This window comes from Rahnella perminowiae, assembly GCF_019049695.1.
Lineage (GTDB): Bacteria > Pseudomonadota > Gammaproteobacteria > Enterobacterales > Enterobacteriaceae > Rahnella > Rahnella perminowiae.
The window spans coordinates 56,679-114,349 of record NZ_JAFMOT010000188.1; the positions used below are offsets into that span (position 1 = coordinate 56,679).

The 57,671-nt window shown below is 52.5% G+C and carries 51 protein-coding genes (2 of these 51 cut by a window edge); 21 read left to right on the forward strand and 30 right to left on the reverse strand.

The genetic code is table 11. The annotated features are described in order from the left end of the window. On the forward strand, window positions 1–303 hold the 3' portion of the coding sequence (locus tag J1781_RS23805; RefSeq protein ID WP_129951515.1) for an aspartate:alanine antiporter. It extends 1,380 nt beyond the left edge of the window; the window shows 303 of its 1,683 coding nt (coding positions 1,381–1,683); the start codon falls outside the window, past its left edge; it ends in the stop codon at window positions 301–303. A gap of 215 nt (window positions 304–518) precedes the next feature. On the opposite strand, the gene J1781_RS23810 is transcribed toward J1781_RS23805, so the two are convergent. The 3 genes from J1781_RS23810 to J1781_RS23820 form a co-directional block, all read right to left on the reverse strand. Next, a complete protein-coding gene (locus J1781_RS23810) occupies window positions 519–884 on the reverse strand; it encodes a bleomycin resistance protein (RefSeq protein WP_217219713.1) in 366 nt (121 codons plus the stop codon). A gap of 200 nt (window positions 885–1,084) precedes the next feature. Further along, the gene (locus J1781_RS23815) at window positions 1,085–1,372 is read right to left on the reverse strand and encodes a hypothetical protein (protein WP_129951516.1); all 288 of its coding nucleotides are present in this window, start codon (window positions 1,370–1,372) and stop codon (window positions 1,085–1,087) included. Then, window positions 1,365–1,880 (reverse strand): GNAT family N-acetyltransferase, encoded by a 516-nt coding sequence (locus J1781_RS23820; protein WP_217219711.1) that lies wholly within the window; start codon window positions 1,878–1,880, stop codon window positions 1,365–1,367. The genes J1781_RS23815 and J1781_RS23820 overlap by 8 nt, the downstream gene beginning before the upstream one ends. Window positions 1,881–2,150: 270 nt before the next feature. On the opposite strand from J1781_RS23820, the gene ybjG reads away from it, so the two are divergent. Next, on the forward strand, window positions 2,151–2,756 hold the full coding sequence (gene ybjG / locus J1781_RS23825; RefSeq protein WP_129951518.1) for an undecaprenyl-diphosphate phosphatase: 606 nt from the start codon (window positions 2,151–2,153) through the stop codon (window positions 2,754–2,756). Between the two features lie 68 nt (window positions 2,757–2,824). Here the strand turns inward: ybjG and J1781_RS23830 are convergent, their stop codons facing one another. Then, on the reverse strand, window positions 2,825–4,036 hold the full coding sequence (locus J1781_RS23830; RefSeq protein ID WP_129951519.1) for a serine hydrolase: 1,212 nt from the start codon (window positions 4,034–4,036) through the stop codon (window positions 2,825–2,827). A 307-nt stretch (window positions 4,037–4,343) separates the two neighbouring features. Between J1781_RS23830 and J1781_RS23835 the strand changes: the two genes are divergently transcribed. Continuing rightward, the gene (locus J1781_RS23835; RefSeq protein ID WP_129990372.1) at window positions 4,344–4,685 is read left to right on the forward strand and encodes a GlpM family protein; all 342 of its coding nucleotides are present in this window, start codon (window positions 4,344–4,346) and stop codon (window positions 4,683–4,685) included. A gap of 140 nt (window positions 4,686–4,825) precedes the next feature. Here the strand turns inward: J1781_RS23835 and J1781_RS23840 are convergent, their stop codons facing one another. Continuing rightward, window positions 4,826–5,749: a LysR family transcriptional regulator gene (locus J1781_RS23840; protein ID WP_129951521.1), complete on the reverse strand. Its 924-nt coding sequence runs from the start codon at window positions 5,747–5,749 to the stop codon at window positions 4,826–4,828. Between the two features lie 156 nt (window positions 5,750–5,905). Between J1781_RS23840 and J1781_RS23845 the strand changes: the two genes are divergently transcribed. Then, window positions 5,906–7,327 (forward strand): M20 family metallopeptidase, encoded by a 1,422-nt coding sequence (locus tag J1781_RS23845; RefSeq protein WP_217138323.1) that lies wholly within the window; start codon window positions 5,906–5,908, stop codon window positions 7,325–7,327. Next, on the forward strand, window positions 7,324–8,607 hold the full coding sequence (locus J1781_RS23850) for an MFS transporter (protein ID WP_217138324.1): 1,284 nt from the start codon (window positions 7,324–7,326) through the stop codon (window positions 8,605–8,607). The genes J1781_RS23845 and J1781_RS23850 overlap by 4 nt, the downstream gene beginning before the upstream one ends. Before the next feature lie 56 nt (window positions 8,608–8,663). Here the strand turns inward: J1781_RS23850 and J1781_RS23855 are convergent, their stop codons facing one another. Then, entirely contained in the window at window positions 8,664–9,830 is a 1,167-nt protein-coding gene (locus tag J1781_RS23855) for a PQQ-dependent sugar dehydrogenase (protein WP_217234289.1), read from the reverse strand. Between the two features lie 315 nt (window positions 9,831–10,145). Here J1781_RS23855 and J1781_RS23860 point away from each other — a divergent pair, with 315 nt between their 5' ends. From J1781_RS23860 to yicI, 3 genes are all read left to right on the forward strand, one after another. Then, a complete protein-coding gene (locus J1781_RS23860) occupies window positions 10,146–11,219 on the forward strand; it encodes a sugar ABC transporter substrate-binding protein (RefSeq protein ID WP_129951525.1) in 1,074 nt (357 codons plus the stop codon). 214 nt (window positions 11,220–11,433) lie between these two features. Continuing rightward, window positions 11,434–12,801 (forward strand): glycoside-pentoside-hexuronide family transporter, encoded by a 1,368-nt coding sequence (locus J1781_RS23865; RefSeq protein ID WP_129951526.1) that lies wholly within the window; start codon window positions 11,434–11,436, stop codon window positions 12,799–12,801. A gap of 176 nt (window positions 12,802–12,977) precedes the next feature. Then, on the forward strand, window positions 12,978–15,302 hold the full coding sequence (yicI, locus tag J1781_RS23870) for an alpha-xylosidase (protein WP_217234290.1): 2,325 nt from the start codon (window positions 12,978–12,980) through the stop codon (window positions 15,300–15,302). Window positions 15,303–15,361: 59 nt separating this feature from the next. Here the strand turns inward: yicI and xylR are convergent, their stop codons facing one another. The 4 genes from xylR to xylF form a co-directional block, all read right to left on the reverse strand. Continuing rightward, window positions 15,362–16,549 (reverse strand): D-xylose utilization transcriptional activator XylR, encoded by a 1,188-nt coding sequence (xylR, locus tag J1781_RS23875; protein ID WP_129951528.1) that lies wholly within the window; start codon window positions 16,547–16,549, stop codon window positions 15,362–15,364. A 181-nt stretch (window positions 16,550–16,730) separates the two neighbouring features. Next, window positions 16,731–17,930 (reverse strand): xylose ABC transporter permease XylH, encoded by a 1,200-nt coding sequence (gene xylH / locus J1781_RS23880; RefSeq protein ID WP_129990378.1) that lies wholly within the window; start codon window positions 17,928–17,930, stop codon window positions 16,731–16,733. After that, the gene (locus J1781_RS23885; protein ID WP_217234291.1) at window positions 17,923–19,464 is read right to left on the reverse strand and encodes a xylose ABC transporter ATP-binding protein; all 1,542 of its coding nucleotides are present in this window, start codon (window positions 19,462–19,464) and stop codon (window positions 17,923–17,925) included. The genes xylH and J1781_RS23885 overlap by 8 nt, the downstream gene beginning before the upstream one ends. Before the next feature lie 65 nt (window positions 19,465–19,529). Beyond that, window positions 19,530–20,522 (reverse strand): D-xylose ABC transporter substrate-binding protein, encoded by a 993-nt coding sequence (gene xylF, locus J1781_RS23890; RefSeq protein WP_129952122.1) that lies wholly within the window; start codon window positions 20,520–20,522, stop codon window positions 19,530–19,532. A gap of 382 nt (window positions 20,523–20,904) precedes the next feature. Between xylF and xylA the strand changes: the two genes are divergently transcribed. Together xylA and xylB are read left to right on the forward strand one after the other, a co-directional pair. Beyond that, window positions 20,905–22,224, forward strand: coding sequence for a xylose isomerase (gene xylA / locus J1781_RS23895; RefSeq protein ID WP_129951531.1), 1,320 nt, complete (start codon window positions 20,905–20,907; stop codon window positions 22,222–22,224). 91 nt (window positions 22,225–22,315) lie between these two features. Further along, the gene (gene xylB / locus J1781_RS23900) at window positions 22,316–23,767 is read left to right on the forward strand and encodes a xylulokinase (protein ID WP_217234292.1); all 1,452 of its coding nucleotides are present in this window, start codon (window positions 22,316–22,318) and stop codon (window positions 23,765–23,767) included. A gap of 569 nt (window positions 23,768–24,336) precedes the next feature. On the opposite strand, the gene lsrG is transcribed toward xylB, so the two are convergent. Genes lsrG through lsrA form a run of 6 tightly spaced genes read right to left on the reverse strand, consistent with a single transcriptional unit; the run spans window position 24,337 to window position 30,225 of the window. Next, complete coding sequence (gene lsrG, locus J1781_RS23905) at window positions 24,337–24,627, reverse strand: (4S)-4-hydroxy-5-phosphonooxypentane-2,3-dione isomerase (RefSeq protein ID WP_129990380.1); 291 nt, start codon at window positions 24,625–24,627, stop codon at window positions 24,337–24,339. A gap of 3 nt (window positions 24,628–24,630) precedes the next feature. Further along, window positions 24,631–25,506, reverse strand: a complete 876-nt coding sequence (gene lsrF, locus J1781_RS23910) for a 3-hydroxy-5-phosphonooxypentane-2,4-dione thiolase (RefSeq protein WP_217234293.1) — start codon at window positions 25,504–25,506, stop codon at window positions 24,631–24,633. Between the two features lie 19 nt (window positions 25,507–25,525). Beyond that, entirely contained in the window at window positions 25,526–26,542 is a 1,017-nt protein-coding gene (lsrB, locus tag J1781_RS23915) for an autoinducer 2 ABC transporter substrate-binding protein LsrB (protein ID WP_217234294.1), read from the reverse strand. A 13-nt stretch (window positions 26,543–26,555) separates the two neighbouring features. Continuing rightward, entirely contained in the window at window positions 26,556–27,593 is a 1,038-nt protein-coding gene (lsrD, locus tag J1781_RS23920; RefSeq protein WP_217234295.1) for an autoinducer 2 ABC transporter permease LsrD, read from the reverse strand. Further along, window positions 27,593–28,669 (reverse strand): autoinducer 2 ABC transporter permease LsrC, encoded by a 1,077-nt coding sequence (lsrC, locus tag J1781_RS23925; protein ID WP_129951537.1) that lies wholly within the window; start codon window positions 28,667–28,669, stop codon window positions 27,593–27,595. Before lsrC ends, lsrD begins: the two co-directional genes overlap by 1 nt. Continuing rightward, window positions 28,663–30,225: an autoinducer 2 ABC transporter ATP-binding protein LsrA gene (gene lsrA / locus J1781_RS23930; RefSeq protein ID WP_217219451.1), complete on the reverse strand. Its 1,563-nt coding sequence runs from the start codon at window positions 30,223–30,225 to the stop codon at window positions 28,663–28,665. The genes lsrC and lsrA overlap by 7 nt, the downstream gene beginning before the upstream one ends. Window positions 30,226–30,456: 231 nt before the next feature. On the opposite strand from lsrA, the gene lsrR reads away from it, so the two are divergent. After that, window positions 30,457–31,431: a transcriptional regulator LsrR gene (gene lsrR, locus J1781_RS23935; RefSeq protein WP_129990383.1), complete on the forward strand. Its 975-nt coding sequence runs from the start codon at window positions 30,457–30,459 to the stop codon at window positions 31,429–31,431. A 70-nt stretch (window positions 31,432–31,501) separates the two neighbouring features. Next, a complete protein-coding gene (lsrK, locus tag J1781_RS23940) occupies window positions 31,502–33,094 on the forward strand; it encodes an autoinducer-2 kinase (RefSeq protein ID WP_129951540.1) in 1,593 nt (530 codons plus the stop codon). 57 nt (window positions 33,095–33,151) lie between these two features. Here the strand turns inward: lsrK and kdgT are convergent, their stop codons facing one another. Together kdgT and fsa are read right to left on the reverse strand one after the other, a co-directional pair. After that, window positions 33,152–34,150 carry a 2-keto-3-deoxygluconate transporter gene (gene kdgT, locus J1781_RS23945; protein WP_129951541.1) on the reverse strand — a complete coding sequence of 333 codons (999 nt, stop codon included), beginning with the start codon at window positions 34,148–34,150 and terminating at the stop codon, window positions 33,152–33,154. Between the two features lie 258 nt (window positions 34,151–34,408). Next, window positions 34,409–35,074 carry a fructose-6-phosphate aldolase gene (fsa, locus tag J1781_RS23950; protein WP_129951542.1) on the reverse strand — a complete coding sequence of 222 codons (666 nt, stop codon included), beginning with the start codon at window positions 35,072–35,074 and terminating at the stop codon, window positions 34,409–34,411. A gap of 145 nt (window positions 35,075–35,219) precedes the next feature. Here fsa and J1781_RS23955 point away from each other — a divergent pair, with 145 nt between their 5' ends. From J1781_RS23955 to J1781_RS23965, 3 genes are read left to right on the forward strand one after another with little or no spacing between them, the layout of a single operon-like run. Beyond that, complete coding sequence (locus tag J1781_RS23955) at window positions 35,220–36,119, forward strand: glycyl-radical enzyme activating protein (protein WP_217218975.1); 900 nt, start codon at window positions 35,220–35,222, stop codon at window positions 36,117–36,119. A gap of 5 nt (window positions 36,120–36,124) precedes the next feature. Beyond that, entirely contained in the window at window positions 36,125–38,557 is a 2,433-nt protein-coding gene (locus J1781_RS23960; RefSeq protein WP_217234296.1) for a formate C-acetyltransferase/glycerol dehydratase family glycyl radical enzyme, read from the forward strand. A 60-nt stretch (window positions 38,558–38,617) separates the two neighbouring features. Further along, the gene (locus J1781_RS23965) at window positions 38,618–39,361 is read left to right on the forward strand and encodes a DeoR/GlpR family DNA-binding transcription regulator (RefSeq protein ID WP_129990386.1); all 744 of its coding nucleotides are present in this window, start codon (window positions 38,618–38,620) and stop codon (window positions 39,359–39,361) included. 18 nt (window positions 39,362–39,379) lie between these two features. Here J1781_RS23965 and araD read toward each other — a convergent pair whose 3' ends face one another. Beyond that, window positions 39,380–40,075: an L-ribulose-5-phosphate 4-epimerase gene (gene araD / locus J1781_RS23970; protein WP_129990387.1), complete on the reverse strand. Its 696-nt coding sequence runs from the start codon at window positions 40,073–40,075 to the stop codon at window positions 39,380–39,382. A gap of 272 nt (window positions 40,076–40,347) precedes the next feature. On the opposite strand from araD, the gene osmB reads away from it, so the two are divergent. Then, a complete protein-coding gene (gene osmB, locus J1781_RS23975) occupies window positions 40,348–40,566 on the forward strand; it encodes an osmotically-inducible lipoprotein OsmB (protein ID WP_015697121.1) in 219 nt (72 codons plus the stop codon). 225 nt (window positions 40,567–40,791) lie between these two features. Here osmB and yciH read toward each other — a convergent pair whose 3' ends face one another. Continuing rightward, on the reverse strand, window positions 40,792–41,121 hold the full coding sequence (gene yciH, locus J1781_RS23980) for a stress response translation initiation inhibitor YciH (RefSeq protein ID WP_129951547.1): 330 nt from the start codon (window positions 41,119–41,121) through the stop codon (window positions 40,792–40,794). 12 nt (window positions 41,122–41,133) lie between these two features. After that, window positions 41,134–41,862: an orotidine-5'-phosphate decarboxylase gene (pyrF, locus tag J1781_RS23985; protein ID WP_129951548.1), complete on the reverse strand. Its 729-nt coding sequence runs from the start codon at window positions 41,860–41,862 to the stop codon at window positions 41,134–41,136. 191 nt (window positions 41,863–42,053) lie between these two features. On the opposite strand from pyrF, the gene J1781_RS23990 reads away from it, so the two are divergent. Beyond that, complete coding sequence (locus J1781_RS23990) at window positions 42,054–42,341, forward strand: hypothetical protein (protein ID WP_015697118.1); 288 nt, start codon at window positions 42,054–42,056, stop codon at window positions 42,339–42,341. A 131-nt stretch (window positions 42,342–42,472) separates the two neighbouring features. Here J1781_RS23990 and lapB read toward each other — a convergent pair whose 3' ends face one another. The 3 genes from lapB to pgpB form a co-directional block, all read right to left on the reverse strand. Further along, a complete protein-coding gene (gene lapB / locus J1781_RS23995) occupies window positions 42,473–43,642 on the reverse strand; it encodes a lipopolysaccharide assembly protein LapB (RefSeq protein ID WP_129951549.1) in 1,170 nt (389 codons plus the stop codon). Between the two features lie 6 nt (window positions 43,643–43,648). Beyond that, on the reverse strand, window positions 43,649–43,960 hold the full coding sequence (locus tag J1781_RS24000; protein WP_129951550.1) for a LapA family protein: 312 nt from the start codon (window positions 43,958–43,960) through the stop codon (window positions 43,649–43,651). Window positions 43,961–44,227: 267 nt separating this feature from the next. Continuing rightward, the gene (gene pgpB / locus J1781_RS24005; protein WP_129951551.1) at window positions 44,228–44,983 is read right to left on the reverse strand and encodes a phosphatidylglycerophosphatase B; all 756 of its coding nucleotides are present in this window, start codon (window positions 44,981–44,983) and stop codon (window positions 44,228–44,230) included. Between the two features lie 288 nt (window positions 44,984–45,271). On the opposite strand from pgpB, the gene ribA reads away from it, so the two are divergent. Further along, window positions 45,272–45,862 (forward strand): GTP cyclohydrolase II, encoded by a 591-nt coding sequence (gene ribA, locus J1781_RS24010; RefSeq protein WP_129951552.1) that lies wholly within the window; start codon window positions 45,272–45,274, stop codon window positions 45,860–45,862. Window positions 45,863–45,936: 74 nt separating this feature from the next. On the opposite strand, the gene acnA is transcribed toward ribA, so the two are convergent. The 3 genes from acnA to topA all read right to left on the reverse strand — a co-directional run bounded on the left by acnA (window position 45,937) and on the right by topA (window position 52,842). Continuing rightward, window positions 45,937–48,609 (reverse strand): aconitate hydratase AcnA, encoded by a 2,673-nt coding sequence (gene acnA, locus J1781_RS24015; RefSeq protein WP_217234297.1) that lies wholly within the window; start codon window positions 48,607–48,609, stop codon window positions 45,937–45,939. Window positions 48,610–48,796: 187 nt separating this feature from the next. Beyond that, entirely contained in the window at window positions 48,797–49,771 is a 975-nt protein-coding gene (gene cysB, locus J1781_RS24020; RefSeq protein ID WP_129951554.1) for an HTH-type transcriptional regulator CysB, read from the reverse strand. A 473-nt stretch (window positions 49,772–50,244) separates the two neighbouring features. After that, entirely contained in the window at window positions 50,245–52,842 is a 2,598-nt protein-coding gene (topA, locus tag J1781_RS24025; protein WP_129951555.1) for a type I DNA topoisomerase, read from the reverse strand. Between the two features lie 462 nt (window positions 52,843–53,304). Between topA and J1781_RS24030 the strand changes: the two genes are divergently transcribed. Next, on the forward strand, window positions 53,305–53,556 hold the full coding sequence (locus J1781_RS24030; RefSeq protein WP_129951556.1) for a YciN family protein: 252 nt from the start codon (window positions 53,305–53,307) through the stop codon (window positions 53,554–53,556). A gap of 112 nt (window positions 53,557–53,668) precedes the next feature. Here J1781_RS24030 and sohB read toward each other — a convergent pair whose 3' ends face one another. Continuing rightward, window positions 53,669–54,712 (reverse strand): protease SohB, encoded by a 1,044-nt coding sequence (gene sohB, locus J1781_RS24035; protein ID WP_129951557.1) that lies wholly within the window; start codon window positions 54,710–54,712, stop codon window positions 53,669–53,671. 359 nt (window positions 54,713–55,071) lie between these two features. Between sohB and J1781_RS24040 the strand changes: the two genes are divergently transcribed. Next, complete coding sequence (locus tag J1781_RS24040) at window positions 55,072–55,833, forward strand: YciK family oxidoreductase (RefSeq protein WP_129951558.1); 762 nt, start codon at window positions 55,072–55,074, stop codon at window positions 55,831–55,833. Window positions 55,834–55,847: 14 nt separating this feature from the next. After that, window positions 55,848–56,438, forward strand: coding sequence for a cob(I)yrinic acid a,c-diamide adenosyltransferase (cobO, locus tag J1781_RS24045; protein ID WP_129951559.1), 591 nt, complete (start codon window positions 55,848–55,850; stop codon window positions 56,436–56,438). Between the two features lie 16 nt (window positions 56,439–56,454). On the opposite strand, the gene cobT is transcribed toward cobO, so the two are convergent. Further along, a complete protein-coding gene (cobT, locus tag J1781_RS24050; protein ID WP_217234298.1) occupies window positions 56,455–57,498 on the reverse strand; it encodes a nicotinate-nucleotide--dimethylbenzimidazole phosphoribosyltransferase in 1,044 nt (347 codons plus the stop codon). Window positions 57,499–57,524: 26 nt separating this feature from the next. After that, window positions 57,525–57,671: the 3' portion of an alpha-ribazole phosphatase gene (cobC, locus tag J1781_RS24055; RefSeq protein WP_129951561.1), read on the reverse strand. The gene runs 450 nt beyond the window's last position; 147 of the gene's 597 nt are visible here — the last part of the coding sequence; its start codon lies off the right edge, out of view — the gene reads right to left on this strand; its stop codon occupies window positions 57,525–57,527.

The following is a 57,671-nucleotide window of genomic DNA, read 5'->3' on the forward strand; positions in this document are numbered from 1 at the left end:
GGCGCGGGTATCAATAACGGTCTTGGCGCGGTAGGCGGTCAGATGCTCATTTCCGGCCTGATTGTCAGCCTGGTGCCGGTGGTGATTTGCTTTATCTTCGGGGCATACGTTTTACGCATGAACCGCGCTTTGCTGTTCGGAGCCATTATGGGCGCACGTACCTGCGCCCCGGCAATGGAGATCATCAGCGACACGGCACGCAGTAACATTCCGGCACTCGGTTATGCAGGAACTTATGCCATTGCTAACGTATTACTGACGCTCGCCGGTACGTTGATCGTTATCATCTGGCCGGGGGCATGACGTAACCTGTTGAACAATAATGTGGCAAAAAAAAATCAATCCCTTTTTTAAATTTTTGCCACATCATACGAACTTTTAACGTTAGCCAGAGTCTTAATTAGTGCCACTGCTTTTCTTTGAAGTCCCCAAATTTGGAGAGCCCGTCAATCCCGCCTGTTTAGGTTCAAGATTGCCGGGTTTTTTCTTTTCTGCTTTACAAAACAAACCTTTACTGCTTATTTCTCGTTTTCAATCACCCGCACCAGCGTTCCGTCGATGTCGATCATCGCGCCCATTCTCAGCCCGGATGACTGCATGGTTGGCAGGTGGATACGCGGATGAGCGGTGTCGTCCTGCCCTATTCCGGCAGCAATTAAAGCATCAAAAAAATCACCGGCATTATCGACACGCAGACAGCAACTGAACCAGCTGGTGAGCGGATCAACGTCCGTATGCAGGAAAAACTCCAGCGTAATCGTGCCGCGGGCCATGATCAGCCAGCCGTCATCAACATACGTCGTGGTGAATCCAAAACTGCTATAAAAACGCTGGGTTTTTTCGAAATCACGTGAAGGAAGATTGGGTGTGGCGTAATCCGTCATCCTGGCCTCAGTGGTGTGTTGAATGTCACGCCATGATGCCTGAGCAAAAAGGATGAGGAAAGAAAAGGTCTTAACTATGTCATTCCCTGCCAACAGGCAGGGAATCAGGCACATGAGACGCGGAGCTCCGGAACTAAAGGGGCATGGCGTTTTTATCAGAACGGATACATCAGACCGGTAGCAACCTTGTCCTCGGGTTATTACATGATCCGCTCGAGATGTTGGCCTTTTCCCCCCAGACGTCCGTCGGTCTGATTCCATTCCTTCTCGTACGCCTGATAAGCAAATATAAAGGCCTGATGACCGTCTTCAAATAACTGATCGGGGCGTTTATGCCAGCCGGAATAAGCATCGTAGCGTAAAATCTCATAGCCGCCCGCAACCGGATGTAAAAGGTAGGTGTAGTGTTCACAAAATTCCGGTGCATAAGGAATATCTTCCCCCGCTTCCAGTGTGATAAACAAACCGCCGAGGCGTAATTTAATCATTGATATCCTTTTTCATGATCCACAACCTGGTGGTTTGGGTGGCGGTCACATAAGCCGTCTCAGCGACACAATGCATCCCCTGACGCTGATAAAAGCCGATAGCAGGCAGATTACTTTGCAATACGTCCAGCCAGAGAACGGGCTGATGATGATTTTTTGCCACGCGTTCAGCGAAAGCGAAAACGTCCGTCCCCAGGCCGCGCGAACGGTTCTCTGGCGTGAAATACAGTTTGCATAACTTCGCCCCCCGGCCTTCTGTACCATCCGGCGACACATTAAAATGCAGCTTAGCGAAACCGATGGCCTCCCCCTTATCCTGCGCAACCAGCCAGCAATAATCATGGCTTTTAAGGCTACGGGCTATCACCTCATCACCAAAATCTTCCGCCAGGAAAGCATCCAGCTCTTCATCGTTTTGCCATAAACCACCAAAATAATGGCGATACGTTTCCCGCCCCAGACGCTGCAACAGGCGTAAATCGCCCAATCTAGCTTCACGAATCTCCATTATGACACCTTTTGTGAAATCATTCGTTACATCTGCCTGTTGTCCCGCAACAGGGTAAGACAGCCGGCTTAAGGCTTCCTTAAGTTCTTCTCTTTACACTCTATTTCATCGTGAAACTATACCGTTATTCAATGAAAGCGGATATTCAGACGATGCACCCTTTACCTGCCGGACAGCACAAATTAACGTATTTGAAATTTTTTTGTGCTGTCAGCGCTTTGCCGGATTCTTTTGATGGCTATTTTGGCCTGTATAACTGAGGGTAGTATTATGGAGCAACTAAATCATTTGGTTTTTCTATGGATTAACGCGACACCGGCTTCACCGAAAGCGCTGATTCACCTTGCTACTTTTCTGGCCAATGACCTGATTATGATTGTCCCCCTGTTGATTATCGGCTTGTGGCTGTGGGGTCATCAGGAACGTATCGGTCAGCAGCGTGAGATGATCAGCAAGACAGCTATTGCACTCCTTTTTGCGATGACAACGGCTAAAACGTTTTCTATGTTATTTCCGCATGCCCGTCCTTTTGTGGAAGGCGTTGGTTATAACTTCCTGCATCATTCACCGGACGACTCCTTCCCGAGTGATCACGGCACGGCCAGTTTCACCTTCGCACTGGCCTTTCTGTTCTGGCACCGACTCTGGTCAGGTGCGTTACTGATGGTAACCGCCTTATCGATCGCCTGGTCACGCATTTACCTTGGCGTGCACTGGCCGCTGGATATGGTGGGCGGGTTCCTGGTCGGTATGCTGGGTTGTCTGTTCGCGCAACTGGTGTGGAATTTGTTCGGCGAACCGATTAACGCGCTGATGTGTAAGGTTTACCGTTTCGGTTTTGCGTTCCCGATTAAAAAAGGATGGGTTCAGCACTGATCGGCTCCCCCGTTCAAAGCAAAAAAAACGAGGCCACCTGCGCCTCGTTTTTTTATGTCGGCAGATGATTATTTACCGAAGATGCTGCCCCACAACCCACTGATTTTCATCATCACAAAGTCCCAGATACGGCCAATAAAACCGGTTTCTTTCACTTCCTGCAATGCCACCAGAGGACGCTGTTCGATAACCTTGCCGTCCAGACTGAAATCGACCGTACCGACCACCTGATTTTTCGCCAGCGGTGCCTCAAGCTGCGCATTAGTCAGATGGAAGCTGGCCTTGAGATTTTTCAGCTGGCCTTTCGGCATTGTCAGCGAGGCATTTTCAGCCACGCCGAGCGGCACCATTTTCTCATCGCCAAACCAGACGCGCTGACTGGTAAAGGCATCACCCGCTTTAATCGGCGTGAGTGTTTCGTAGAAACGGAACCCCCAGGTCAGCAGGCTTTCGCTTTCGTTGAAACGGATCCGGTCACTTGGTGCGCCCATCACCACGGCAATTAAACGCATGCCGGTAGAATCGCTGGCAGACGAAACCAGATTATAACCCGCACCTGATGTGTATCCGGTTTTGATGCCGTCAACGTTCAGGCTGGAACTCCACAACAGGCGGTTGCGGTTAATCTGCTTGATATGATTGAAGGTGAATTCTTTTTCTTTGTGCAGTGCATATTCATCCGGCGTATCGCGGATAAGCGCCTGCGACAACAGGGCCATGTCAGTGGCGGAGGTATATTGTCCGTCAGCATCCAGTCCGTGAACGGTTTTGAAATGCGTGTTTTGCAGCTTCAGTTGCTCAGCATAGCGATTCATCAGGTTGACGAATGAATCCTGGCTACCCGCCACAAAATCGGCCAGCGCAATACTGGCATCGTTACCTGACTGGATCACGATACCTTTGTTAAGCTCAGAAACCGGTACATGATCGCCCGGTTTGAGGAACATCAGGGAGGAGCCGCGCAGCACCGGGTTGCCGGTTGCCCAGGCATCATTACCGACGGAGACCAGATCATCAGATTTGATTTTGCCGGATTTGATCGCCTGTCCGACCACATAGCTGACCATGATTTTACTCAGGCTTGCCGGGTCAAGACGCGCATCGGGATTAGATTCCGTCAGAATCTTCCCGCTGTTGTAATCCATAAGCACCCAGGATTTGGCATTAATCTGAGGTGCGACCGGGGCGTTATCCGCCTGAGCGGCAGGAAGCGCCAGCAGCAAAACTCCACCGCCCAGCGCGTAAATGAAAGTCCGTTTGAATTGGGAAGAAATTGTCATAGGTATCAGCGCTTTTGTCCGGGTAATTGAAATTTATCTTATCTTTCAATCAGATTGTGCAACTCTGTCAGGTGTAGAACCTACTGCTTTCCGGGTCGGGAATAAACCTAAATAGTGTAAAGATCTTAAGAATAGTAGAAATTTCCGCTGCTTGCGCAAATCCAACTGGCGATAAAACCAGCAGTAAGCACTTGACCATTTCATTCAGATGGGACAGTTTATCTGTAAATAGCATACAAAATATCTATATCAATAAAGGGCTTATTCACCACGTTTCCCTCCGCGGCTGAACAGGTACAGGGCATCAATGACAGGTCTGTTGTTAAAAGCGCTGACTGGCGCACTGGTCGTGATTCTGATCGGCGTATTGTCTAAAACCCGCAACTATTACATTGCCGGTCTGGTTCCGCTGTTCCCCACTTTTGCCCTGATCGCCCATTATATTGTCGGCACAGAACGTAACATTGAAGCGCTGCGCACCACCATTATTTTTGGACTGTGGGCGGTGATCCCTTACACAGCGTATCTGATTTCTTTGTATTTTTTCATCGGCTCAATGAAACTGCACTACGCCCTGTTCGGTGCTGTGGTCTGCTGGTCACTGGCAGCATGGTTACTGATAAGCCTGTGGACGCGCTTTCATGCCTGATGAAGACCGCGTGACAATATCAGTCATAAAACCCTCAGGATGTAAACTTGCATGAGGCTGTTTGCACTCCGCTGAATGACGTCTGGCGCAAGCTGAAGTGGTCATGCTGCACGCATTTACAACAGACTGCATGCTGAGGGTTACAGCCGGAAATCACGGATAAAATCTTCGTTTTCACGCGTCAGTTCGTCCCGGATAAAATCAATGAACTGACGCAGTGAGGCCGGGCGTCGTTTACCGGCCGGTGACTGCAACTGCAACGTGCGCTGGCTGAGTTGCTCAATGTTGACCGGTTTAACGCGTAACCTGTCGCGGCGCGCTTTGTACATAATGGAAAAATGGCTGCATGCCGCAATCGCGCCCGGCGTCTGTACCATAAAATCGTACAGCGTGGAAAAACGGTTACAACTCACCGCAGGCTCAAGAAAAATGCCATTCATCCGGCAGGATAAATCAAACAACTGGCGGATGGTGCTGCCCTGCTCGTTCATCGCCAGCGGGTACGGATGCAAATCCGTCAACTGCACCTCAGTTTCCGCCAGCGGATGATCCGGACGCATCACCATCCGCACCGGTGCGGGGAAAGACGCCAGAATATCCACGCCGCGCTCCGCCGCCAGACTGAACTGCAACGCCAGATCCACTTCGCCGTTGTGGATCATCTCTGACACTTCTACCGCCGTGCCGACGTTGAGATAAAACATCACCCCCGGGTTGTTCAGCCGGAACTGTGAAAACAGTTGCGGCAACAAATCAAACGCCAGTCCGTCAGTGCAGGCCATACGGATCACCGTGCGGCGCACCGCGTTCAGCCCCTGAATTTCTGCAATGGCGTGCTCCATCTCCATCATGCTTTTGCGCACATGGTTTTCCAGAATCTGTCCGGCATCGTTGAGCACCATACCCCGGGCATGGCGCTCAAACAGCGGTGCGCCGATACGTTCTTCAAGGCGCTGGATCTGGCGACTGATGGCAGAGACGGCGACAAATAATTGCCTGCTCGCCGCACTCAGCGAACCGGTATTTGCCACCACCAGGAAATAGCGAATTTCCGTACTTTGCATAACCGTCTTGCCTCATAACTGTGCAAACCAGCATTACAATAAAAGCAACGCTAAGTTGCAATTATTATTATTGTGGCAACGCTTGCGCAGCGCTTAGAGTGAAACTGCTAAAAAAACCAACAATAAATCCTCAAAACATTTAAAAGCAGGTTATTCATGACAGCGGAAAATATCGTAGAACAGGCATTAGCCTGGTTTGATCAGGGTGAATATAAACGAACGTTGGCACGCAGGGTGGCTATTGCCACTGAAAGCCAGAGTCAGCTGCGTGATGCAGAACTGGCGCGTTATCTGGATGAAGAGATTAAACCGGCACTTTCAGCGATGGGTTTCAGCCTGCTCAGCATTGAAAATCCTCATGCCGTCAACCGACCTTTCCTGATTGCTACACGCATTGAAGACAGCAAATTGCCTACCGTACTGAGCTATGGTCACGGCGACGTGGTGTTCGGTGACGATGAGAACTGGCGCAGTGATCTGTCGCCGTGGGTGTTGAAAGAGGAAGGCGATCGCTGGTACGGACGCGGCAGCGCCGATAACAAAGGCCAGCACAGCGTCAACATTGCGGCACTTGAACAAATCTTTAAAGCACGCGGCGGGCGCCTCGGCTTTAACTGCAAACTGCTGTTTGAAATGGGTGAGGAAATCAGCTCTCCCGGGCTGGCAGAACTTTGCCGCGACTATTATGACGAACTCAGCGCCGATATTTTTCTGGCATCCGACGGCCCGCGCCTGAGTGCTGCACGTCCAACGTTGTTTCTGGGTTCGCGCGGTGCGGTAAATTTCCGTCTGAGTATCCATGCCCGCGACAACGCCTATCACTCCGGTAACTGGGGCGGTCTGCTGACCAATCCCGGCATCCAGCTTGCCAATGCGCTGGCCTCGCTGGTGAATCAACAGGGTCAGTTACAGGTGGCAGCGCTTAAACCTCCTGCTGTCAGTGATGCAGTGCGGGAAATTCTCAGTGATGTTGAGGTCGGGGGTGACAAAAACGATCCGCAAATCGACCCCGACTGGGGCGAAGCCGGGCTGACACCCACCGAGCGTTTATATGCCTGGAATACGCTGGAAGTACTGTCATTCCTGACCGGCAATCCGCAGCGCCCGATGAACGCCATCCCCGCCAGCGCTACGGCGGTCTGTCAGTTGCGTTTTGTGGTTGGCACTGACTGGAAAAACCTGACAAAACATGTCCGTGATCATCTCCATGCGCACGGTTTCCCGCAGGTAGAAGTGGAATTTATGCGTGGTTCGCCGGCCACCCGTTTTGACCCGACCGACCCGCTGGTGGGCTGGGCGCTGGATATCATGCAGCAAGCCACCGGCAAAAAACCGGCACTGCTACCGAACCTCGGCGGTTCACTGCCCAATGACGTCTTTGCCGATATTCTCGGTCTGCCGACGTTATGGGTGCCGCATTCCTATCCGGCCTGCGGTCAGCATGGCGTCAACGAACATATGCTGCTTTCCGTCGCCCGTGAAGGGCTGGCAATCATGACCCACCTGTTATGGGACTTCGGTGAGCACGGCACCGCCCTGCTCGCTCAGCACAGTGATCATGCCGGAGGTGCCCGATGAGCCAGTTAACGGCTTCACCCAACGCAACAGGCAATGCGGCAGATAAACCGGGCCTGATGAAAACCCTTTTTGCGACCTGTATCGGTAACGCGCTGGAATGGTTTGATATCGCGATTTACGGTTTTTTCGCCAGCTATATTGCTCATGCCTATTTCCCGACATCCGACCCGACCGTTTCCCTGTTACTGACATTCGGCAGCTTCGGCGTGTCATTCCTGATCCGCCCGCTCGGTGCCATTGTACTGGGCGCTTATGCGGACAGGCACGGGCGCAAAGCCTCGTTGCTGTTATCCATTAGCCTGATGATGGCCGGCGGCCTGATCATCGTGATCACGCCGTCTTACGGCACTATCGGCATGGCGGCTCCGCTGCTGATTCTGGCGGCCCGTCTGATCCAAGGTTTTTCAGCGGGTGGCGAATTCGGCAGTTCTACGGCTTTTCTGGTCGAACACTTCCCGGAACGCAAAGCATTTATCGCCAGCTGGCAATTCGCGACACAGGGTGCGAGTACACTGCTGGCATCAGCATTCGGACTGGGCTTATCGGCAGTGCTGAGTGAAACACAACTTCAGGACTGGGGATGGCGGATCCCGTTTATCTTCGGGCTGCTGATAGGGCCGGTGGGTTTGTATATCCGCCGCCATATCCGGGAATCGGACAGTTTCAGCAAGGCCAGGAAAACCGCCTCGCCGTTGAAAGAAATCGTGCGGGCGCAAAAAGGTCTGTTCTTTACCGCGATTGGTCTGATGGTGGTCTCTACTGCCATTAACTATATGCTCAACTATGTGCCGACGTACGCGACCAAAACGCTGCATTTACCCGCGTCGGCGGGGTTCAGCGCCACGCTGGCGGCCGGGATTATCCTGACAGTAGTGACACCGGTGATGGGATTGTGGGCGGAGAAAATTGGCCGTCTGCCGCTGATGTGGGGGTCGCTTATTTTGCTGTTGCTGACCGTGTATCCGGCGTTCTGGCTGATGCTGCAACATACCTCCGCGATGTCCTTGCTGTTGCTGATAAGCTGGCTGGCACTGCTGAAATCGGTGTATTTCTCCACCGTGCCGTCGATGATGGCTGACCTGTTCCCGATCACCACCCGCGCCAGCGGCATGGCGATCAGCTACAACGTCGCCGTAACCGTGTTCGGTGGATTTGCGCCCTTCATCTGTACATTGCTGATTTCCGCCACCGGCAGCAGTCTGGCACCGGGCTACTATCTGATGATGGTGGGTTTGCTCAGCGTCTGGGCATTGTTCAGAGCGCAAAAAACCCAGCACTGAGGGATCTGACAGGCTGAATCTGAGGCGGGCTAAAATGGCCCGCCTTTTTTATTGACTTAATCCTTCAACGGCTGAGTCTGCGGTGCCACTTTCAGTAATTTGCCGTCACGATCGTCAGTCAGTACATACACAAATCCGTCAGTACCTACCTGCACTTCACGAATACGTTCCTTGCGGTCACTGAGTAAACGCTCTTCATGTGTGACTTTCTCCCCGTCGAGTGTCAGGCGGATCAGCGACTCTGACGCCAGCGCGCCGACAAACAGCGAGTTTTTCCATTGCGGGAATTTCTGCGCATTATAAAACGCCATGCCACTTAATGCCGGTGAAACTTTCCAGTAATAAATCGGATCTTCCGCGCCTGCTAACGTGGTGCCTTTGGCCTCCGGGATCGGCTGTCCGGAATAGTTGATCCCGAATGTCGCCAGCGGCCAGCCGTAGTTTTTACCGGCTTTCGGCAGATTCACTTCATCGCCGCCGCGCGGACCGTGTTCGGTTTCCCACAACGCGCCGCTCCACGGATTAACCGCCAGCCCCTGCGGATTACGATTACCGTAGGTCCAGATTTCCGGTTTCGCACGTTTGTCGTGAACAAACGGGTTGTCCTGCGGCACCCCGCCTTCCGCTGTCAGACGTAAAATTTTGCCTTGCAACTGGTTGAGATGCTGCGCGTTAATGCGCTGGTTATTGTCACCGGTGGACAGAAAAATATTGCCCTTGTCATCAAATGCAATACGCCCGCCGAGATTAATGCCGCTTTGTAAGGCCGGTTGCTGAACAAATATGACCTTAAAATCTGCCAGGGTTTTATTGTCCGCCGACAATGTGCCATAACCCAGGGCGGCATGTGGTTCACCCTTTTCTCCCGGTTGCGCAAATGTCAGATACACCCGGCGGTTACTGTCAAAATCAGGTGATAAGCGCACGTCCCACAAACCGGCCTGTCCTGCGACCCAGACGGCCGGTACACCGTTCAACGGCGCAGACAATCCTGAGTCCGGCTTCCACAGCCGCAGTTGTCCGCTGCGTTCGGTAATCAATGCCCCCTGATTATCGGGTAAAAAAGCCAAAGACCAGGGGTGATCGAGCCCCCTGGCCAGTTCCGTTACCTGTGCGCCGGCCAGCGGCGGTGGAACGGGGGATTTCGGGGCGGCACAGACGTGGGTGGTTAACATCATCGCTATAAAAGCAGGCAGTAATGTGTCGCGCAAAGAAAATGGCATAGCGCTTCTCCCGAAGTGATTTTTGCAGGTGAAGAGGAAAACATGAGAATCACAGACAAAATTCAGTTTAGGCCATGTCCCTGATTTTGCTCAGCGGTTGCGTACGGCTATAACCTATAGGAATAACAGCGCTGCGAAATATAATAACAACAAGGCATTCCCTCTTTTGTAACATACCGGTAAACTGCCCCCACAGAATAGACGTCCAGACAGACAGACTTCTGCACATCCTCAATCTGGAAAGCCGCATTGCCTTCCCGGATTTACGCCCAAAAACACCAGAAAAAACATCGCGTCCGACGGAGCTGTTCAATAATGAAAAAAATATCCGCCTCCCTGCTGGCATTAAGCCTGTTTTCCGCTCTGCCGGCGTTCGCTGCCGGTGAAACACCCGCGCCGGTTCCTGCGGTTATTGCTCAGCACAACGGTCCTGTGCGCATTGCGGTTATCCGTAATCTGGGCTCCGACGATAACACCACGCAGTTTCTGGCCGGTGCCATTAAACAGGGACGCGCGCTTGGCTTTAAAGTGGATACTTTCCTCAGTAATGGCGATGACGCGAAATTTCAGGATTTCGTTAATCAGGCTATTAGCCAGAAATACGACGGTATTATCCTGTCACAGGGGCGCGGCCCGTATTCTGAGGCGCTGGTGAAACGCATCGCGGCAGCGGGTATTGCGGTGTCCGCATTTGATACCGAAGTGCCGGAAAACATTCCTGGCGTTACGGTCACCCGCCAGGACGATGCCTCGCTGGCGAAAGCATCTGTTGGTCAGCTGGTGAAAGATTTCAACGGTAAAGCCAATATCGTCAAATTGTGGGTGGCCGGTTTCCCGCCAATGGAACGCCGCCAGAAAACCTACGAAGCGATTTTAAAAGAGAATCCGGGCATTCATCAGCTGGAATCTATCGGCGCAGTCTCTTCTGATGTACAGGGCGATACCGCAAACAAAGTCGGTGCAATTCTCGCCAAATATCCGAAAGGGCAAATTGACGCTATCTGGGGTGCATGGGATGCCTTTAGTCAGGGCGCATATAAGGCGCTGAAAGAAAATGGCCGTACCGAGATTAAACTTTACAGCATCGATGTGTCGAACCAGGATTTACAGCTGATGCGCGAAAAAGGCAGCCCGTGGCAGATGACGGCTGCGGTGGACACACAGCTGATTGGTGCGGTTAACCTGCGAATTGTGGCACTCAAAATTGCCGGCGAGAAAACCCCGGCAACCTATGAATTCCCGGCGCAAACAATTCCGCAATCTTTGCTGCTTAGCCAGCCGGACGGCATCAACGTGACCGGACTGAGCAAAATCATTCCTGGCTGGGGTAAATCTGCAGATTTCACCGCACCGTGGTTTGCGACGCTGGAAGCCAAATACAAAAAATAATCCCCTGGACCTCCCGGAAACGGGAGGTTTTTTCAGCATTTTACGGGTCTATATCAGGCGCTTCCCCTCACTTTTCCCGCTCAACATTCCCCCGTTTGCCTTGTGCGATCACAGAAATAAAGAAACATAAATTCAGAAACAAAAATCTCAATAGCCGCAGACCCCCGCCAACCGTTAAAAACGTACTCTCCCTTTTCATATGGACATTCACGCAATGAGTACAGAAATCCTTTCGGTCAAGGAAAAGATTGGATACGGATTAGGTGACGCCGCCAGTCATATCATTTTCGATAACGTCATGCTCTACATGATGTTTTTCTATACCGATATTTTCGGCATTCCGGCGGGTTACGTCGGTACAATGTTCCTGCTGGCCCGCGCACTGGACGCGATCTCGGACCCGTGCATGGGATTACTGGCAGACCGTACCCGCACGCGCTGGGGAAAATTCCGCCCTTATGTGCTCTTCGGCGCCATTCCTTTTGGCATCGTCTGCGTATTCACCTACACCACGCCGGAGCTAAGCATGACCGGCAAAATGATTTATGCCGCCATCACATATACCCTGCTGACGCTGATGTATACCGTGGTCAATATTCCTTATTGCGCTCTCGGCGGTGTGATTACCTCTGACCCGGCGCAGCGGATTTCGCTGCAATCGTACCGCTTTGTTCTCGCCACGGCAGGCGGCATGCTAAGTACCGTGCTGATGATGCCGCTGGTTAACTTTATCGGCGGTGAAAATAAAGCGCTCGGTTATCAGGGCGGGATTGCGGTACTGGCGATTGTCGCTGCCGTGATGCTGGCGATTTGTTTTGCCACGACCAAAGAACGTATTGACCCGGGCAAACCGACCGGCACCATGCGCGAAGACTTACGTGACATCTGGCACAACGACCAGTGGCGTATTGTCGGCCTGCTGACCATCCTCAATATCATGGCGGTCGCGGTTCGCGGCGGCGCCATGATGTATTACGTGACGTACATTCTCGGCAATCCGGTGCTGTTCGCCTGGTTCCTTGGCGTGTATTCCGTCGGCAACCTGATCGGCAGCGCACTGGCGAAGCCGCTTACCGACTGGAAATGTAAGGTCAGCGTTTTCTGGTGGACTAACGCCATTCTGGCGGTTCTGAGCATCGGCATGTTCTTCCTGCCTGTTCACGGCAGCGTTGTGATGTTTATCTTTATCTTTATTATCGGCGTCCTCCATCAGCTCGTGACCCCGATTCAATGGGTAATGATGTCTGACACTGTCGATTACGGTGAATGGAACGACGGAAAACGCCTCACGGGTATCAGCTTTGCAGGCACTCTGTTTGTGCTGAAACTCGGTCTGGCACTGGCTGGTGCCATGATCGGCTGGATGCTGGCAGGTGCCGGTTATCAGTCCGGTGCTGCCACTCAAAACAGTGCCACCATGACCAGCATTGTCGCACTGTTTACGGTGGTTCCGGCCGTCTGTTATCTGCTGAGCGCCATCATCTGTAAACGCTATTACATTCTTCGCACCCCGCTGCTGCGCCGCATCCTTGATGAGGTCGCACAGGGCATCCGCCGTAATCAGCAAGAATTTATGAAATAAACCTGCTTTTGAAGAACTGAAACTGTTTTAACTGAACATGCCCAAAATCATTCGTGCTGAATCAAGAGGGCAACTCAGTGAATCCCCGGGAGCATACATAAATATGTGGCCGGGGTTCGCGAAGGCAGCCAACGCAGAGTCAGTATGAAGGATGAAGGGCTAGAGGAGAAAAATTAATGAAAATCAGTGATGGTAACTGGTTGATCCAGGAAGGATTGTCACTCACGCATCCGCTTCAGGTGTTTGAAGTACAACGCTCAGGAAATGAGATGGTGATTTACGCCGCGCCGAAAGATGCATCGGAACGCGCCAGCCAGCTCGACTCACCGCTGTTTACGCTGCGTTTCTTCTCACCGCAGACCGGCGTAATAGGTGTACGCATTACTCATTTTGATGGTGAAAGAGAGAAAGGCCCGCATTACCCGTTAATCCAAACCGACACACCAGAACTGCGTTTTGAAGATAACGATGAATTCGCCGCACTGCACAGCGGTGATCTCTGTGTTCGTGTGACCAAAGGCAATAACTGGACGCTGGATTTCCTGCGCAACGGCCGCCGGATCACCGGCAGTGTTGCGAAGTCTAACGGCTATGTGCAAGATGCGAAAACACAGAAAACCTACATGATGGAACGTCTGGATCTGGGCGTCGGCGAAACGGTTTACGGCCTGGGAGAGCGTTTCACCGCACTGGTTAAAAATGGTCAGACGGTTGAGACCTGGAACCGTGACGGCGGCACCAGCACAGAGCAATCCTACAAAAACATTCCGTTCTACCTGACGAACCGCGGCTATGGCGTGCTGGTGAATCATCCCGAATGTGTGTCTTTTGAAGTTGGCTCTGAAAAAGTCTCCAAGGTGCAGTTCAGCGTGGAAGGCGAGTATCTCGAATATTTTGTTATCGACGGCCCGACGCCGAAAAAAGTGCTCGACCGTTATACCCGCCTGACCGGCCGCCCTGCACTTCCACCAGCCTGGTCGTTTGGCCTGTGGCTGACGACTTCGTTTACCACCAATTATGATGAAGCAACCGTCAACAGCTTTATTGACGGCATGGCAGAACGTGAACTGCCACTGCATGTTTTCCATTTTGACTGCTTCTGGATGAAGGCTTTCCAGTGGTGTGATTTCGAATGGGATCCGCAAACTTTCCCTGATCCACAGGGTATGTTGCAGCGCCTGAAAGCGCGCGGTCTGAAAATCTGCGTGTGGATCAATCCGTACATCGGCCAAAAATCGCCGCTGTTCCATGAGGGCAAAGTAAAAGGCTATCTGCTCAAACGCCCTGACGGTCGTGTCTGGCAGTGGGATAAATGGCAGGCAGGCATGGGGATTGTCGATTTCACCAATCCACAGGCCTGCGAATGGTACGCCGGACACCTGAAACGTCTGGTGGATATGGGCGTAGATTGCTTCAAAACCGATTTCGGTGAACGTATTCCTACCGATGTTATCTGGCACGACGGCAGTGATCCGCAGAAGATGCATAACCATTATGCGTTCGTGTACAACAAACTGGTGTACGAAACATTGCAGGATAAGCTTGGTGCCGATGAAGCAGTCCTGTTTGCCCGCTCAGCCTCGGTGGGCGCACAACAATTCCCGGTTCACTGGGGCGGTGACTGTTATGCCACTTACGAGTCCATGGCTGAAAGCCTGCGCGGCGGATTATCCATCGGGTTGTCCGGCTTTGGTTTCTGGAGCCATGACATTGGCGGCTTCGAAAACACCGCACCGGCACATATCTACAAACGCTGGTGCGCATTCGGCCTGCTCTCCAGCCACAGCCGCCTGCATGGCAGTAAATCCTATCGTGTGCCGTGGGTATATGACGATGAAGCCTGCGACGTGGTACGCCAGTTCACGCAGCTTAAATGCCGCCTGATGCCGTATCTCTACCCGGCATCTGCACAGGCCGCCAGTCATGGAACGCCGGTGATGCGCGCCATGATGCTGGAGTTCCCTGAAGATCCGGCATGCGATTATCTCGATCGCCAATATATGCTCGGTGACGACCTGCTGGTGGCCCCCGTTTTCAGCGAAGAAGGCGACGTCGATTTCTATCTGCCACAAGGCCGCTGGACGCATCTTCTGAGCAACGACGTGGCTGAAGGCTCACGCTGGCATCGTCAGCAGCATGGCTTCGACAGTTTGCCGTTGTATGTCCGTCCGAATACCTTGCTGGCGCTTGGCAGCAATGATCAGAAGCCGGATTATGTTTACAACCAGCAGCCTCAATTCCATTTGTTCGAACTGGAAGAAGGCGCGGTCGCGGAAAGCGCGATCACGGATCTGAGCGGGAAAACCGTCTTCACTCTCAGCGCGGTGCGCAATGGCAACACCATCATTCTGACCAGTAAAGGCGACGCGCCAGGCTGGACGCTCTGTCTGCGTAATATTCAGCAGATAGCCGGTTTTAGTCAGGGCACATCAGCAATTCAGGCATCGGGCATCGTCCTGACACCCGAAGCGGGCTGTAAAGAGTTCGTGATTACGTTATAAAATTCATCAATAACCGGCCTCGCCGCCTTTCCGGGCTGCGGGGCTTTTTTATGCGGTGCCTAAACGTCCTGATAAACACTTTCGCCATGAATGCTACGGTATTCTTTAGGCGTCATTTCATAGCCTTTTTTAAATACTGAATAGAAATATTGCAGCGAGGGATAACCGCACATTTGCGAGATCTCATTGATGGAAATCGAGGTGGCGGCCAGCAGATTGCGGGCACGATCGAGTTTTTCTTCGTGGATCACTCCGTGAATCGTTTGCCCGGTTTCATCTTTAAAACGTTTCTCAAGGTTAGATCGCGACATGCCAATGGCATCCAGCACCTGCTCAACTTTAATCCCTTTGCAGGCGTGATAACGGATGTAATGCATAGCCTGAATGACGGCAGGGTCACGCAGTGATCGGAAATCCGTTGAACGACGCTCTACTACCTTCACCGGCGGCACCAGAATACGCTGTAACGGCAATTCGCGCTGATCCAACAACTGATGCAAAAGTTTCGCGGCGCGATAGCCCATCTGACGCGTGCCCTGTACTACGGATGACAACGCGACACGCGACAGGTAGCGCGTCAGTTCCTCATTATCGATACCAATGACGCAAAGCTTTTCTGGCACAGGAATATTCAGATGCTCGCATACCTGTAACAGATGCCGCGCCCGGGCGTCGGTGACAGCAATAATGCCGGTTTGCTGTGGCAGTGTCTGGATCCAATCCGCCAGCCGGTTCTGGGCGTGCTGCCAGTTTTCCGGTGCGGTTTCCATGCCCTGATAGACTACGCCCTGATACTGCTCGGCAGACACCAGCTTTCTGAACGCATGCTCGCGTTCCTGCGCCCAGCGCTTTCCCCCTGCATCAGGCAGACCGTAAAATGCAAAACGGTTAATCCCCTTTTCTTTCAGGTGCATAAAGGCCGCTTCAACCAGTGCGTAGTTGTCGGTAGCGATATAATGTACCGGCGGATAATCTTCTTCCTGATGATAGGAACCGCCCACGCCGACAATCGGCACGTTGAGACCTTCGAGCAACGTTTCAATTTCACGGTCGTCAAAATCGGCGATCACGCCATCACCTAGCCAGTCTTTAATGTTGTCGATGCGACAGCGGAAATCTTCCTCAATAAAGATATCCCAGTCACTTTGTGAGGCCTGAAGGTATTCACCTACGCCTTCGACGACCTGACGGTCATAGACTTTATTGGCGTTAAATAACAACGTGATCCGATAACGTTTTTCAAACATACCTGTTTCTCACCGATGATCTAATAGACTAAAGCCTCATTCATTTGCACTAATGAATGAGGCTGATTGGGTTGGTCAATAGCACAACACAAGGGCTTACGTAGATTTGGCATAGCGAATTTGTGAGGCTCCTCAGGTTTTCCTGAATGACAGTCCGCCATCACGGTGATCTTCGCTGACTTTATGCGCGCCGTTTGGTCGCAGAATCCATCCAGACCGCCAGCAGTAAAATCGCGCCTTTGACGATGTATTGCCAGAACGTCGGCACATCCAGCATGCTCATGCCGTTATCCAGCGAGGCCATAATGAAAGCCCCCATAACGGCACCGGCCACGCTGCCAACACCGCCTGCAAGGCTGGTTCCGCCAATAACACAAGCCGCGATGGCATCCAGTTCCGCGATATTGCCCGCCGAAGGCGAACCAGCCCCCAACCGCGAACTGAGGATCAGACCGGCAATCGCTACCATCAGCCCGTTGATCGCAAACACCGCCAGTTTGCTGCGCTCCACGTTAACGCCGGATAACCGTGCCGCTTCTATGTTGCCGCCAATCGCATAAATACGGCGACCAAATGCAGTACGGGAGGCCATGAACATGCCGCCCAGCATCAGCGCCACCAGAATCAGCACGGGCGTCGGCACACCGCGATAATCATTGAGCAGGTAAATAGCCCCCAGCGCAATAATCGCAGTGAGAGCCTGACGGGTCACATCACTTTTTGCTGCTGTCAGCGGCAAACCCAGTGCCGCCCGCTGTTTGCGCCTGCGCCATTGCCAGCCAATGAACAGGGCCAGCGCAATTGCGCCAATACCAAAACCGAAAGAATCAGGCAGATAACTCTGACCAATTAATGACATGGCAGGGGTTGTCGGCGATACCGTGGTGCCGCTGGTGATACCAATCAGAATGCCGCGAAACGCCAGCATTCCGGCCAGGGTTACGATAAATGAGGGGACCTTGCGATACGCGACCCACCAGCCATTCCAGGCACCCAGTAACAATCCGAGCGCCAGTGTCACCACAATAGTGAGCGGCAACGGCCAGCCGAGCCAGACATCGAAAATTGCCGCCGCGCCACCGAGTAATCCCATCATGGAGCCGACTGACAGGTCGATTTCCGCCGAGATAATGACAAATACCATACCGACAGCCAGAATGCCGGTGATTGCCGTCTGGCGCAGCAGGTTAGACACGTTACGGGCACTGATATACGCGCCATCGGTGGTCACGCTAAAAAAGACAATAATCACCGCAATGGCCGCCAGCATGACGAATACCTGCAGGTTAATGCTTTTTAGTTTCTGTATCGAAAATAACACGTCAGCCTCATCGGGACGGGCTGACGCAGACGGGGTTCCCGGCTGTGGAAATTTAGACATAAGATTCACTCCTCAGTGCGGCTTCCATGACCTGTTCCTGACTTAAATTATTGTTATCCAGACAGGCTTTGACCTGCCCGAGATGCATCACTACTACCCGATCGCTGAGCCCCAGCACTTCGGGTAACTCTGATGAAATGACGATAATCGCCATTCCCTGCGCCGCGAGCTGGCCGATCAATTTGTAAATTTCATGTTTTGCCCCGACGTCGATCCCGCGCGTCGGTTCATCAAGAATGAGGATTTTAGGTTTGAGCAGCAGACACCTCGCCAGAATGGCTTTTTGCTGATTGCCACCACTGAGCCGCCCGATCGCCAGTTCGGGAGAAGATGTTTTGATTTTGAGTTGCTTCACTGACTCACTGATAGTGTGCTGTTCCTGGGCTTCGCGCAGAACACCGCCGCCGCTGAACTGACTTAACGCCGCCAGCGTAATGTTGCTGCCAACCGCCATCACCGGCACGATGCCGTCACGTTTACGGTCTTCAGGCACCATCGCCAGCCCGCGGCGCATCGCATCACGGCAATCGGTGATCTGCACTTTTGAACCTTGCAACCAGATATCTCCCGACCAGCGCCCGGGATAAACACCGTACAAACATTCCATCATTTCTGTTCTTCCGGCGCCCACCAGCCCGGCGACACCCAGCACCTCGCCCTGCCGCAGGGTAAAACCGGCGTTATCCACCCGTTTGATATGCCGGTTAACCGGATGCCAGGCAGTGAGATTTTCCACCCGTAAAATTTCTTCACCGATCTGGCGTTCACGGGACGGAAAGAGCTCAGTCAGTTCGCGCCCCACCATCATGGCGATAATTTCTTTCTCCGATGTCCCTGCGGCATTGCAGGTGGCGATATGTCTCCCATCACGGATCACACACAGTTTGTCGGAAATGGCTTTGACTTCGTTGAGTTTGTGGGAAATGTAAATGCAGGCGATATCGTGATGACGCAGGTCACGAATGATATCGAGCAAAATCGCCGTTTCACTTTCGGTCAGAGACGCCGTCGGTTCGTCCAGCACCAGCAACCGGACCTGCTTGTTCAGCGCTTTGGCAATTTCAACCAGTTGCCGCTGCCCAAGGCCCAGTTCACCAATCCGTGTATGCGGGTCAATATTGAGTTTGACCTGCGCCAGCATGCGCTGGCAGCGCAAATACATTTTATCGGTGTCGAGCATCCCGTAACTGCCCCACTCATTTCCCAGAAACATGTTTTCCAGTACGCTCAGTTGTTTTACCAGCGCGAGTTCCTGATGAATAATCGCAATTCCTTTTTGCTCGGTATCCCGGATACCCTTCGCTGTAAGCCGTTCTCCTGAAAAATAAATTTCACCTTCAAATGTGCCTTGCGGATAAATACCGCACAACACTTTCATTAATGTGGATTTACCTGACCCATTTTCACCGCACAGTGATAACACTTCTCCCGCAGATAACGTCAGGCTAATATTATCAACGGCTTTTACCACACCAAACCTCTTAGTGATATTGCGCATATCCAGCAACGGTAATTTTTCATATTGTTCTGGCATTTTCACCCCCGGCAGAAACAACACCTCCACAAGGAGGTGTTGTTTCCATAGAAAATATTGAAAAATTAAAGGTCTGACTTTTTGTGGAATCCATCAGCCACTACGGTGCTTTCAATATTACTTTTATCCACCTGAATCGGTGTCAATAAATAAGATGGCACCTCTTTTTTACCATTATTTAATGTGGCATTTGATTTCGGGGTTTCTCCTTTACCTAACTGCACTGCAATTTCTGCAGCATCATTGGCCAGTTTAGTAATTGGCTTGTAAACGGTCATGGTTTGAGTGCCGGCTTCGATTCGTTTAATTGCAGCAAGGTCGGCATCCTGCCCCGAAATAGCCACTTTCCCTGCCAGCCCTTGTGCTGACAGTGCCTGCACTGCGCCCCCGGCTGTTGCATCGTTAGATGCCACCACCGCATCAATTTTATTGTTGTTAGCGGTCAGGGCATTTTCCATAATTTTTAAGGCGTTTTCCGGCAACCACCCGTCAGCCCACTGATCGCCCACGATTTTAATCTTTCCGTCTTTGATGAGCGGATTCAGCACCTTCATCTGGCCAGCGCGGAACAGCTTGGCATTGTTATCCACCGGTGAGCCCCCCATCAGGAAATAATTTCCCTGCGGTACACGCTGAACCAGGCTTTGTGCCTGGAGTTCGCCGACTTTTTCATTGTCAAAAGAGATATAAAAATCAATATCCGCGTTGTTGATCATGCGGTCATACGCCAGCACTTTGATGCCTTCCTGCTTAGCTTCGGCAATCACGTTACTGAGCACTTCGCCGTTGTACGGAATGATGACCAGCACATCAACGCCGCGATTGATCATATTTTCAATCTGCGCCATTTGTGTTTCTTCATTGCCGTTGGCGGATTGCACAAAAACATCCGCTCCCAGCGTTTTGGCTTTAGCCACAAAAATATCACGGTCTTTTTGCCAGCGTTCTAAACGTAAGTCATCAATAGCCATGCCAATTTTAATTTCTTTCGCTAACCCTGACTGGCTAAAAAGCACTAATGCGGCACAGGCAGAAAGAATTACTTTATTCATTTTCATCATGTCAGACCTTTTATAAGAATAAGTAGAGGCAGATACAGAGAAGTATGTACAGCAATGACACAAGGATTGTTGTCGCTGGGTAATTAATCGGCAATTGCAGATTTTAATCACTGCATTACGATTTTTTGTTTATTTTAGGAACTATGATGGTGATCATGGTTTGATTGTAATACGCACAAGCCAGGTACTTTTATTATCGTGATGTCATGGAAAGCGGGTAAAAAATGACAAGAAAAAGGGTTATTTATGCGATCTGCCGCACACTTAATAATTCTATTAAATTGAGTGTGAAATAACGTAATTGTGAGATTAAACGTCAACTCCGAAGATAGAGCCTCAGCCTCCCAGTCCCGCTGGGCCCGTTTTCAAGGAGTTATCAATGCACGCATATTTCGACAAACTCGACGCAGTCCGCTACGAAGGTGCTAACAGCACTAACCCGTTGGCATTCCGTCATTACAACCCTGAAGAAGTGATCCTCGGCAAAACGATGGCTGAGCATCTGCGTTTCGCCGCCTGTTACTGGCATACATTCTGCTGGAACGGCAACGATATGTTCGGTGTGGGTGCCTTTGATCGCCCGTGGCAGCAAGCGGGCGATGCGCTGGAACTGGCTAAACGCAAGGCGGATGTTGCATTTGAATTTTTCCAGAAACTGAACGTCCCTTATTATTGCTTCCATGACGTTGACGTCTCGCCGGAAGGCGCATCAATTAAAGAATACGTGAATAATTTTGCCATCATGACCGATGTACTGGCGCAAAAACAGGAAGCCAGCGGGGTAAAATTATTGTGGGGTACAGCTAACTGCTTCACCCATCCACGTTACGGCGCAGGCGCAGCAACCAATCCTAATCCAGAAATTTATACCTGGGCCGCCGCACAGGTTGTGCACGCTATGAACGCCACCAAACAACTGGGCGGCGAAAATTACGTGCTGTGGGGTGGCCGTGAAGGGTACGAAACCCTGCTCAACACTGATCTTCGTCAGGAACGCGAACAGCTGGGTCGCTTCATGCAGATGGTGGTTGAGCATAAACATAAAATTGGTTTTCAGGGCACGCTGTTGATCGAACCCAAACCGCAGGAACCGACCAAACATCAGTACGATTATGATGTCGCTTCCGTGTATGGCTTCCTGAAACAGTTCGGTCTGGAAAAAGAGATTAAAGTGAATATCGAGGCCAATCACGCCACGCTGGCCGGTCACTCATTCCACCATGAAATTGCTAACGCAATTGCTCTCGGTATCTTCGGTTCCGTCGATGCTAACCGTGGTGACCCGCAATGTGGCTGGGATACCGATCAGTTCCCGAACAGCGTGGAAGAAAATGCACTGGTAATGTATGAAATCATCAAAGCAGGCGGTTTCACTACCGGTGGTCTGAATTTTGACTCGAAAGTTCGTCGCCAAAGCACCGATAAATATGACCTGTTCTACGGCCATATCGGCGGAATGGACACCATGGCGCTGGCGCTGAAAGTGGCAGCCCGTATGATTGAAAGCCGTGAGCTCGATAAGCACGTTGCCCAGCGTTACGCTGGCTGGAACACAGAATTAGGTCAGCAGATCCTGCAGGGCAAAATGTCACTGGAAACCCTGAGCAGCTATGCGCAACAAAATGCGCTGGCACCTCAGCACCAGAGCGGTCAGCAGGAGCGTCTGGAAAATCTGGTTAACCGCTACCTGTTTGGTTAACCGGTTAAAATAAGTTGGCGCCCTGCCCGCTATAGGCGGAATTGCAGGGCGTTAAACGTTACAGGTTCGGATCAACAGATAAGGGAAAATTATGTATCTCGGATTAGATCTGGGCACCTCTGGCGTCAAAGCCATTTTGCTTAGCGAAGAAGGTGGGGTGGTCGCCAGCCACAGTGAGGCGTTAACCCTTTCCCGCCCGCATCCGTTGTGGTCTGAGCAAAATCCTGCCGACTGGTGGGATGCAACGGACCGCGCAGTATCTGCACTGTCACAACAACACTCTCTGCGGGGTGTAAAAGCGATTGGCCTGACCGGTCAGATGCATGGCGCTACTCTGCTGGACGCACAGCAAAAAGTCTTACGTCCGGCCATTTTATGGAACGACGGTCGCAGTTTCAGCCAGTGTCAGCAACTGGAGGCGGAAGTCCCTGCGTCCCGCCAGATCACCGGTAACCTGATGATGCCTGGTTTTACTGCCCCTAAGCTGCTCTGGTTGCGTAAAAACGAACCGGCTGTATTTGCTAAAATAAACAAGGTCTTGCTGCCAAAAGATTATCTGCGCTGGCTGATAACCGGCGTTTTCGCCAGCGATATGTCAGATGCCGCTGGCACCATGTGGCTGGATGTTGCCAGGCGCGACTGGAGCGACGCATTACTTACTGCAACCGGCCTGACCCGCGAACAGATGCCCGCTCTTTTCGAAGGCAACCAGATTACCGGGCATCTGCTGCCTGAAATCGCCTCACGCTGGAATATGGATTCCGTGCCCGTGATTGCCGGTGGTGGTGATAATGCGGCGGGTGCCGTCGGTGTCGGATTATACAAAACCGGACAAGCTATGCTTTCCCTCGGCACATCCGGTGTATATTTCGCCGTCAGCGACGGTTTCCTGAGTAATCCGCAGCAGGCAGTACACAGTTTCTGTCATGCGCTGCCGGATACCTGGCATTTGATGTCCGTCATACTTAGCGCCGCCTCATGTCTGGATTGGGCCGCAAACCTGACTGGCTCCGCATCCGTTGGCGAACTGATCAATCTGGCTGAAAAGGCTCCGGTCGCAAATGCACCCGTATGGTTTTTGCCGTATCTCTCCGGCGAGCGTACTCCGCATAATAACCCGAATGCCAAAGGTGTTTTGTTCGGTCTGACACATCAGCATGGCCCTGCGGATATCGCCCGTGCCGTTCTCGAAGGTGTCGGTTTCGCACTGGCTGACGGCATGGATGTGCTACATGCAACCGGCCTGATACCGCACAGCGTCACCCTCATTGGCGGCGGTGCCCGCAGCCCGTACTGGCGTCAGATGCTGGCAGACATCAGCGGCAAAACGCTGGAATACCGCACGGGTGGCGACGTCGGCCCGGCACTTGGCGCAGCGCGTTTAGCGCAAATCGCCATGAATCCGGGAAAACCGCCGGAGCAGTTCCTGCCGGAACTGCCACTTGAGCAAGTGCATCAGCCGGATGCTGATAAGCACACTGCGTATGCGGAACGGAGGAAAGTGTTCAGGGAGTTGTATGTGAGACTTGAGGGATTGATGTAATGGCGGATTGGCCATCAGGGCAATGTCAATGAAGGCCTGATCGGGAAGATTTCGGTTTCTCAAGTGCAGCGGTCACCTGAAGCACAGTGCCGAAACCGACCAGAGGGGAAAAGCTTTTCCCCTCTGAACTCCCCTCGCTTTTTCAAACACGTGATCCGCGCGCCGGCTATGTTTCAGGTATCGCAGCGACAGGCTGGAAATCTTGCCGCTGCGCGGTGCCTTCTCTCGGTCCTGGAGCCTCTGGTCTCCAGGCCGCTCCGTTCAGCAAGATTCCTGAATCGCCCGCACGATCTTTAAATCAACGGCAGACTGTTTTTCATCTTTTAAAAGGTTGATTGGCGTGCTCAAAAATGGCACCGAATGAATGGTTCGAGACCTATGGCTCGAAGCCTGAAATTCGGGAATCGCGCAGCGATGACATTTTGCGCCACACACTGATGCACCAGAATATGTCCTTCATACCAGCGATAGCGCGCAGTGAAAAAAGCGCGGAGTCCAGAGGCCCGCGCGTTACCGGGTCTCTGGTCGGTGTGGGCCGACGCCCACGGTTTTGCAGTTGCAGTTGCAGGTCAAGGGTAAATCCCCTTGAAGGTTGTCTTCTTCCTCGGCTCCGACATAATCCCCTCCAGCGCTTCGACACATTTCAGATAATGCGCTGTTTTTTTGTGCGCCAGTACAGCCTCGTTATCCTGATAGGCTTCATAGATAAAGAATCGTGTCGGTACCGACTCATCCTGCAGCACATCAAACCTGAGATTTCCCGGTTCCTTCACCGCGCCCAAATGGTTAGCGTGAAATACCGCCAGGAACTCATCCACCTTTTCCGGGTGAATGTTAATTTCGACCAGTGTCACTTCCATGATTCACCCCTTTTCGCTCAGGAACAGTTCGTAGGCATGGACTACGCTGGCGTTTTCATGTACCACCGCCCTCACCGCTTTTAGCATCGCGACCGGCGATTCAGACTGGAAGATGTTGCGCCCCATATCCACTCCGGAAGCGCCCTGATCAATAGCCTGATAACACATCTCCAGCGCCTCACGTTCCGGCAGTTTTTTACCGCCTGCAATCACGATGGGTACCGGACATCCCGCTGCCACACGCTCAAAACCTTCATCGACGTAATAGGTTTTGATAATGTTCGCGCCCATTTCAGCAGCAATTCGGGTTGCCAGCGAGAAGTAACGCTGGTCACGCGCCATATCTTTACCCACACCGGTCACCGCCATGGTCGGCATGCCATAACGCATCCCCTGATCAACCAGCTGGATGATGTTTTTAATCGACTGATGTTCATATTCACTGCCGATATATACCTGTGCCGCCATTGCTGCGACATTCAGGCGCAGCGCATCTTCTATCGCTACCGCCACCGCTTCATTTGAGAGTTCAGTCAGGATAGAGTTACCGCCGGAAGCCCGCATCACTACGGGTTTGTTCACCGCAGCAGGCACCACGCTGCGCAGCACGCCACGGGTACACATCAGTACGTCAGCGTGCGCAAACAAAGGCGCAATATTAATGTCGATACGTTCAAGACCCGTCGTCGGCCCCTGAAAATAGCCATGATCAAATGCCAGCATAACCGTCCGGCCTGAATGGGGATTGAAAATCCGCGCCAGCCGCGATTGCATTCCCCAGTCAAGCTGACCGCTGCCTTTGAGGAAGAATGCATGATTGTCCTGCGGCGTGCCGATGCCGAAATTTTTACCGTCTCTGATATCGTCCAGATCTGCCATTTCATTTTCTCCTTACTCGTCAGAAGTCATATTTGCCAATGTTGTCTTTGGTGAAGACCACGCGTTCGGGCAGTAAAACGATGCCGTTACCTTTGGCCTCATACTGGTAGCCCTGCACACTGTTCGGTACCACTTCCACCGCTCCGACGTCCGGCACATCCAGTTTGTCGCCCACGTTAAGCTCGCCTTTTTTCAGTAACTGATCAGCAACGTAAACCGAAATCTTGCCCTGACTGACCACATCCCACAGGCCAAACTGTTTCACCGTGCCGCGTTCAACATACGGCCGCATAACGTTTGGTGTGCTGAAGCCGACGATAGTCACGTTCATCCGTTTAAGATTTTCCGCCGCCTGCGCGGCTGCCGGTAATGCGTTGGCATCAGGCGCAATGATTGCGTCGAGGTCCCCGTAGGATTTAAGGATACCTTCGGCGGTTTGTAGCGATTTGGTGGCGTCGTTATAGCCGTATTGTGTGGTGACGATTTCCCAACCCGGATGCTCTTTGGCGATTTTGGTTTTTGCCTCTTTCACCCACTGGTTCTGGTCGGTAACCGTCGGGCTGGAATAAAAAAACGCCACCTTGGCCTTTTCTTTTTTCACCTGACTGGAGGTCATATCCACCAGCATCGAGCCAAGTTGCTGCGGCGTGCCCTGATTGATGTAAATCGAGCGGCATTCCGGTTTGGTATCAGAATCCCAGGTCAGCACTTTCACGCCACGTTGCATGGCACGTTTGAGCGCCGGGCACAGACCGTCGGGTGACACTGCAGCAACCACAATCGCGTTATATCCCTGATTGACGAAGTTGTTGATCATCTGCACCTGACCGGACACGCTCGGTTCCGTGGGCCCGTCATAGGTCACGTCTGCCCCCAACGCTTTACCGGCGGCCATTGCGCCGTTACCCCCACTGGTGAAATAACCGACGCCCACCAGTTTTGGAATAAACGCGATGCGTTCAGCCGCCTGCGCATTGAGGCAGGCCAGGCTTACAGCACTGGTAATTAATAAGGTTTTCAAAGAATTGGATTTCATTATTCACCCCGGCTTAGTGAGAAATAGATGGTTTCGACGTCAAGGAAGAAGAAGACGCAGACCCGCGCTGGCGATAACGCTGGAATACACTGCGGATAAGATCACGATTGAGACTGGCAGAACGGCCAATAACCACCAGGATCAGCAGTGCCCCCGAAAGTGCGCTTGAGACCTGGCTCGATACGCCAACCATCTGCAACCCTTGCTGGAGATAGCCGATCAGCAGCGTCGCCAGCGCCGTGCCGAGAATAGAACCTGAACCGCCGTAGATATTGGCACCGCCGAGCACCACAGCGGTAATCGCCGGCATCAGCAAAGCATTGCCGAGATCAGAACGGGCTGAGCCGAAGTATGAAGTCATCAGAATGGCGGCCACAGCAGATGCCAGCCCGGTCATGCCATATAACGCGAAAACTGTGCGACTGACCGGCAGCGCGCCATAACGCGCCACACGGGAATTCTGACCGATAAGAAACACGTTGCGGCCGGTGCGACTGCGGTGCATCAATAGCCAGAATAAAAGTGTGGCGGCCAGGAAAATCAGCAGTGGCACCGGCACGCCGATGACCACCAGATTGGCGAAATTGGTAAAGGTATCCGGAAAATTACCGATGCCTTCAAAACCCGTTGCGCCCGCCAGTCCGGAAAGCAGCAAGGCGCTGCCGCCGAACAAATAAAGTGTGCCGAGCGTAATAACCAGCGGATTGACGCCGGTATAAAGGATCAGTGCTGCATTCAGTAAACCGCAGGCAGCACCGAGCGCAAGCGTAAGGGGTATCGCCAGTACCAGCGGTACGTGTGCCTGAAATAATACGCCGAGCGCGATGGCGCACAGACCGATGGTTGAACCGAACGAAATGTCTATGCCGCCGCTGACAATCACCAGCGTCAGCGGCAACGCCACGATGCCGATGGTGATGAAATCGCTGGTGCTGAACAGCAGCGTACTGGCATCCAGCATGCGCGGATTGGCGACACCGAACAGTAAAATTTCCACGATCAACAGCGCCAGCAGCGCCGCTTCCCAGCCATATTGTTGCAGTTTGTTCATTACACCACCCCGCTCTTTTTGCCGGTACTTAACCGCCGCGTGAGATTTTTTTGCGGCTGTGATTTACGTTCAGAAGGTTTCTTTGGTGGCGGCTGAGTGGCAGAAAGAAAACGGGCGTATTTCTGGCGGCGCAGGTTTTTCTGCAAGGCCTGACGCAATCTGCCGTCGAACACCAGTACGGCCAGCAACACCAGACCGGCGATGAAATCGTTCCACCAGGCCGGAAAACGTAACAGCACCAGCACACTGTCGATTTGTGTGAGGAAATACGCCCCGAGTACGGCACCCAGTATTGAACCTGTACCACCGAGCAGGCTGATGCCGCCAAGGACACAGGCTGCGATAGCTTTCATCTCCAGCCCGCTGCCGGTCTGATTGGGCACGAAACCAATTTGCGAGGCGAATACGATCCCGGCAATGGCAGCCATCATGCCGTTAATGCCGAATGCAAGAATGCGTACACGGTTAACCGCCACGCCGAGCTGCCGTGCACCCTGTAAATTGTCACCGACAGCGTAGAAGCTGCGCCCGAATGTGGTGCGTCCGAGTATCCAGAACATCACCGCCAGCAATACAATGACCAGCCAGCCGAGCGAAGACACACTCAGGAAAACCGGTTCAGATAAAGATTTCAGCCCGGCGGGTAAGCCTTCAATCCATTTACCGCCGGTCATCAGCAGCATCAGACCGCGGTATAAGCCCAGCGTACCGAGAGTGGCAACGATTGCCGGAATACGCAGCCACGCGACCAGCACACCATTGAATAATCCGGCCAGTAAACCGGTGCCGAGAGTGAGCAGACAGGCCAGCGACAGGTTCATACCGCCGTTAAGCAGGACGCCCAGCGTTACGGCGCACAACCCCGTAACGGAGCCGACCGAAACGTCGATATTGCGGGTCAGCATGACGACAGTTGCCCCCATTGCCAGCAACATCAGGATCTGCGCACTGCCGAAAATCATGCCCAGCGTCTGGAAGCTGAATGACTGGCTGTCCATCGTACCGAGCAAGGCAAACAGCGCAATAATCGCTATCAGCGCCGTCAGTTCACGGTTGTTTTGTATCCGCTTCAGCATGAGGTTCCTCCGGTAGCGGGAGTGTTGGCATGATTACCAAACGCAATGTGCATGATGTTGCTGACGTTGATGTCGCTGCCCTGCAACTCGCCGCTCATTTCGCCCTGATGCATGACGAATACCCGATCCGCCAGCCCTTCGATTTCATCCAGATCAGAAGAAATCAGGATCACTGCAACGTTCTGTTGCACCACGCTGCGCAACAGCTGGTAAATGTCAGCACGTGCTGACACATCCACGCCGCGCGTTGGTTCATCGACAATCAGCACCGCAGGTTGTGCTTCCAGGCATTTAGCAATAAGCAGTTTTTGCTGATTTCCGCCGGAAAGTGTGCGGGCGGTTTGTGCACCGTCGCGGTATTTAATGCCCAGCGCACGGTGATAACGTTCCAGCACGGCGGCTTCACGTTTGAGATTCAGCCACCAGCTCTGACGGTTGAAGGTCAGTGAGGTGGTGTTCCAGCTTAATGGTGCATCGAGATAGAGGCCGGACGCCTGGCGGTCTTCCGGCAGATACACCAGCCCCTTTTTCAGCCGCTGTAATGTGTTCATTCCGCTGATGTCTTGTTGCATCAGTACAACCTGACCACTTTGCGCCCCGCGCAGGCCATACAGGGTTTCGGCCAGTTCCGTACGTCCTGCGCCCACCACACCTGCCAGCCCGACGATTTCTCCTGCGCGGGCGCTGAATGAAATATTGATAAACCCTTCGCCGGTCAGGTTTAGTACCTGCAAGACGGGCTCACTGCCGGCCCTATCACGCCGGGAGCCGGGTAAATCCAGCCACAGCTTTTGTTCTGCCGGCAGCGCGGTGTCCTGTGAATGCGGGGTAATGGCACGGATCAGCGCATCGTTATCCAGTTCGGCAAGCCTGCCGCTGAGCGCAATTTTGCCATCACGCATCACACTGACCCGGTCCGCAATGGCTCGAATTTCAGGCAGTTTGTGCGAGATAAACACCACGCCGACACCCTGTCCGGTGAGATGCCGGACCTGGGTGAATAAACGGGCGGATTCTGCCGGTGTCAGCGAGGCGGTCGGTTCATCAAGGATCAACAGTCGCGCGTCACGCATCAGCCCGCGCAGAATTTCCACCAGTTGCTGATCGGCCACTTCAAGGGTTCCGGCCAGCGCACCCAGCGGTAAATTGCAGCCCAGCCCAGTGAGCGTCTGCTGCAATTTTTTTTCGCTTGCCTGATGTGCAGGCAAACGGAAAAGAATGTTTTCGCGCACGGTCAGGCTGGGGAACAGCATCGGCTCTTGCGGAACCAGATAAATCCCTGCCTGATGTGCTTTCGCCGGTGACAGCGCCAGTAAAGGTTCGCCGCCAAGCAGTAACGTGCCGCAATCGGCCATTTCTACACCGGCAATAATTTTCATCAGTGTCGATTTACCTGCCCCGTTGCCGCCCAGCAGCGCGTGGACTTCTCCGTACAGCAGGCTGAAATCGATGTCTTTCAGCACCGCCACACCGGAGAAGCTTTTACTGACACCGCTGACCTGCAACAGCAGGTCCGTAGTTTGCAGGTCTGCTGATAACTGTTTGCTGCTCTGCATACACCGGCCTCTGGCTTGATACATTTATTGAACAAATGTATTTATGATTTAACATTGTTCATAAAACTAGACCGAGGTGACAGGGAAAACTTTTGTACTGATCACAGTTTGTTCAACTCATATACTCTGCGTTATGATTCAGGCGGTAATCATTTGAATTTTGCCAAACACATCACAGTTAACAACATTTCGTTAACGAACAATTGATCTACATTTTGATAAGTGTTCACTATGAATGATAAGACAACGCTTTCCGATTTGACTAACCATCCGGAATTCAGCATGGGTGAAGAGGAACTGCTGGCGCGCACCGCGTGGTTTTATTACCACGACGGCCTGACCCAGAATGAAATTGGTGAACGGCTTGGTTTGACGCGGCTGAAAGTGTCACGCCTGCTGGAAAAAGGCCGACAGTCAGGGGTGATCCGCGTACAAATTAACTCGCGTTTTGAGGGGTGTTTATCGCTGGAAAACACACTGCTCAAACGCTTTGGTTTACAGCAGATCCGTGTGCTGCCCCAGTTGGCCGACGGTGCGTTGAGTGCAAGGCTGGGGATTGGCGCAGCGCACATGCTGATGGCATTGCTCAGGCCGGGGCAATTGCTGGCGGTGGGTTTTGGTGAAACGGCGATGAGCACGCTGCAACATCTGAGCGGGTTCATCTCCTCGCAGCAAATCCGCATGGTGACGCTTTCCGGCGGCGTCGGGCCTTATATGACCGGAATTGGTCAGCTTGACGCGGCGTGCGGTGTGAGCATTATTCCTGCGCCGCTGCGCGCATCATCAGCCAGCGTGGCGGCCATTTTTCGTCAGGAACGTAATGTCCACGATGTCATGCTGGCTGCCTGCGCGGCAGATATTGCGGTCGTCGGCATTGGTTCGCTGAACCAGAAACAGGAGGCGACCATTTTACGCTCCGGTTATATCAGCGAAGGTGAGCAGCTATTATTTGGCCGAAAAGGCGCGGTCGGCGACATTCTCGGTTTCTTCATGCAGCGCAACGGTGAGCTGGCAGAAAACATGGCGATCCACGATGAGCTGATTGCCGTCGCGCCGGACGAACTGGCCAGCATTCCGACGGTGTTAGGCGTCGCAGGTGGTGTCGAGAAAGCAGAAGCCATCGTTGCGGCGCTGAAAGGCAAACGAATTAACGCACTGGTAACTGAAGAGAGCACAGCAAGAGCCATGCTGGCGCTGCTCGACTGACCCGCAGGGAGTGAGGGGCGTGGCGGTCAGGTAAACGGTGCCCGATAAACTGGCACGAGAGAACATTCTGATGACCTCTACCCTGAACTCTGATCACGATCGCAGCTACCTGATGGCGCTGGATGCGGGCACCGGCAGCATCCGCGCGGTGATTTTCAATTCCGAAGGCCAACAGATTGCTGCCGGACAGGCTGAATGGATCCATCTGGCGGTGCCGGATGTACCCGGTTCGATGGAGTTTGATCTGCAAAAAAACTGGCAACTGGCCTGCCAGTGTATCCGTCAGGCGTTGCAGGAGGCGCATCTTCCTGCCTCTGCGATCCGTGCTGTGGCGGCCTGCTCCATGCGCGAAGGCATTGTACTGTACGACAAATCCGGTGAGCCCCTCTGGGCCTGTGCCAATGTGGATGCCCGCGCCAGCCGTGAAGTTTCCGAATTAAAAGAGATCCATGATTTCGAATTTGAACGCGAAGTCTATGAATGCTCCGGTCAGACTCTGGCGCTGAGCGCCATGCCGCGTCTGCTGTGGCTGGCACATCACCGCCCGGACATTTACCGTCAGGCCGCCACCATCACCATGATCAGCGACTGGCTGGCGTACATGCTCAGCGGCGAACTGGCGGTTGATCCGTCAAATGCCGGCACGACCGGGATGCTGGATTTAGCCACCCGCAACTGGCGGCCTGAGCTGCTGGATATGGCCGGTCTGCGCGCCGATATGCTTTCTCCGGTGGCTGAAACCGGTACGCGCCTTGGTTATGTCACCGCCCGCGCGGCCGACGCTTGTGGTCTGACAGCCGGAACGCCGGTCGGCATGGGCGGCGGAGACGCACAACTGGGCACACTGGGACTCGGGCTGGTGCACCCCGGCCAGACCGCCGTTCTCGGCGGCACGTTCTGGCAGCAAATCGTCAACCTGCCTCAGGCGGTCACCGATCCCGAAATGAATATCCGCGTTAATCCGCACGTCATTCCCGGCATGGCACAGGCGGAATCCATCAGTTTCTTCACCGGCCTGACCATGCGTTGGTTCCGCGACGCATTCTGTACCGAAGAGAAAACCATGGCGCACCGTCTTGGCGTAGACGCTTACAGCTTGCTGGAAGACATGGCCGCCCGCGTACCTGTCGGTGCCTGGGGCGTCACGCCAGTGTTCTCCGATGCCATGCATTTCAAAAACTGGTATCACGCGGCACCGTCATTCATCAATCTGTCTATCGATCCGGAAAAGTGCAATAAACCGGTACTCTTCCGTGCATTAGAAGAAAATGCCGCCATCGTCTCGGCCTGTAATCTGGATATGATCGCCCGGTTTTCCGGTGTACGTGCCCGATCGCTGGTGTTTTCCGGCGGGGGTTCAAAAGGAAAATTATGGTGTCAGATTTTAAGTGATGTTACCGGTGTTCCGGTTCATGTGCCCGTGGTGAAAGAAGCCACCGCACTGGGTTGTGCAATTGCCGCAGGCGTTGCAGCAGGTCTCTACTCGTCCCTCGCTGAAACCGGCGAATCACTGGTGCGCTGGGAGCGAGAATATCAACCGGATGTCGCCAATCATGCAAAATATCTGGTGCAGAAAGCGAACTGGCAGGAAGTGTATGCAGATCAACTGGGACTGGTGGACAGGCAACTGACGACGTCGATGTGGAAAGCGCCAGGACTTTAAAGATAATTTCGGAATGCTTCCTCCCCTGCGAAGGGGAGGAGTAATCCAAATCTGGCGTTATTTAACACTCGCCATCGGCGGATCCATCGCCACTTTGCCTTTCACGGCTTTGTTTTTCACTCTTCTCGACCACATCGCGGTCAGTATCGGCACGAGAACTGAAGTGACAATCACTGATGTGGCAACCAGCGCAGTGGCGGCCGGCGCAATCGGTTTGAACTGCGGCACCATTTCGGCAATCAGCACCGGTGTTGCCACGGCAGCACCGGCTGAACTGGAGGCCGCAATACCGGCTGTTCCGTCACCGCCTCCGATGAATTTATCGGCGAGGATCAGCGGAATACCCGTAATGACAATGACGGCTACGCCCAGTAATACGCCTAACAGGCCGGTTTGCGCGATGACGGTCAGGTTGATGGTATTACCCAGCGCGAAGGCGAAGAACGGGATCAGCGTTTGTACTGCTTTGCTGAAGAATTCACGCAGTTCAGGGTCGAGATTGCCTAAGCCGAAACCGACCAGAAATGGCAACACGGCGCCGACGAAGACGTGCGGTTCAAAAGAGGCGATACCGGCAGTGCCGAGGATCACCATGGTCATCAGCGGGCCGGATTCAAGAGACATCAGCACAAACGCGCCCGCCTCTTCTTTTGTGCCGTATTGTTGCATCACCGAGGCATACAGGCCACCGTTGGTCATATCCATTGATGCAACCAGCGCCAGCACCGAAAGCCCGGCGAAGAAGCCAAATTCCACACCGTTCTCCGGCATGAACCGTGATGCCACTGCCGCAACAATCCAGGCGACCGCTATCTTAGTGACAACCAGTGTGCCGGATTTACGCAATACCGTACCGGTTGCGCTGAGTTTGATGGAGGCACCCATGCAGAAAAACCACACCGCCAGAATCGGTACAGTACCGGTCATCAGTCCGTTGGTGAAGGAACCAAAATATTTACCGGAATCAGGCGCGAAGGTATGACACAAGGCACCGATAAAGAGAGGGACCAACATCATCCCGCCAGGGATTTTTTCTATCGCTCGTTTAATGTGCATAATTTTCACCTGATTTAAAAAGTAACAGACTCCGAATGCCGCTACGTTATCCATTTATCAGGCTGATAAAAGTGATTCACTTCATAAATTGAAACGATGTTTCTATTTTTTAGATCGCTAGTTTTATAAATTTATTTCGTCAATATTTGATTTCGGAGGGAAATCACATTTTCGAACTATTTGTACAAAAATTCTTAACGCACAAAAACAAAAAAGCCCGCAGCAGTGGTCTGTGCGGGCCGGGTGTCACGCAAGATATCAGCTCAGCGAGGAAGTGCCGAAAGCCTGCTGCCAGTCAGCATCAAACTTTTCCACCGCAGCCTGCACCGCTGGCGTGCTGAATAGCTGTTCAGCCACATCAACCGGCAACGTGATGGACTGACAGCCCGCCAGCAGACACTCTATGGCCTGACGCGGCGTTTTGAAACTCGCGGCCAGTACTTTTGATTGCGGCGCGTGCAGGCTCAGTAAGGTCTGTAAATCTTTCACCATGGCAATGCCGTCACCCCCCTGGGCATCAAGCCTGTTCACGTAAGGCGCGACATATTCCGCCCCGGCCAGTGCCGAGAGTAACCCCTGACCTGCCCCGTACACCGCGGTACCCAACGTCGGAACGTTCATGCCCTTGAGCTTTTTGATAGCTGCCAGACCTTCACCGGTCACCGGCACCTTCACCACTAAGCCGGACACCCGTTGTGTCAGTAACAACGCTTCTGCCACCATTTGTTCGGCATCAGCAGCCATCACCTGCGCGAATAATTTACCGTTACCGCCCAGGGCATCACGCAGTGCAGGCAGCACTTCCCACAGCGATTTTCCTTCTTTTGCCACAATGCTCGGATTGGTGGTAACGCCCTGTAATGGCAGGATGCGCGATAAGCGTTTTACAGCGATGACATTGGCAGTATCGAGATAGAGCTCCATAACTTCCTTCCTGAACGTGTGAGTGAATGCAAAGTTCAGTGAGTGTACGCCTGGAAGCAGACGGTTTGTTGATCATCGTCAAAATCACTTTCGAATGAAAGATAGTAAATTACGAAAGAAGCATTAAACGCCAAGGAGCGTCGACATGATTTTCAATGTACAGCGTTATTCCACACATGATGGGCCTGGGATCCGCACGGTGGTTTTTCTGAAAGGTTGTTCCCTGAAATGTACCTGGTGCCAGAATCCGGAAAGCCGCTCCGCCACGGCTGACGTGCTGTACGACGCGCGTTTGTGCAGTGCGGATTGTCAGCACTGCGCAAAGACTTTTCCCCATGCGGTCAGCGTGGTAAATGGCAGGATTACGGTTCGCAGGGCGCAATTCCAGGCAGAGGATCTCTGTCAGATTGAACAGGTTTGCCCTTCCGGCGCGCTGAGTGTGTGCGGAGATAACGCGAATATTGACGCCCTGATGCAGCAAATCCTGCGGGATAAGCCTTTTTATATCCGCACCGGCGGCGGTGTAACGCTTTCCGGCGGCGAACCGTTTATGCAGCCACACACTGCACTGAACCTGCTGCAACGTTGCCGTCATGAAGGCCTGCATACCGCCGTGGAAAGCTGTCTGCATGTGCCGTGGCACTACATTCAACCCTCGCTGGGCGCGCTGGATTTAATGCTGGCCGATCTCAAGCATGTTGCCGATGAACCTTTCCGGCGCCTGACCGGGGGTTCCGCCAAAAGGGTGAAAGATAATTTCCGTCGTCTGGCCGCCGCCGGGCAAAAGCTTATCGTCCGCGTACCGTTAATTCCTGAGTTTAATGCCGATCGCGCCTCCATCCGCCAGATTGTTGATTTTGCCGCCAATGAAACCGGCTGCGAAGCTATCCATTTTTTGCCGTACCACACGCTGGGCATCAATAAATATGCCCTGCTGGGACAACCCTATCTGGCCCCGCGCCAGCCGTTAAATGACCCTGACCTGCTGACGTTTGCCGAAGAATACGCCACAGAAAAAGGACTTTGTGCACAGTTAAGAGGATAAGAAAAATGACCCAACTGAATCTGAACACCCTTTCGGCCCGTATTCTTTCTCACAAAGAAGCGCTGATCCACATCGTGAAGCCACCGGTGTGTACCGAGCGCGCACAGCACTACACGCAGGTTTATCAACAGCATGCTGACAAACCGCTTGCCATTCGCCGGGCACTGGCACTGGCCGAACATTTGCGTCAACGTACTATCTGGATCAAACACGATGAGCTGATCGTCGGTAATCAGGCCAGCGAAGTGCGCGCTGCGCCGATTTTCCCGGAATACACGGTGGGCTGGATCGAAAGTGAAATTGATGCGCTTGCTGACCGGCCGGGTGCGGGTTTTGCAGTCAGTGAAGCCAATAAGAAAATCCTGCATGAAATCTGCCCGTGGTGGCGCGGCCAGACCGTACAGGACCGCTGCTACGGTATGTTCACTGATGAACAGAAAGCCCTGCTCGACAGTGGTATCGTGAAAGCTGAAGGTAATATGACCTCCGGCGATGCCCACCTGGCGGTGAATTTTCCGCTGTTGCTGCAGCTGGGTCTGGACGGGTTGCGCAGTAAGGTGGATGAGCGTCGCAGCCGCATTAAACTGACTGACCGGGAAGACCTGCATAAAGAACAACTGCTGAAAGCCATTGATATCACGCTGGCAGCTGTCAGCGATCACGTCGTGCGTTTTGCCCGGCTGGCGCGTGATATGGCTGCGACACAAACCCGCGAGCCGCGCCGCAACGAGTTGCTGACGATCGCGGCTAACTGCGACGTCATTGCCCACCAGCCACCGCAAAACTTCTGGCAGGCATTACAACTGTGCTATTTCATCCAGTTGATTTTACAAATCGAATCCAACGGCCACTCAGTGTCATTCGGTCGTATGGATCAGTATCTTTATCCGTTCTGGCGTCGTGATGTCGAACTGGAACAAACGCTGGCGCATGATCAGGGCATTGAGCTGCTGCAAAGCTGCTGGCTGAAATTGCTGGAAGTCAACAAGATCCGCTCCGGTACACATTCCAAAGCCTCGGCGGGCAGTCCGCTGTACCAGAACGTCACCATCGGCGGACAGACTTTACATAATGATGTCGCCTGCGATGCTGTAAATCCGCTGTCATATGCCATTTTAGAATCCTGCGGACAATTGCGGTCCACTCAGCCCAATCTCAGCGTGCGCTATCACGCCGGAATGAGCAGTGATTTCCTTGATGCCTGCGTGCAGGTGATCCGCTGTGGTTTCGGCATGCCTGCCTTTAATAACGACGAAATTGTTATTCCTGAATTCATCAAACTGGGGGTCGAAAAACAGGATGCCTATGACTATGCTGCCATCGGCTGTATCGAAACGGCGGTCGGTGGCAAATGGGGTTATCGCTGTACCGGGATGAGTTTTATCAATTTTGCCCGCGTCATGCTTGCCGCACTGGAACAGGGGTACGATGCCAGGAGCCATACCCGTTTCCTGCCGCAGGAGCGTGGTTTGTCACAAGGGAATTTTGATAATTTCGAACAGGTGTTTGCACAATGGGACCAGCAGATCCGCTATTACACCCGCAAATCCATCGAAATTGAGTGTGTGGTAGATACCATTCTGGAAGAAAATGCGCAGGATATTCTGTGTTCGGCACTGGTCGATGACTGTATCGAACGCGGGAAGACCATCAAGCAAGGCGGCGCAAAATACGACTGGGTTTCCGGTTTGCAGGTCGGGATCGCCAATCTGGGTAACAGTCTGGTGGCGGTGAAAAAACTGGTATTCGATCAGGGTGTGATCGGCCAGCAGGAGCTGGCTCACGCACTGGCATCGGATTATGCGGGGCTGGACGGTGAACGACTGCGTCAACGGCTGATTAACGGTGCAGAGAAATATGGCAACGATCATGATGAGGTCGATAATCTGCTGGTGCGTGCGTATCAGTGCTACATCGATGAACTGTCGAATTATCACAATACCCGTTTCGGACGCGGCCCGGTCGGTGGCACGTATTATGCGGGTACATCGTCTATTTCTGCCAATGTGCCGTTTGGTGCCGCCACCACGGCCACACCGGACGGACGTAAGGCCTTCACACCGCTGGCGGAAGGGGCCAGCCCGGCATCCGGCACCGATCATCTCGGGCCGACGGCCGTATTTAATTCTCTGGGTAAATTGCCGACAGCAGCTATTCTCGGCGGCGTACTGCTCAATCAGAAACTGAATCCGGCTTCACTTGAAAATGAAAGCGATCGCGAGACGTTAATGCTGATGTTGCGGACATTCTTTGAGGAACATCGTGGCTGGCATGTTCAGTACAACATTGTTTCCCGCGAGACATTGCTGAAAGCCCGTGAGGAGCCGCAGAATTATCGCGACCTTGTGGTACGTGTTGCGGGGTACTCGGCATTCTTTACGGCCTTATCCCCTGAGGCGCAGGATGATATTATCGCCCGTACTGAACATTCACTGTAAAGTTCGCATCTGAATTTTACTTTCTCCGGGCGGCGCAGGTCGCCCTTATTTTGGGCGGTTATGAACGACAGACAGCAAGTTATTTTGCAATGGGTCAATGATAAGCAACGCATCAGCGTCAGTGAGTTGTCACAGATTTGTCAGGTGTCGGAAGTGACGATCCGTCACGATCTTACATTGCTGGAACAGCGACATTACCTGCGACGTGCCCACGGTTTCGCTGTCGCGATCCAGACAGATGACGTGGATACCCGCATGATGTCAAACTTCGCGCAGAAACAAAAACTGGCGAAATTTGCAGCGTCACTGATCCATGACGGTGAAACCGTATTTTTCGAAAGCGGCAGCAGCATCGCCCTGCTGGCCCAATACCTTACCGACAAAAAAAATCTGACGGTGATTACCGTCAGTAGTTATGTCGCTTCTCTGCTGAAAAGTATGCCCTGTGACGTGGTTCTGCTTGGCGGGATGTATCAGAAAACCAGCCAGACCGTAGTCGGCCCGCTGACCAGACTGTGCCTGCAACAGATGAATTTCAGCAAAGCGTTCATGGGCATCGACGGCTTCACTGACACCACCGGTTTTACCGGCCGTGACATGTTACGTGCAGATGTGGTGAATGCAGTGGTGGCAAAAGGGGCGGAAAATATCGTTTTGACGGATTCATCGAAATTCGGTCAAATAAATCTCAACCCGCTCGGACCGGTCAGCGCCTTCAGCCAGGTCATCACTGACGACAAATTATTACCGGACTACCAGCAGCAACTTTCCGCCGCTGGAATTAAGGTCAGCCTGGTCGGCTGACCTTGGGTATAACGACGATCATTGACCATAGTAAGCGTTTTTGCCGTGTTTACGCAGGTAATGTTTATCCAGTAATTGCGGCTGCATATCGGGTAACTGCGGCGTTAACTGGCGGGAGAAGATGCCCATGTAGGCGACTTCCTCCAGCACTACAGCGTTATGCACGGCATTATCGGCATCTTTCCCCCAGGCAAACGGCCCGTGCGAATGCACCAGTACAGCCGGAATATCTGCCGGTGACAAATTTCTTTCCGCAAAAGTTTTCACGATCACTTCTCCGGTTTCCCATTCATAACGCCCGGCGATTTCCTCCTCGGTCATCAGCCGCGTGCAGGGGATATTACCGTAGAAGTAATCTGCATGGGTGGTGCCCCAGGCGGGGATGTCCAAACCGGCCTGCGCCCAGATGGTGGCGTGGCGCGAATGTGTATGGACAATACCCCCTGCTTCGGGGAAATTCAGATACAGCACCCGGTGGGTATCAGTATCCGAAGACGGCTTTTTACTGCCCTCGACGATTTTTCCTGTCTCCAGTTCTACCACCACCATGTCGTCCACACCCATGTGGTCATATTCCACGCCTGAGGGTTTAATCACGACCAGCCCAAGTTTGCGGTCAACGGCGCTGACATTTCCCCAGGTAAAGGTCACCAGATTATGGCGAGGCAGTGCCAGGTTAGCCTCTAATACCTGCTCTTTCAGTTGTCTTAGCATCGTGGTTTCCTCTTATTGCGATGCTTTATTGTCTGGGTGGCCGGTGGATGCAGGTATGGGGGAAATCGCTAAAGAGTACGTACAGTTCTGCTGCAAACGTAAAAGTGCCCGTTTGTTCTATAAACCGTTGAAGATCTGTCCAGCTCTTTAGTTTTTTGTGTGGTGAGGAAGAGCATCTTTAGTGAATTAAGATTATTCACCTAGTGAATAGATATCACTTTTATTATTTTTAACTCACGGATGCACAATTGCGTCTGGATAGGAGAAAAATTATGATGCTCGTAAATAAACGTGTTGCCAGTATTGCACTGGTTCTGACTCTGGCGATGTCTGTCAGCGCTTGTGGTAACTGGTCTAAGCGTGACCGTAACACCGCAATCGGTGCGGGTGCGGGTGCGCTGGGTGGTGCAGTGCTGACTGACGGCAGTACCTTAGGGACGTTAGGTGGCGCGGCAGTCGGTGGTATCGTCGGACACCAGGTGAGTAAATAAAACAACCGGGAGATGAATTCTATTTAACTGGCATCAAAAAACGTAAGCGTTAAGCAACGAATAAAGCTAAAAATAGGATTGGGTTGTTCAGGTCAACTTTATTGTCATCACACAGATGACAAACAATGTGTTTTCGCGTTGTGATATCTCTAAAACCTAAAGCAAGATGCTGCACCTTTGCGGATGCAGCATCTTATTATGAACAGTCGATCATTTACCGGTCAATCAGCCACCCGCCAGTTTCACTTTCATTCCTTTCGCTTCCAGCAGCTGTTTGAGCAGGTCACGTTTATCGCCCTGGATCTCAATCACGCCGTCTTTCACAGCACCGCCACAACCGCATTTCTTTTTCAGTTCACCCGCAAGTTTTTCAAGTGCAATATCATCAAGATCGATACCGGTAATGAGGCTCACCCCCTTCCCTTTGCGCCCGCTTGTCTGGCGCTGAATACGCACTATACCGTCACCTTTCGGACGTTCCGTCACGGGTTTAGGCTCTTCAATTCTGCCGCTGTCGGTTGAATAAACTAAACGGCTGTTACTGTCATTGCTCATCGTATTTCCTTCTCAGCTCAATGAGGCGAGAATTTCACCTAAGGCCTGCGCCGGATCGGCAGCCTGCGTGATTGGACGACCAATCACCATATAGTCCACGCCCGCCGCCAGTGCTTGCTGGGGGGTCATGATACGACGCTGATCATCCGCTTTGCTGCCAGCCGGACGGATACCTGGCGTTACCAGTTTGAACGTCTGCCCGAGTGCGGATTTAAAGCGCGTCGCTTCCTGCGCGGAACACACAACACCGTCAAGGCCGCAGTCGCGAGTCAGGCGCGCCAGACGTTCAGCATAATCAGCCGGAGAAAGTTCGATACCTAAATCCGCCAGATCGCTGTCTTCCATACTGGTCAGCACGGTAACGGCAATCAGTAACGGCGCTTCTTTACCAAAAGGTGCCAGCGCTTCTTTGGCCGCCGTCATCATGCGAGCCCCCCCGCTGGCATGCACGTTCACCATCCAGACCCCCAGTTCTGCCGCAGCAGCCACAGCGCGCGCGGTGGTATTAGGAATATCGTGGAATTTCAGATCCAGAAAGACGTCGAAACCACGGTTTTGCAGATCTTTGATCATCTGCGGACCAAAATGGGTAAACATCTCTTTGCCAATTTTCAGACGGCAATCACGTGGATCTATTTTGTCGGCGAAGGCCAGTGCCGAAGATTTATCTGCGTAATCGAGAGCGACAACAATCGGCGATGTATTTAAGTCTTTGTTGTTGCTGTTATTTATGGACTTCATTTCGTCAGCCTCTTGTCAGTTTTTAAATCAGGAAGGAAAAATATCATTTTTGCCGCCCGCATTTTACATGGCAAGTCACTGAATTCACAGCTACACCTAATGTGACAGTTTTATTAAATTTTTGTGATGCACTAGACGACGCAACAAGGCTGGCATAGCTTGTTCATTTTACTCTAAGGAAAGGCTGAAAAATGAGTGAGATAACTACCCTGACCGTTAAAATCCCGGTTGAATTAAAAGAACTGATCAAAAACGCCGCTGCCGACGCGGAACATTCATTAAGTGCAGAAGTCGCGGCACGCCTGGAAGAGAGTTTTAACCCTGCTGCGCCGAAAGGTAAAAAAGCCGCAAAAGCCACTGAACACGAAATTGATAATCAGCATCTTGCAGAAGAGACGGAACCGGCACTGACCACCAAAGAAATCAAGAAATTACGCACCTTACTCAGTGCACGTAAAACAAGCAGCAAGAAAAAGTAAAAGTCATCCCGCTCCCCTTAATAATTCGCGTTACCCGGCACATGGACGAAACCCGAATCACTGCGTCATGTCAGTGATTCGGGTGGGAAAATGTCGCTGACACCTCAGCAATGCGAACAGGACAGAGGAAATTATTGGCCGTCCAGGCCCCGGATTGGCTTTATCGTCGCCCAGCCACGGCATGACGGGCAATGCCAGTACAGCGAATGCGCGGTAAAACCGCATTTATGGCAACGATAGCGTGGCTTGGTGCGGATCTGTTCACCCACCATATCCCGCAGCAATACCAGACTCTCTTTCGCACGCCCTTCTTCCGCATCTGCCAGATGGTAATCCATCAGATGATGGAACACCCGCATGGTCGGATGGCGTTGCAACTGGCGGTTGATATAGCTTTGCGCGGTCTCACGCCCTTCTTCCTCATGGATGATTTCAGCCAGCAACAGCTCTGCCGTAGCGCCGGTATTTTCGTCCACGCAACGTTTGAGAAACTCCGCCCATGCCAGCGTATCGTCAAGATTCTGGTAACACTCCTGCAGCATTGGCAACGCTTCGCTGACCAGCTCTTTATCCTGTTCCAGCACACGTTGTAAGGCTTCCGTCGCTTTGCGGTATTCACCCTGCGCCAGGAAGATTCGCCCCTGCATAATTGAAACACGTGCACAAAGTTTGTCTGCTGCTGCAGCTTTCTTCAGTAAGCCGGTCGCCTTATCGAAGTCTTCCGAAACCATCGCCTGCAATGCCAGCTCACACCAGAAATGCGCAATTTCTTTGCGCCGATTTTCTTTACCGAGCTTAACCAGACGTTCTGCCACGTCGATGGCGTTCTGCCAGTCGCTGGTGGCCTGATGAATAATCAACAGCTGTTCCAGCGCAAACAGCTGGAAATCCTGCTCTTTCACCAGCTGGTTGAACATGTCTTCCGCACGGTCATAGAAACCGGCAGCCATATAATCGCGTCCCAGTTGCTGTATGGCGAGCAGCCGCTGTTCGAAAGTCAGCGAAGCGCTTTCCATCAGTGACTGGTGAATACGGATCGCGCGATCAACTTCACCGCGGGAGCGGAACAGGTTACCCAGAGTCAGGTGCGCTTCGACCGTACTGCTGTCCTCTTTCAACATTTCGAGGAACAGGTCGACCGCTTTATCCTGCTGATTGGAAAGCAGGAAGTTAACGCCCGCGACGTATTCACGTGACAGGCGGTTAGCATTTTCCTGTTTGTCCTGCTGAGAACTTCTGCGCCCCATATACCAGCCATAAGCGGCCGCAACGGGCAACAACAGAAACAGCAGTTCTAACATAGAGGATTATTCCTTGCTGACATCGTAAGATGCTGTGGGCGGCGTAACGGCAGCCGCGGGTTCGATTTGTTGCTCAAGGCGTTTGATTTTACGCTGGGCACGACCCAGTGACAGACGTACGCGCAGATAGAACAAACCACAGATTATCCAGCCAAGAATAAAACCGGTCGCGAACAGTACGGCAAGCAGTGTGGAAACACGGTAGTCCCCCTGCGCCAACAAATAATTGAAGGTCACAGTCTGATCGTTATGGGCACCCAGGGTGATAGAAATCACAACGATGACCAGCAAAAATAAAAAAATCAGCAGATATTTCACATTCATTCCTGTAATGCCGGATGTACCGGATGAATTATGCCAAAAACTCTCGTTCCGACCTAATAAGTTAGCATTTCCGCACAAAGCAGGGAAACATTGCGAAGGCTTTAAATGCAGTCTGTAGAGACTTTATTCGACATTTTTGTGGTGCCGTGAACACCACCGCAATCTGGACTATGAAAAATATATGGGGATGAAAACGATGAATTAAAGGGGGGCAGAACAAGCCCCCTGAGGTTTCGGACCGTCTGGGATCAGAAGCCGTGACTATTCTCGCTCGCTGATTTCCCGCTTTTCTGCCGGTGGCGGTGTCAGCGGTCCGACATAACGCTCTGTCAGCCAGCAGGCCAACATGACCAGAAGCCAGCTGATGCCTACAGATGCCATCAGGTCACGCGGCCAGTGCATGCCAAGCATCAGTCTGCTGCCCATCACCACTACCGCCCACACCATCAGCACGGTGACCGTTTTATAGTGTTTACGCTGCCACAAAAGCCCGATACCCAGTAAAGCCCAGGTCGCGGCAAACATCGTGTGGCCTGAAGGGAACGCGTACCCTGTGTCGTTCTGCCAGCTTTTGTTCAGCCAGTGCGGGATTTGCGCATTATCGCCCAGGATGTCTTTCACCTGTCGTGCACGTGCTTTATTTTTCAGGGCGTAAAACTCACCGATGTTCATTTGATGGTCCGCCCCCAGCCATGCGACATACGGCCGGGGCTCGCGGACTTCACCTTTGATAAAATCTTTAACATACTGACCGGCCAGCAATGACAAAACGATGATCACCACCAGCACGGCTGCCGGTTTAAGCCTGAATCTCAGGCACCACAGAACCCAGCCGCAGAGGATCACAGTAGTCAAAATTCCCCATGGCTCACTCACCGTTTCCGTGACCCAATAAAGCGGACGTAGCACGGCGGGGTCACCACCCGGTGTCCACATCCAGCCGCTTATCCACACCGCAGCGGGCATCAGTAATAAAAGAACAGCTCCCAGCGCGGTGCGTCTGGCGATATCAAACATAATCGTCCCTTCAGTCATGCGAAAAAGAGTTGGAGTGTAGCAACGTTATTATTGCTTAACATTCCTTTGACGTGAGTTGTTGAAGAAGCGGTTATAATTCATAAGTTATGAACTAATCGTTCAAATATTCCCGCTAAACTGTGACCCAAACTGTGGCAAAATGATGCCTGTCATGATGGAAAGGCACCGATTCCCTATCCAGAGGCCGCATCGGAAAGTAGGATGCGCATCAACAAGTAAAATATTTACTGTAAATAAAGACTATTTGTGGTTTTTTTGGAGCGTAAAATGCAGCTGAAACGGGTGGCAGAAGCCAATCTGCCAACACCTTGGGGCGATTTCCTGATGGTGGGTTTTGAAGAATTGGCCACCGGACACGACCATCTGGCGTTAGTTTTTGGCGATATCACTGGCGATACGCCGGTTCTCGCGCGCGTTCACTCCGAGTGTCTGACTGGTGATGCCTTATTCAGCCTGCGCTGTGACTGCGGCTTTCAGCTCGAAGCTGCACTGAATCATATCGCTGAAGAAGGCCGGGGCATCCTGATGTATCACCGTCAGGAAGGCCGTAACATCGGTTTGCTGAATAAAATCCGCGCATACGCTTTACAGGACAAAGGCTACGACACGGTCGAGGCTAATCATCAGCTCGGGTTCGCCGCAGATGAGCGTGACTTCACGCTGTGCGCCGACATGTTCAAGCTGCTGGGCGTGGATTCAGTGCGCCTGCTGACCAACAATCCGAAAAAAGTTGAAATTCTGACCGAAGCCGGCATTAACATCACCGAACGCGTTCCGCTGATCGTTGGTCGTAATCCGGAAAACGAACGTTACCTGTCGACTAAAGCCGCCAAAATGGGCCACCTGCTCGATAAATAAGGCTGTTATAGTGCGATGAAAATATTAAGGGCACCTTAAGAAGGTGCCCTTTTTGATCGGCAGAAGAACAGATATTACAGCATCTTGCGGATCACATAATGCAAAATACCGCCGTTCTGGAAATACGTCAGCTCATTGCCGGTATCGATCCGACAACGTGCATCGATCGTTTCAGTATGACCATCGGCGAAAGTGATATGTACCGCGACATCCTGCCCCGGCGTCAGGGTTTGCAATCCGCTGATGCTGATCTGCTCATCGCCGGTGAGTTTCAGCGTTTTGCGCGTCACACCCTGCGGGAACTCAAGCGGTAAAATCCCCATTCCGATCAGATTCGAACGGTGAATACGCTCGAATGATTCGGCGATAACCACACGAACGCCGAGCAGGCGCGGGCCTTTGGCCGCCCAGTCACGGCTTGAACCTGAACCGTACTCTTTACCGGCAATCACAGCGGTCGGCACATTTTCATGCTGATAGCGCATCGCCGCATCGTAAATCGCCAGCTGATCCTGCGACGGAATATGACGTGTATAACCGCCCTCCACACCCGGCACCATTTCATTTTTGATGCGGATATTGGCGAACGTTCCGCGCATCATCACTTCGTGGTTACCACGCCGTGAACCATAGGAGTTAAAGGCTTTCGGCTCAACCCCATGCTGGGTCAGGTACAAACCAGCCGGACTGTCAGCCTTGATATTCCCGGCAGGCGAAATGTGGTCGGTGGTCACTGAATCCGCCAAAATCGCCAGTATTCGCGCATCCTTGATATCTTCCAGTGCATCTGGCTCAGCCTTCATATCACTGAAGAACGGCGGATGGCGGATGTAGGTAGAATCTTCCTGCCAGGTGTAAGTTGGCGTACCTTCAACCTGGATCGACTGCCAGCTCGCATCGCCGTTAAACACCTCGGCGTACTCTTTATGAAACATGTCTGTCGTCACCTGTGCGACTGCATTGGCGATATCGTTGGCCGACGGCCAGATATCTCTCAGGTAAACAGGCTTGCCATCAGCCCCATCCCCCAGAGGATCCTGCGTCAGGTCGACATTCATATTACCGGCAAGCGCATACGCCACCACCAGCGGCGGCGAGGCAAGCCAGTTGGTTTTAATCAGCGGATGAATACGCCCTTCAAAGTTTCGGTTGCCGGAAAGCACGGCTCCGACGGTTAAATCACCCGCTTTGATCGCTGACTCAACGGGTTCCGGCAGCGGCCCGGAGTTACCAATACAGGTCGTACAGCCGTAGCCCACCAGATTAAAACCCAGTTTCTCCAGGTGTGGCATCAGACCTGCCGCATTAAGATAATCGGTCACCACTTTGGAACCTGGTGCCAGCGATGTTTTTACCCACGGCTTGCTGGCCAGGCCTTTTTCAGCGGCATTCTTCGCCAGCAGACCGGCCGCCATCAGCACGCTCGGGTTTGAAGTATTGGTACAAGAGGTGATTGCCGCAATCACTACCGCACCGGTGGTCAGCGAATAATGCTGGCCTTCCAGCGTGAAACTTTCTTTATCGCTACGCCCCGGCTTACTGTTACCCAACTCCAGTTCAGTCGCCGCTTTGAATGCTTTCGGAACATTGGGCAGCGCGACACGATCCTGAGGACGTTTCGGCCCGGCCAAACTCGGCTCTACGTCGCCCATGTCCAGCGCCAGGGTACTGGTGAATACCGGCTCGTCACCGGGATGGCGCCATAAACCCTGAGCCTGAGAATAGGCTTTGACCAGTTCGATTTGTTCGTCACTGCGGCCACTGAGCTTCATGTAACTCAGCGTCACATCATCTACCGGGAAGAAGCCGCAGGTTGCACCGAATTCCGGCGACATATTGGCAATGGTCGCGCGATCAGCCAGAGGTAAGTCCGCCAGGCCATCACCGTAGAATTCGACAAATTTCCCCACCACGCCGTGTTTACGCAGCATCTGGGTGACCGTCAACACCAGGTCAGTCGCGGTAATGCCTTCACGTAATTTACCGGTCAGTTTGAAACCCACAACGTCCGGGATCAACATGGAAACCGGCTGCCCGAGCATCGCGGCTTCGGCTTCGATACCGCCACAACCCCAGCCCAGAATCCCCAGACCGTTAATCATCGTGGTATGGGAATCCGTCCCGACCAGGGTGTCAGGATAAGCGACCGTTTTACCCTCCTGTTCTTCATACCAGACGGTTTGTCCGAGATATTCAAGATTGACCTGATGACAAATCCCGGTACCCGGCGGCACAACGCGGAAACGGTTAAAGGCTTTTTGCCCCCAGCGCAGGAACTGGTAGCGCTCGTTGTTGCGCTCCATTTCGAGACGCACATTCTCACTGAATGCCTCATCATCACCGAATTCATCGACCGTTACCGAGTGGTCGATAACCAGATCAACAGGTGACAGAGGATTGACCTGATCGACATTCCCGCCAAGGCGTTTTACCGCCTGACGCATCGCGGCCAGATCGACGATAGCGGGTACACCCGTAAAATCCTGCATCAGTACCCGCGCCGGACGATAAGCAATTTCGCGGTCGGCATGACCGGTTTTTTGCCATTCGACCAGCCCCTGCAGATCATTTTCGGTGACAGTGTCACCATCGACGTGGCGCAGTAAATTTTCGAGTAATACCTTGAGGGATTTTGGCAGACGCTGAATATCACCCAGCGTTTTGGCCGCGAGTGGCAGGCTGTAGTAGTAGAATTCTTTCTCCCGGACTGCCAGCTTATCCAGACTGTTCTTGCGAATAGACGACATAGCTTCTCCTTTAGCGCTCAGCGTGGCCATGCGTAATAACCCGCTGGCTTATAAGTGCATACTTAAAGATAACACAATTTATCGTTAACATTTTTATAACAGCTCAAACTGATCATCAGGCAAAAAAAATCCCGCCGCATCGGGTAAGGATGCAACGGGATCAGAGAGGCGCTACGTTTGTGACGACTTATTTTGTCGGCAGCTTAATGTCCTTGAACATCTCTTCAATATCTTCGTTGGAGCGCAGGGAAATAGCCGTATCCACCACGTCACGCGTCAGATGTGGCGCAAAGCGCTGGATGAAATCATACATGTAGCTGCGCAGGAATGTACTGCGGCGGAAGCCGATTTTGGTGGTGCTGTAGGTGAAAATATCACTCGCATCCACAGTCACCAGATCCGGATCCTGGATCGGATCAACCGCCATGCTGGCAATGACACCCACGCCCAGTCCCAGACGAACGTAAGTCTTAATCACGTCAGCATCTGTGGCGGTGAATACAATGCGTGGCGTCAGGCCGGCGCGGTTAAATGCAGTATCGAGTTCTGAACGGCCGGTGAAGCCGAAGGTATAAGTCACAATCGGATAGGCTGCCAGTTCTTCAATGGTGACCTTCTCTTTACCCGCCAGCGGATGATCAGGCTGAACCACCACGGCACGGTTCCAGTGATAGCAAGGCAGCATGATCAGATCGTCATATAAATGGAGCGCTTCGGTAGCGATCGCGAAATCCGCATTGCCTTTCGAAACCGCTTCAGCAATCTGCGTCGGCGATCCCTGATGCATATGCAATGAAACACGGGGGTAACGCTCGATAAAACCTTTAATTACATTCGGTAAAGCATAACGTGCCTGCGTGTGTGTCGTCGCCACATACAACGAACCTTTGTCCGGATAGGTATGCTCACCGGCAACGGCTTTGATCGCATCCACTTTAGACAACACTTCACGGGCAATACGGATGATTTCCTGCCCTGCCGGTGTGACTTGCGTCAGATGTTTTCCACTGCGGGAAAAAATCTGGATCCCCAGTTCATCTTCCAGCATCCGCACCTGTTTGCTGATCCCGGGCTGCGACGTGTACAGGCCTTCTGCCGTCGAACTGACGTTCAGATTGTGATTAACAACCTCTACGATATAGCGCAGTTGCTGCAATTTCATATCTCATACCATCCTAGTTTTCGCACCCTGCCGTCATCCCTGTTCACCCGGGGGCTGAACAGACTGAAATAATTTTATAATGAATGCCGGTAGTCTGTTAACGAACGTTATTTATGCCCCAGATGCATTAACTTATTACCTGAATGCATAAGAATAAATTTTATATAACAATTATATCAATAATTAACGCGTTGTATAGCCAGAGAACATAATGACAATTGCGGGCAGCGCTGCCCTGATAAGAAAAACAGCAAATCAGGGTCGATGATAGATCTGAATGCAATAAAAAAACCAGCCCGGAGGACTGGTTTTTTACACCTGCTTAACAGAGTGACATAAATCCGTTATCGCCTAAATAATTCGAGTTGCAGGAATGCGACAAACTCTGGCATCCCCGGGAGCATGGCTGACCCTGTGACTGGGCCGACTGAGTGCAGCCAACGCACCGGCAACTTGAAATATGAAGGCGATAATTATTTTTTGCCTTCAACCCATTTGCCGTCCACAAAGAAAGCGGTCCAGCCCGTGGCTTTGCCGTCTTTTTCTGAAGACACATACTGCTGCTTAGTTTTACGGCTGAAACGCACCATGGATTTATTCCCTTCCGGATCTGCCACCGGCGCATCGGCCAGATAGCTGAGTTTTTCCGGTAAGCGATCTTTGAAACGCTTCAGTTCTTCCACCAGCGGCGCACGGGTTTCGCGCGATTTAGGGAATGTGTTGGCAGCCAGGAATACCCCTGCCGCACCGTCACGCAGCACGAAATACGCGTCTGATTTCTCACACGGCAATTCCGGCAGCGGAACCGGATCTTCTTTCGGCGGCGCCACATCACCGTTTCGCAAAATCTTACGGGTGTTTTTGCACTCGTCGTTGGTACAGCCCATGTATTTACCGAAACGCCCCATTTTCAGGTGCATTTCAGAGCCACATTTCTCGCACTCAACGATCGGGCCGTCGTAACCCTTGATACGGAACTCGCCTTCTTCGATTTCATAACCATCACATTCCGGGTTGTTACCACAGACATGCAATTTACGCTGATTATCGATGAGATAGCTGTCCATCGCCGTACCGCATTTGGCACAACGGCGTTTGGCGCGTAGCGCATTAGCTTCGGCTTCATCACCTTCCAGAATGTTCAGCACTTCGGCATCAGCAATCAGGTTGATGGTGGTTTTGCAGCGTTCTTTCGGCGGCAAGGCATAACCGGAACATCCCAGGAACACACCGGTGCTGGCGGTACGTATCCCCATCGGACGTCCGCAGGTCGGACATTCAATGCTGGTCAGCACCATCTGATTCGGACGCATACCGCCTTCTTCAGGGTCTTTCTCAGCCGTTTCCAGCTGCTTGCTGAATTCAGTGAAGAATTCATCCAGAACGGCTTTCCATTCCGCCTTGTTATTGGCGACCTGATCCAGCCCGTCTTCCATACGTGCGGTGAAATCGTAGTTCATGAGCTCACGGAAGTTATCTTCCAGACGATCGGTAACGATTTCGCCCATTTTTTCTGCATAGAAGCGACGGTTTTCAACGTGAACGTAGCCCCTGTCCTGAATGGTCGAAATGATCGACGCATAAGTAGACGGGCGGCCAATACCCCGTTTTTCCAGTTCTTTAACCAATGACGCTTCGCTGAAACGCGCAGGCGGCTTGGTGAAATGCTGAGTCGGCAGCAGTTGTTGCAGTTCCAGATCCGTCCCCACTTCGATGGCGGGCAGGGTTCTGTCTTCGTCGCCTTTACGCAACGCCGGCATCACTTTGGTCCAGCCATCAAAACGCAACGTACGGCCTTTGGCGCGCAAAGAATAATCCCCGGCTTTCACCGTCAGCGTAGTGGAATCGTACTGAGCCGGTGTCATCTGACAGGCCACAAACTGACGCCATATCAGCTGATACAGACGTTGCGCATCCGCTTCCATATCTTTCAATTGTTCAGACGTCACGGCTACGTCAGAAGGACGAATCGCTTCGTGCGCTTCCTGAGAATTCTCTTTGTTGCTGTATTGCAGCGGAGCTTTCGGCAGATATTTATTACCGAAATTTTCGCCGATATAGCCGCGCACCATTTCCACGGCATCCTGACTCAGGTTAGTGGAATCAGTACGCATATAGGTGATGTGACCGGCTTCATAAAGACGCTGTGCCATCATCATGGTTTTCTTCACACCAAAGCTCAGACGCGTACTGGCCGCCTGTTGCAACGTGGAAGTAATGAAAGGCGCACCCGGCTTACTGCTGGTTGGTTTGTCTTCACGATCAACCACGGTATAGCGCGCTTTCTCAAGCAGCGAAACGGCCGCATGAGTTTGTTCTTTATTCACCGGTTTGAACGGTTTGTCGAGATGATGCGTCACTTCCATTTGCAGCGCGGTTTCTTTCTTCGCCAGCAAATCCGCATGCAACTCCCAGTATTCTTCCGGCACGAACGCTTTGATTTCTTTCTCACGCTCGACAACCAGACGCACCGCCACGGACTGAACGCGACCTGCGGATAAACCACGGGCAATTTTCTTCCACAACAGCGGAGATACCATGTAACCCACCACGCGGTCCATGAAACGACGCGCCTGCTGAGCATTCACACGATCAATATTCAGTTCGCCCGGTTCTTTAAAGGCGTTCTGGATCGCGTTTTTGGTAATTTCGTTAAATACGACGCGGCTGAAACGTTTGTCATCACCGCCAATCACTTCCCGCAAATGCCAGGCAATCGCCTCTCCTTCGCGGTCAAGGTCGGTTGCGAGATAGATGTGGTCAGCTTTTTCCGCTAACGCTTTTAACTCAGCAACAACTTTTTCTTTACCCGGAAGTATTTCGTATTGTGCTTCCCAACCGTGATACGGGTCGACGCCCATGCGATTAACCAGCGCGGTCTTCTCATCCTTTTTTACTTTTTTCTTTGTTTTTTCTTCGGTTGAGTCGGCGGTCTTTTTAGCAGCGGATCCACTGGTGGGTAAATCACGGATATGACCGACGCTGGACTTAACCACGTAGTCATTTCCTAAATATTTATTAATCGTTTTGGCTTTTGCCGGGGACTCAACTATTACGAGAGCTTTGCCCATAATTACCTTTACCTGAATGATTCTTCATCATCTGAAGAAGATTTTGCCTAGTTATGCCGCGGCACAATTACACGTCTTTTTTTATATTGCGGCAGTGAGTCAGAACGTCAACTGATTTCTTTAAAAGAAGGAACGCACTGACTTCCAGAGGTTCAAATCACTGATTCTGCGAGGGATTAACCAGACAGGGCTCAGCAGAACGCGCCCGTTTTTAAGTCAAATAACAACCAAGCGTAAACAAAACATTCCACCTGAAGCCACAAAATCCCACACTCTACCTGATAAAAATCGCCACGCAAACTAATTAACACGGAAAGGCCTTTTTCGCCAAATCGCATCCGCCTTTTATAGATTGCTCAAAATATAACCAGCCTGCTTAAGCGGATTACCCCCAGCAGATTTGCGGTTTTATCAACGTCAGGATTACAATAACGTCAGCAATTATAGTGGGGAGTAAATATCATGCACGAAAATACATCGGCAATTAGCCGCGAAGCTTTACTGATCGAAGCGAATAAGGTTATCCGTGAGCACGAAGATTACATCCACGGAATGCTGGCGACAGAGGTTGAGCAGAAAGGTAATGTGCTGGTTTTCCGCGGGGAGTTTTTCATGGATGAAGACGGCTTACCGACCAGAAAAACCACCGCAGTATTTAATATGTTTAAACATCTGGCCCATCTTTTTTCAGAAAAATACCATCTCGAAGATTGAGATAAAAGAATCGCTAATAAAGGTATAGGTAACCGATAAACGGCGAGACTCACTCTTTCGGATTAAAAAGGGACGGATGTCCCTTTTTCTTTTATATGTTCCGGGAAAAAAATTACAACAGAGGTTTCTGACTGCGTTGTAACCAGCGCAGGAACAGGCGATCAACGCTTTGTGCTGCGCTGCCGGTGAAGCGGTCCATCATACGTTTACGGCGGCTGTAACGCACCGCAATCACTTCATGATTTTTCATTTCCGCAATCAGTAAATCATCACTGGTGCCAATAGCATCAATCAGACCGTTCTCACGCGCCTGGGTACCGAACCAATGTTCACCGGTGGCGACCGCATCAATATCCAGCGACGGCCGGTTCTGATGTACAAATTCTTTAAACAGCACGTGGGTTTCGTTCAGATCTTCACGGAATTTTTCCCGGCCTTCTTCGGTATTTTCACCCAATAAAGTCAGGGTACGTTTAAACTCGCCCGCAGTGTGCAACTCAATATCAATGTCATTTCGTTTCAGCAGACGGTTAAAGTTAGGGATCTGGGCAACGACGCCGATTGAACCTATGATGGCAAACGGCGCGGCGACAATCCTGTCCGCTACACAGGCCATCATATAACCGCCGCTGGCTGCAACTTTATCCACCGCAACCGTCAGACGAATACCGCTCTGACGCAGACGCACCAGCTGAGAAGCCGCCAGACCGTAACCGTGTACCACACCGCCCGGACTTTCCAGGCGTAGCAATACTTCATCTTCCGGCGTGGCCACGGCCAGCACGGCTGAAATTTCTTCCCGCAGCGATGTCACTTCGTGGGCATCCATACTGCCTTTGAAATCGAGTACATACAGGCAGGGTTTGCTTTTCGGACTCCCGGTTTTGGCCTGCAGTTTTTTCTGTTTTTCCTCCGCTTTGTTCTTTTTTTTCAGCTGTTTGCTATGAATTTTTAGCTCGGCAGGGTTCATGCGCGCATGGCGCATTTCACGTTGCATTTCGCGGTACTGTTCGCCTAAATCGATTAGCTGCAACTCACCTTTACCGTGAGACTTACGTTGACGAAGACCAACAAGTAAAACGACCAGTGCCCCGATGGCAATAACTACAGTCACAACTTTGGCCAAAAACAGCCCGTAAAGAGAAAGTAAATCCACACATACCGCCTTTTCAATGTGGTAATAAAACCGTGGTGAGAAAGTTGTTAAACATTCTAAACAATCGCCGCACTGACGTCTTGTTCGAAGATGACATCCTGACTCAGGCGTAAAACAGAGTGCGTCTGTGTTCCAATTTTGTTACAAAAGAGCTGCCCGTTTTTCGGTTAATCATTGAAACTGATGCCCATTTGAGGCATATAAGCGGTGATCACTCGCGAAAAACCTAAAATTCTCATCAAAATGGCGAATTCTGGTTGAGCGCAACAACTCCCGTTTTCGCCATTGTGATATGAAGAGCGCCTGATGTGATGACGGCCGTTTGCCGCCACATAACCGCCCCATTAAGAGGACTGACCGTGCATTATCATCCTAAATCCGATTTGCTCAATCATCGTATCATTCTGGTTACCGGCGCTGGCGACGGCATCGGCCGTGAAGCCGCACTGACGTATGCCCGTTTCGGCGCGCAGGTCATTTTGCTGGGCCGTACCGAAAGTAAACTCGCCAGTGTACAGCAGGAAATTGCGGCTCGTCATTTGCGGCCGGCTTTCATTTATGCACTGGATTTACTGACCGCCAGTCAGCAGGATTGCCAGCGCGTCGCAGAGCAAATCGCTGCATGGGTGCCGCATCTCGACGGCGTTTTGCATAACGCCGGTTTGCTGACTGATATCACGCCGATGGCTGAAATTAAATTGCAGGACTGGATGGACGTCATGCAGGTCAATGTTAACGCCACGTTTATGCTGACCCAGGCGTTACTGCCGCTGATGTTGAAATCTGCCAGCTCCTCGCTGGTGTTCACGACGTCCAGCGTCGGACGCGAAGGCCGCAGCGGCTGGGGCGCTTACGCCGTGTCAAAATTTGCCACCGAAGGCATGATGCAGGTGCTGGCCGAAGAGCATAAACACACCGGCCTGCGTGTCAATTGCATCAATCCTGGCGGCACACGAACCGGCATGCGCGCCTCCGCTTTTCCTGATGAGAACAAAGATAAACTCAAAACACCGGCCGATATCATGCCGCTGTATTTGTATCTGATGGGCGATGACAGCCGCCGTAAAACCGGTATCAGTTTTGATGCCCAGCCGGGGCGCAAAGCCGGTCCGGCAGAATAACCACGGAGCCTCTGATGACCGAAGATCGCCATAAACAGCGCCAGCAAAAGCTGAAAGAACAGGTTGATGCGCGTATTGACGCCGCAAAAGAACAACGCGGGATCCTGATTGTGTTTACCGGTAACGGTAAGGGAAAAACCACGGCGGCCTTTGGTACGGTAACCCGCGCCGTCGGGCACGGTATGCGCGCAGCAGTGATCCAGTTTATTAAAGGGGAATGGCCTAACGGCGAGAAAAACCTGCTCGAACCGCACGGCGTGGAATTTCAGGTGATGGCGACCGGTTTTACCTGGGAAACGCAGAATAAAGAAACCGATACCGAAGCCTGTCAGGCCGTCTGGCAACACGGCAAACGCATGCTGGCCGATACATCATTAGATCTCGTGGTGCTTGATGAGCTGACGTATATGGTCAGTTTCGGTTATCTGGATTTGCAGGAAGTGATCGAGGCCCTGAACACGCGTCCGGCGCATCAGACGGTGATTATCACCGGGCGCGGCTGCCACCGTGATTTGCTGGAAATGGCTGATACGGTCAGCGAACTCCGTCCGGTGAAGCATGCCTTTGACGCAGGCATTATGGCGCAACAGGGCATCGACTGGTGATACCCTGTTTTCACTTTCAAAGCACTATCTGACACTCCGCCAGTGTCGCCATTTCGTTATGAACGGCGCAGGCGGCATCAATCAGCGGTAACGCCAGCGCCGCGCCGCTGCCCTCGCCAAGTCGCAAGTTCAGATCAAAATACGGTTGCAACCCCAGTGCTTCCAGTGCCAGCGTCGCGCCCTGCTCGGCTGATATATGTGAAGGAATAAGGTAGGGTTTCAGCCCGGGGGCTATCTGGCATGCCGCCAGCGCTGAGGCGTAAGAAAGATAACCATCCAGTACCAGCGGAATACCAGACGCCGCGGCTCCGATCATGGCTCCTGCCATGGCGACCAGTTCAAAGCCCCCGACTTTCGCCATCACATCCAGCGCATCTGAAGGATCAGGCTGATTTACCGCAATGGCTTTTTCGACCACGCTGATTTTATGCGCCAGTCTGTCAGGTGGCAGATTTGCACCCAGACCGACGGTTTGTGCTGGCGCAGCGCCGGTCAGTACAGCCACCATCGCTGCCGCAGCCGTGGTGTTTGCCATTCCGAGCTCACCCACAGCCAGCAGGGATAACCCGCTTTCGGCTTTCGCGATCACCCGTTCCGCACTCCAGATCAGTAAAGATTCCGCCTCTTCGCGCGTCATGGCCGGGCCGGTGGCAATATTGCCCGTTCCCTGCGCGACCTTATGATTGAGCGTTCCGGGAATATCCGCGCCAATGATACCGCAGTCAATCAGCGTTACCTGCGCACCGGCCACCTGTGCCAGCACCGAAACCCCGGCTTTCCCCTGCACAATATTGACCGCCTGGATCGCCGTTACCGCCTGTGGGGACGGCGTGACGCCTTCCTGCCATACACCATGATCGGCTGCCATCACCAACACTTCTTTGCTCGGGAAATGCAGGGGGTGGTTACCGCGAATTGAAGCCAGCTGAATCGCCAGTTGTTCCAGACGACCCAGGCTGCCCGGCGGTTTCACCAGACTGTCGAGTCGTGCCGCCGCCCTCTGAGCGGCCGGTGCATCGGGAACCGCTATCTGACGGAGAATGTTTGCCAGCGAAGCCATGGTGTCGTCCTTACGTGTTTGAAAAGTTAAATACCGCTGTCGTTAAAGCGCTGAATCACACAAGTGCCGGGGCTGAGATCAATTTCACACAAACAGCCTTGTTTAAACGGGAAACGCCACATATCCGCAGGTGCCAGCTTAAGCATCATCGCCAGCAACAGGCTGAGTGAACC

Bases quoted from the DNA above. Each gene is read 5' to 3' on its own strand.
- J1781_RS23810 (WP_217219713.1), bottom strand. From the start codon at position 884: ATGACGGATTACGCCACACCCAATCTTCCTTCACGTGATTTCGAAAAA.
- J1781_RS23815 (WP_129951516.1), bottom strand. From the start codon at position 1,372: ATGATTAAATTACGCCTCGGCGGTTTGTTTATCACACTGGAAGCGGGG.
- J1781_RS23820 (WP_217219711.1), bottom strand. From the start codon at position 1,880: ATGGAGATTCGTGAAGCTAGATTGGGCGATTTACGCCTGTTGCAGCGT.
- ybjG (WP_129951518.1), top strand. From the start codon at position 2,151: ATGGAGCAACTAAATCATTTGGTTTTTCTATGGATTAACGCGACACCG.
- J1781_RS23830 (WP_129951519.1), bottom strand. From the start codon at position 4,036: ATGACAATTTCTTCCCAATTCAAACGGACTTTCATTTACGCGCTGGGC.
- J1781_RS23835 (WP_129990372.1), top strand. From the start codon at position 4,344: ATGACAGGTCTGTTGTTAAAAGCGCTGACTGGCGCACTGGTCGTGATT.
- J1781_RS23840 (WP_129951521.1), bottom strand. From the start codon at position 5,749: ATGCAAAGTACGGAAATTCGCTATTTCCTGGTGGTGGCAAATACCGGT.
- J1781_RS23845 (WP_217138323.1), top strand. From the start codon at position 5,906: ATGACAGCGGAAAATATCGTAGAACAGGCATTAGCCTGGTTTGATCAG.
- J1781_RS23850 (WP_217138324.1), top strand. From the start codon at position 7,324: ATGAGCCAGTTAACGGCTTCACCCAACGCAACAGGCAATGCGGCAGAT.
- J1781_RS23855 (WP_217234289.1), bottom strand. From the start codon at position 9,830: ATGCCATTTTCTTTGCGCGACACATTACTGCCTGCTTTTATAGCGATG.
- J1781_RS23860 (WP_129951525.1), top strand. From the start codon at position 10,146: ATGAAAAAAATATCCGCCTCCCTGCTGGCATTAAGCCTGTTTTCCGCT.
- J1781_RS23865 (WP_129951526.1), top strand. From the start codon at position 11,434: ATGAGTACAGAAATCCTTTCGGTCAAGGAAAAGATTGGATACGGATTA.
- yicI (WP_217234290.1), top strand. From the start codon at position 12,978: ATGAAAATCAGTGATGGTAACTGGTTGATCCAGGAAGGATTGTCACTC.
- xylR (WP_129951528.1), bottom strand. From the start codon at position 16,549: ATGTTTGAAAAACGTTATCGGATCACGTTGTTATTTAACGCCAATAAA.
- xylH (WP_129990378.1), bottom strand. From the start codon at position 17,930: ATGTCTAAATTTCCACAGCCGGGAACCCCGTCTGCGTCAGCCCGTCCC.
- J1781_RS23885 (WP_217234291.1), bottom strand. From the start codon at position 19,464: ATGCCAGAACAATATGAAAAATTACCGTTGCTGGATATGCGCAATATC.
- xylF (WP_129952122.1), bottom strand. From the start codon at position 20,522: ATGAAAATGAATAAAGTAATTCTTTCTGCCTGTGCCGCATTAGTGCTT.
- xylA (WP_129951531.1), top strand. From the start codon at position 20,905: ATGCACGCATATTTCGACAAACTCGACGCAGTCCGCTACGAAGGTGCT.
- xylB (WP_217234292.1), top strand. From the start codon at position 22,316: ATGTATCTCGGATTAGATCTGGGCACCTCTGGCGTCAAAGCCATTTTG.
- lsrG (WP_129990380.1), bottom strand. From the start codon at position 24,627: ATGGAAGTGACACTGGTCGAAATTAACATTCACCCGGAAAAGGTGGAT.
- lsrF (WP_217234293.1), bottom strand. From the start codon at position 25,506: ATGGCAGATCTGGACGATATCAGAGACGGTAAAAATTTCGGCATCGGC.
- lsrB (WP_217234294.1), bottom strand. From the start codon at position 26,542: ATGAAATCCAATTCTTTGAAAACCTTATTAATTACCAGTGCTGTAAGC.
- lsrD (WP_217234295.1), bottom strand. From the start codon at position 27,593: ATGAACAAACTGCAACAATATGGCTGGGAAGCGGCGCTGCTGGCGCTG.
- lsrC (WP_129951537.1), bottom strand. From the start codon at position 28,669: ATGCTGAAGCGGATACAAAACAACCGTGAACTGACGGCGCTGATAGCG.
- lsrA (WP_217219451.1), bottom strand. From the start codon at position 30,225: ATGCAGAGCAGCAAACAGTTATCAGCAGACCTGCAAACTACGGACCTG.
- lsrR (WP_129990383.1), top strand. From the start codon at position 30,457: ATGAATGATAAGACAACGCTTTCCGATTTGACTAACCATCCGGAATTC.
- lsrK (WP_129951540.1), top strand. From the start codon at position 31,502: ATGACCTCTACCCTGAACTCTGATCACGATCGCAGCTACCTGATGGCG.
- kdgT (WP_129951541.1), bottom strand. From the start codon at position 34,150: ATGCACATTAAACGAGCGATAGAAAAAATCCCTGGCGGGATGATGTTG.
- fsa (WP_129951542.1), bottom strand. From the start codon at position 35,074: ATGGAGCTCTATCTCGATACTGCCAATGTCATCGCTGTAAAACGCTTA.
- J1781_RS23955 (WP_217218975.1), top strand. From the start codon at position 35,220: ATGATTTTCAATGTACAGCGTTATTCCACACATGATGGGCCTGGGATC.
- J1781_RS23960 (WP_217234296.1), top strand. From the start codon at position 36,125: ATGACCCAACTGAATCTGAACACCCTTTCGGCCCGTATTCTTTCTCAC.
- J1781_RS23965 (WP_129990386.1), top strand. From the start codon at position 38,618: ATGAACGACAGACAGCAAGTTATTTTGCAATGGGTCAATGATAAGCAA.
- araD (WP_129990387.1), bottom strand. From the start codon at position 40,075: ATGCTAAGACAACTGAAAGAGCAGGTATTAGAGGCTAACCTGGCACTG.
- osmB (WP_015697121.1), top strand. From the start codon at position 40,348: ATGATGCTCGTAAATAAACGTGTTGCCAGTATTGCACTGGTTCTGACT.
- yciH (WP_129951547.1), bottom strand. From the start codon at position 41,121: ATGAGCAATGACAGTAACAGCCGTTTAGTTTATTCAACCGACAGCGGC.
- pyrF (WP_129951548.1), bottom strand. From the start codon at position 41,862: ATGAAGTCCATAAATAACAGCAACAACAAAGACTTAAATACATCGCCG.
- J1781_RS23990 (WP_015697118.1), top strand. From the start codon at position 42,054: ATGAGTGAGATAACTACCCTGACCGTTAAAATCCCGGTTGAATTAAAA.
- lapB (WP_129951549.1), bottom strand. From the start codon at position 43,642: ATGTTAGAACTGCTGTTTCTGTTGTTGCCCGTTGCGGCCGCTTATGGC.
- pgpB (WP_129951551.1), bottom strand. From the start codon at position 44,983: ATGTTTGATATCGCCAGACGCACCGCGCTGGGAGCTGTTCTTTTATTA.
- ribA (WP_129951552.1), top strand. From the start codon at position 45,272: ATGCAGCTGAAACGGGTGGCAGAAGCCAATCTGCCAACACCTTGGGGC.
- acnA (WP_217234297.1), bottom strand. From the start codon at position 48,609: ATGTCGTCTATTCGCAAGAACAGTCTGGATAAGCTGGCAGTCCGGGAG.
- cysB (WP_129951554.1), bottom strand. From the start codon at position 49,771: ATGAAATTGCAGCAACTGCGCTATATCGTAGAGGTTGTTAATCACAAT.
- topA (WP_129951555.1), bottom strand. From the start codon at position 52,842: ATGGGCAAAGCTCTCGTAATAGTTGAGTCCCCGGCAAAAGCCAAAACG.
- J1781_RS24030 (WP_129951556.1), top strand. From the start codon at position 53,305: ATGCACGAAAATACATCGGCAATTAGCCGCGAAGCTTTACTGATCGAA.
- cobO (WP_129951559.1), top strand. From the start codon at position 55,848: ATGACCGAAGATCGCCATAAACAGCGCCAGCAAAAGCTGAAAGAACAG.
- cobT (WP_217234298.1), bottom strand. From the start codon at position 57,498: ATGGCTTCGCTGGCAAACATTCTCCGTCAGATAGCGGTTCCCGATGCA.